54 protein-coding genes, 1 pseudogene and 1 CRISPR repeat array (1 of these 56 cut by a window edge) are annotated in these 55193 nt (G+C 72.7%); of the genes and pseudogenes, 25 read left to right on the forward strand and 30 right to left on the reverse strand.

The window, feature by feature from the left end; translation table 11 throughout:
* The first annotated feature begins 1 nt into the window (after window position 1).
* Window positions 2-356: direct repeats of the CRISPR family, unit length 29 nt; unit sequence GTTGCGAGCCCTCCAGGGCTGATGACGAC.
* A 220-nt stretch (window positions 357-576) separates the two neighbouring features.
* The 9 genes from cas2 to ABT112_RS18435 form a co-directional block, all read right to left on the reverse strand.
* Window positions 577-840: a CRISPR-associated endonuclease Cas2 gene (cas2, locus tag ABT112_RS18395; RefSeq protein ID WP_351510935.1), complete on the reverse strand. Its 264-nt coding sequence runs from the start codon at window positions 838-840 to the stop codon at window positions 577-579.
* Between the two features lie 6 nt (window positions 841-846).
* Complete coding sequence (gene cas1b, locus ABT112_RS18400) at window positions 847-1827, reverse strand: type I-B CRISPR-associated endonuclease Cas1b (protein ID WP_351510794.1); 981 nt, start codon at window positions 1825-1827, stop codon at window positions 847-849.
* Complete coding sequence (locus ABT112_RS18405; RefSeq protein ID WP_351510796.1) at window positions 1827-2348, reverse strand: CRISPR-associated protein Cas4; 522 nt, start codon at window positions 2346-2348, stop codon at window positions 1827-1829. The genes cas1b and ABT112_RS18405 overlap by 1 nt, the downstream gene beginning before the upstream one ends.
* Window positions 2345-4768 (reverse strand): CRISPR-associated helicase Cas3', encoded by a 2424-nt coding sequence (cas3, locus tag ABT112_RS18410; protein WP_351510798.1) that lies wholly within the window; start codon window positions 4766-4768, stop codon window positions 2345-2347. Before cas3 ends, ABT112_RS18405 begins: the two co-directional genes overlap by 4 nt.
* Entirely contained in the window at window positions 4750-5469 is a 720-nt protein-coding gene (gene cas5 / locus ABT112_RS18415) for a CRISPR-associated protein Cas5 (RefSeq protein WP_351510800.1), read from the reverse strand. Before cas5 ends, cas3 begins: the two co-directional genes overlap by 19 nt.
* Complete coding sequence (gene cas7i / locus ABT112_RS18420) at window positions 5466-6524, reverse strand: type I-B CRISPR-associated protein Cas7/Cst2/DevR (RefSeq protein WP_351510801.1); 1059 nt, start codon at window positions 6522-6524, stop codon at window positions 5466-5468. The genes cas5 and cas7i overlap by 4 nt, the downstream gene beginning before the upstream one ends.
* Window positions 6524-7972, reverse strand: coding sequence for a hypothetical protein (locus ABT112_RS18425; protein ID WP_351510803.1), 1449 nt, complete (start codon window positions 7970-7972; stop codon window positions 6524-6526). Before ABT112_RS18425 ends, cas7i begins: the two co-directional genes overlap by 1 nt.
* Window positions 7960-8670: a CRISPR-associated endoribonuclease Cas6 gene (gene cas6, locus ABT112_RS18430; RefSeq protein ID WP_351510805.1), complete on the reverse strand. Its 711-nt coding sequence runs from the start codon at window positions 8668-8670 to the stop codon at window positions 7960-7962. Before cas6 ends, ABT112_RS18425 begins: the two co-directional genes overlap by 13 nt.
* A gap of 1135 nt (window positions 8671-9805) precedes the next feature.
* Window positions 9806-11353 (reverse strand): recombinase family protein, encoded by a 1548-nt coding sequence (locus tag ABT112_RS18435; protein ID WP_351510807.1) that lies wholly within the window; start codon window positions 11351-11353, stop codon window positions 9806-9808.
* 431 nt (window positions 11354-11784) lie between these two features.
* On the opposite strand from ABT112_RS18435, the gene purB reads away from it, so the two are divergent.
* On the forward strand, window positions 11785-13218 hold the full coding sequence (purB, locus tag ABT112_RS18440; protein WP_351510809.1) for an adenylosuccinate lyase: 1434 nt from the start codon (window positions 11785-11787) through the stop codon (window positions 13216-13218).
* A gap of 7 nt (window positions 13219-13225) precedes the next feature.
* Window positions 13226-13807, forward strand: coding sequence for a G/U mismatch-specific DNA glycosylase (gene mug / locus ABT112_RS18445; protein ID WP_351510811.1), 582 nt, complete (start codon window positions 13226-13228; stop codon window positions 13805-13807).
* A 94-nt stretch (window positions 13808-13901) separates the two neighbouring features.
* Here mug and ABT112_RS18450 read toward each other — a convergent pair whose 3' ends face one another.
* From ABT112_RS18450 to ABT112_RS18460, 3 genes are all read right to left on the reverse strand, one after another.
* The gene (locus ABT112_RS18450) at window positions 13902-14408 is read right to left on the reverse strand and encodes a hypothetical protein (RefSeq protein ID WP_351510813.1); all 507 of its coding nucleotides are present in this window, start codon (window positions 14406-14408) and stop codon (window positions 13902-13904) included.
* 77 nt (window positions 14409-14485) lie between these two features.
* On the reverse strand, window positions 14486-15226 hold the full coding sequence (locus ABT112_RS18455; protein ID WP_351510815.1) for an ABC transporter permease: 741 nt from the start codon (window positions 15224-15226) through the stop codon (window positions 14486-14488).
* A 3-nt stretch (window positions 15227-15229) separates the two neighbouring features.
* Window positions 15230-16174 carry an ATP-binding cassette domain-containing protein gene (locus ABT112_RS18460; RefSeq protein WP_351510817.1) on the reverse strand — a complete coding sequence of 315 codons (945 nt, stop codon included), beginning with the start codon at window positions 16172-16174 and terminating at the stop codon, window positions 15230-15232.
* A 108-nt stretch (window positions 16175-16282) separates the two neighbouring features.
* Here ABT112_RS18460 and ABT112_RS18465 point away from each other — a divergent pair, with 108 nt between their 5' ends.
* The 3 genes from ABT112_RS18465 (at window position 16283) to ABT112_RS18475 (ending at window position 19581) form a co-directional block, all read left to right on the forward strand.
* Entirely contained in the window at window positions 16283-17536 is a 1254-nt protein-coding gene (locus ABT112_RS18465) for a sensor histidine kinase (protein WP_351510819.1), read from the forward strand.
* 4 nt (window positions 17537-17540) lie between these two features.
* The gene (locus ABT112_RS18470) at window positions 17541-18191 is read left to right on the forward strand and encodes a response regulator transcription factor (RefSeq protein WP_351510820.1); all 651 of its coding nucleotides are present in this window, start codon (window positions 17541-17543) and stop codon (window positions 18189-18191) included.
* A gap of 232 nt (window positions 18192-18423) precedes the next feature.
* Window positions 18424-19581 carry an ROK family transcriptional regulator gene (locus tag ABT112_RS18475; protein WP_351510822.1) on the forward strand — a complete coding sequence of 386 codons (1158 nt, stop codon included), beginning with the start codon at window positions 18424-18426 and terminating at the stop codon, window positions 19579-19581.
* A 130-nt stretch (window positions 19582-19711) separates the two neighbouring features.
* Here ABT112_RS18475 and ABT112_RS18480 read toward each other — a convergent pair whose 3' ends face one another.
* Window positions 19712-20479: a GntR family transcriptional regulator gene (locus tag ABT112_RS18480; RefSeq protein WP_351510937.1), complete on the reverse strand. Its 768-nt coding sequence runs from the start codon at window positions 20477-20479 to the stop codon at window positions 19712-19714.
* Window positions 20480-20705: 226 nt separating this feature from the next.
* Window positions 20706-21590 carry an RNA polymerase sigma-70 factor gene (locus tag ABT112_RS18485; RefSeq protein WP_351510824.1) on the reverse strand — a complete coding sequence of 295 codons (885 nt, stop codon included), beginning with the start codon at window positions 21588-21590 and terminating at the stop codon, window positions 20706-20708.
* A gap of 109 nt (window positions 21591-21699) precedes the next feature.
* Here ABT112_RS18485 and ABT112_RS18490 point away from each other — a divergent pair, with 109 nt between their 5' ends.
* From ABT112_RS18490 to ABT112_RS18500, 3 genes are all read left to right on the forward strand, one after another.
* Window positions 21700-22359 (forward strand): NADPH-dependent F420 reductase, encoded by a 660-nt coding sequence (locus ABT112_RS18490; RefSeq protein ID WP_351510825.1) that lies wholly within the window; start codon window positions 21700-21702, stop codon window positions 22357-22359.
* A 99-nt stretch (window positions 22360-22458) separates the two neighbouring features.
* The gene (locus ABT112_RS18495; RefSeq protein WP_351510826.1) at window positions 22459-23358 is read left to right on the forward strand and encodes an alpha/beta fold hydrolase; all 900 of its coding nucleotides are present in this window, start codon (window positions 22459-22461) and stop codon (window positions 23356-23358) included.
* 169 nt (window positions 23359-23527) lie between these two features.
* Window positions 23528-24028 (forward strand): hypothetical protein, encoded by a 501-nt coding sequence (locus tag ABT112_RS18500; RefSeq protein WP_351510828.1) that lies wholly within the window; start codon window positions 23528-23530, stop codon window positions 24026-24028.
* 21 nt (window positions 24029-24049) lie between these two features.
* Here ABT112_RS18500 and ABT112_RS18505 read toward each other — a convergent pair whose 3' ends face one another.
* Window positions 24050-24460 (reverse strand): VOC family protein, encoded by a 411-nt coding sequence (locus ABT112_RS18505; RefSeq protein WP_351510830.1) that lies wholly within the window; start codon window positions 24458-24460, stop codon window positions 24050-24052.
* A gap of 415 nt (window positions 24461-24875) precedes the next feature.
* Between ABT112_RS18505 and ABT112_RS18510 the strand changes: the two genes are divergently transcribed.
* Together ABT112_RS18510 and ABT112_RS18515 are read left to right on the forward strand one after the other, a co-directional pair.
* On the forward strand, window positions 24876-26474 hold the full coding sequence (locus ABT112_RS18510) for an alkaline phosphatase D family protein (protein ID WP_351510832.1): 1599 nt from the start codon (window positions 24876-24878) through the stop codon (window positions 26472-26474).
* 241 nt (window positions 26475-26715) lie between these two features.
* The gene (locus tag ABT112_RS18515; protein WP_351510834.1) at window positions 26716-28110 is read left to right on the forward strand and encodes a GNAT family N-acetyltransferase; all 1395 of its coding nucleotides are present in this window, start codon (window positions 26716-26718) and stop codon (window positions 28108-28110) included.
* Here the strand turns inward: ABT112_RS18515 and ABT112_RS18520 are convergent.
* Window positions 28046-29251 carry a trans-sulfuration enzyme family protein gene (locus tag ABT112_RS18520; protein WP_351510836.1) on the reverse strand — a complete coding sequence of 402 codons (1206 nt, stop codon included), beginning with the start codon at window positions 29249-29251 and terminating at the stop codon, window positions 28046-28048. The two genes, ABT112_RS18515 and ABT112_RS18520, sit on opposite strands and share 65 nt — an antisense overlap.
* 59 nt (window positions 29252-29310) lie before the next feature.
* Here ABT112_RS18520 and ABT112_RS18525 point away from each other — a divergent pair, with 59 nt between their 5' ends.
* From ABT112_RS18525 to ABT112_RS18540, 4 genes are all read left to right on the forward strand, one after another.
* Window positions 29311-29793 carry an Lrp/AsnC family transcriptional regulator gene (locus tag ABT112_RS18525; RefSeq protein WP_351510837.1) on the forward strand — a complete coding sequence of 161 codons (483 nt, stop codon included), beginning with the start codon at window positions 29311-29313 and terminating at the stop codon, window positions 29791-29793.
* A gap of 181 nt (window positions 29794-29974) precedes the next feature.
* Entirely contained in the window at window positions 29975-31660 is a 1686-nt protein-coding gene (locus ABT112_RS18530; protein WP_351510839.1) for a DUF885 domain-containing protein, read from the forward strand.
* Between the two features lie 314 nt (window positions 31661-31974).
* Window positions 31975-32223 (forward strand): hypothetical protein, encoded by a 249-nt coding sequence (locus tag ABT112_RS18535; RefSeq protein ID WP_351510841.1) that lies wholly within the window; start codon window positions 31975-31977, stop codon window positions 32221-32223.
* A gap of 3 nt (window positions 32224-32226) precedes the next feature.
* Window positions 32227-32598 (forward strand): toxin Doc, encoded by a 372-nt coding sequence (locus ABT112_RS18540; protein ID WP_351510843.1) that lies wholly within the window; start codon window positions 32227-32229, stop codon window positions 32596-32598.
* Between the two features lie 39 nt (window positions 32599-32637).
* Here ABT112_RS18540 and ABT112_RS18545 read toward each other — a convergent pair whose 3' ends face one another.
* From ABT112_RS18545 to ABT112_RS18555, 3 genes are all read right to left on the reverse strand, one after another.
* The gene (locus ABT112_RS18545) at window positions 32638-35721 is read right to left on the reverse strand and encodes an AAA family ATPase (RefSeq protein ID WP_351510845.1); all 3084 of its coding nucleotides are present in this window, start codon (window positions 35719-35721) and stop codon (window positions 32638-32640) included.
* Window positions 35718-36896: an exonuclease SbcCD subunit D gene (locus ABT112_RS18550; RefSeq protein ID WP_351510847.1), complete on the reverse strand. Its 1179-nt coding sequence runs from the start codon at window positions 36894-36896 to the stop codon at window positions 35718-35720. The genes ABT112_RS18545 and ABT112_RS18550 overlap by 4 nt, the downstream gene beginning before the upstream one ends.
* A gap of 62 nt (window positions 36897-36958) precedes the next feature.
* Window positions 36959-37585, reverse strand: a complete 627-nt coding sequence (locus ABT112_RS18555) for a YigZ family protein (protein ID WP_351510849.1) — start codon at window positions 37583-37585, stop codon at window positions 36959-36961.
* 60 nt (window positions 37586-37645) lie between these two features.
* Between ABT112_RS18555 and ABT112_RS18560 the strand changes: the two genes are divergently transcribed.
* On the forward strand, window positions 37646-38053 hold the full coding sequence (locus ABT112_RS18560) for a CoA-binding protein (RefSeq protein WP_351510851.1): 408 nt from the start codon (window positions 37646-37648) through the stop codon (window positions 38051-38053).
* Window positions 38054-38092: 39 nt separating this feature from the next.
* Here the strand turns inward: ABT112_RS18560 and ABT112_RS18565 are convergent, their stop codons facing one another.
* On the reverse strand, window positions 38093-38647 hold the full coding sequence (locus tag ABT112_RS18565; RefSeq protein WP_351510853.1) for a YbaK/EbsC family protein: 555 nt from the start codon (window positions 38645-38647) through the stop codon (window positions 38093-38095).
* Between the two features lie 53 nt (window positions 38648-38700).
* Complete coding sequence (locus ABT112_RS18570; protein WP_351510855.1) at window positions 38701-39273, reverse strand: helix-turn-helix domain-containing protein; 573 nt, start codon at window positions 39271-39273, stop codon at window positions 38701-38703.
* Window positions 39274-39365: 92 nt separating this feature from the next.
* Between ABT112_RS18570 and ABT112_RS18575 the strand changes: the two genes are divergently transcribed.
* Window positions 39366-40232 carry an EamA family transporter gene (locus tag ABT112_RS18575; protein ID WP_351510857.1) on the forward strand — a complete coding sequence of 289 codons (867 nt, stop codon included), beginning with the start codon at window positions 39366-39368 and terminating at the stop codon, window positions 40230-40232.
* Between the two features lie 38 nt (window positions 40233-40270).
* Here the strand turns inward: ABT112_RS18575 and ABT112_RS18580 are convergent, their stop codons facing one another.
* From ABT112_RS18580 to ABT112_RS18600, 5 genes are all read right to left on the reverse strand, one after another.
* Window positions 40271-41014 carry an acyltransferase gene (locus tag ABT112_RS18580; RefSeq protein ID WP_351510859.1) on the reverse strand — a complete coding sequence of 248 codons (744 nt, stop codon included), beginning with the start codon at window positions 41012-41014 and terminating at the stop codon, window positions 40271-40273.
* Between the two features lie 106 nt (window positions 41015-41120).
* Complete coding sequence (locus ABT112_RS18585; RefSeq protein WP_351510861.1) at window positions 41121-42014, reverse strand: hypothetical protein; 894 nt, start codon at window positions 42012-42014, stop codon at window positions 41121-41123.
* A 428-nt stretch (window positions 42015-42442) separates the two neighbouring features.
* Window positions 42443-42982, reverse strand: coding sequence for a gamma carbonic anhydrase family protein (locus ABT112_RS18590; RefSeq protein WP_351510863.1), 540 nt, complete (start codon window positions 42980-42982; stop codon window positions 42443-42445).
* A gap of 89 nt (window positions 42983-43071) precedes the next feature.
* Window positions 43072-43728 (reverse strand): DedA family protein, encoded by a 657-nt coding sequence (locus tag ABT112_RS18595; protein WP_351510865.1) that lies wholly within the window; start codon window positions 43726-43728, stop codon window positions 43072-43074.
* 90 nt (window positions 43729-43818) lie between these two features.
* On the reverse strand, window positions 43819-44271 hold the full coding sequence (locus ABT112_RS18600) for a DUF4442 domain-containing protein (protein WP_351510867.1): 453 nt from the start codon (window positions 44269-44271) through the stop codon (window positions 43819-43821).
* 81 nt (window positions 44272-44352) lie between these two features.
* On the opposite strand from ABT112_RS18600, the gene ABT112_RS18605 reads away from it, so the two are divergent.
* A complete protein-coding gene (locus tag ABT112_RS18605; protein ID WP_351510869.1) occupies window positions 44353-45375 on the forward strand; it encodes a DUF8017 domain-containing protein in 1023 nt (340 codons plus the stop codon).
* An 80-nt stretch (window positions 45376-45455) separates the two neighbouring features.
* On the opposite strand, the gene ABT112_RS18610 is transcribed toward ABT112_RS18605, so the two are convergent.
* Window positions 45456-46247 (reverse strand): spermidine synthase, encoded by a 792-nt coding sequence (locus ABT112_RS18610; RefSeq protein ID WP_351510939.1) that lies wholly within the window; start codon window positions 46245-46247, stop codon window positions 45456-45458.
* Between the two features lie 361 nt (window positions 46248-46608).
* A complete protein-coding gene (locus ABT112_RS18615) occupies window positions 46609-47865 on the reverse strand; it encodes an elongation factor Tu (protein ID WP_351510871.1) in 1257 nt (418 codons plus the stop codon).
* 563 nt (window positions 47866-48428) lie between these two features.
* Here ABT112_RS18615 and ABT112_RS18620 point away from each other — a divergent pair.
* Window positions 48429-49142 (forward strand): TVP38/TMEM64 family protein, encoded by a 714-nt coding sequence (locus ABT112_RS18620; RefSeq protein ID WP_351510873.1) that lies wholly within the window; start codon window positions 48429-48431, stop codon window positions 49140-49142.
* Window positions 49143-49269: 127 nt separating this feature from the next.
* Window positions 49270-50145 carry an undecaprenyl-diphosphate phosphatase gene (locus ABT112_RS18625; protein ID WP_351510875.1) on the forward strand — a complete coding sequence of 292 codons (876 nt, stop codon included), beginning with the start codon at window positions 49270-49272 and terminating at the stop codon, window positions 50143-50145.
* Window positions 50146-50623: 478 nt separating this feature from the next.
* On the opposite strand, the gene ABT112_RS18630 is transcribed toward ABT112_RS18625, so the two are convergent.
* Window positions 50624-51244 carry a flavin reductase family protein gene (locus ABT112_RS18630; RefSeq protein ID WP_351510877.1) on the reverse strand — a complete coding sequence of 207 codons (621 nt, stop codon included), beginning with the start codon at window positions 51242-51244 and terminating at the stop codon, window positions 50624-50626.
* A 113-nt stretch (window positions 51245-51357) separates the two neighbouring features.
* On the opposite strand from ABT112_RS18630, the pseudogene ABT112_RS18635 reads away from it, so the two are divergent.
* The 6 genes and pseudogenes from ABT112_RS18635 to ABT112_RS18660 form a co-directional block, all read left to right on the forward strand.
* Window positions 51358-51474: pseudogene (locus ABT112_RS18635) on the forward strand (IS481 family transposase); the annotation flags it as partial.
* Between the two features lie 146 nt (window positions 51475-51620).
* On the forward strand, window positions 51621-52112 hold the full coding sequence (locus ABT112_RS18640) for a DUF2975 domain-containing protein (protein WP_351510879.1): 492 nt from the start codon (window positions 51621-51623) through the stop codon (window positions 52110-52112).
* A complete protein-coding gene (locus ABT112_RS18645; protein WP_351510881.1) occupies window positions 52112-52387 on the forward strand; it encodes a helix-turn-helix domain-containing protein in 276 nt (91 codons plus the stop codon). The genes ABT112_RS18640 and ABT112_RS18645 overlap by 1 nt, the downstream gene beginning before the upstream one ends.
* 232 nt (window positions 52388-52619) lie before the next feature.
* On the forward strand, window positions 52620-53777 hold the full coding sequence (locus ABT112_RS18650) for an FAD-dependent oxidoreductase (RefSeq protein WP_351510883.1): 1158 nt from the start codon (window positions 52620-52622) through the stop codon (window positions 53775-53777).
* A 24-nt stretch (window positions 53778-53801) separates the two neighbouring features.
* The gene (locus ABT112_RS18655) at window positions 53802-54194 is read left to right on the forward strand and encodes a hypothetical protein (RefSeq protein WP_351510885.1); all 393 of its coding nucleotides are present in this window, start codon (window positions 53802-53804) and stop codon (window positions 54192-54194) included.
* 177 nt (window positions 54195-54371) lie between these two features.
* Window positions 54372-54800 (forward strand): SAM-dependent methyltransferase, encoded by a 429-nt coding sequence (locus ABT112_RS18660; protein ID WP_351510887.1) that lies wholly within the window; start codon window positions 54372-54374, stop codon window positions 54798-54800.
* Between the two features lie 208 nt (window positions 54801-55008).
* Here the strand turns inward: ABT112_RS18660 and ABT112_RS18665 are convergent, their stop codons facing one another.
* A protein-coding gene (locus ABT112_RS18665) for a DUF1707 SHOCT-like domain-containing protein (RefSeq protein ID WP_351510889.1) crosses the window boundary here: on the reverse strand, window positions 55009-55193 show its final stretch. Its footprint extends 433 nt past the window's final position; 185 of the gene's 618 nt are visible here — the last part of the coding sequence; its start codon lies beyond the right edge, outside the window; its stop codon occupies window positions 55009-55011.

Consider the following 55193-nt stretch of genomic DNA (forward strand, 5'->3'; position numbering starts at 1 on the left):
GGTTGCGAGCCCTCCAGGGCTGATGACGACTGCCGCCGCAAGCGCACCCGGCTCACCGGGGTTGGTGTTGCGAGCCCTCCAGGGCTGATGACGACCGCGGATGGCTTCGGCTTCCTCGTACGTGCGCTCAGGTTGCGAGCCCTCCAGGGCTGATGACGACTGCCGCCGCAAGCGCACCCGGCTCACCGGGGTTGGTGTTGCGAGCCCTCCAGGGCTGATGACGACGTCGAGGTCCGGGCGGCTGCCCGGCCGGATCGACATGTTGCGAGCCCTCCAGGGCTGATGACGACCCGCACTGGGCGCCCTGGCACTCGAATGGGCCACGATGTTGCGAGCCCTCCAGGGCTGATGACGACCCGAGGGTAAAGTCCCAGTTCAGGGCCATGCTTCTGGCTGTGTTGGGGATGGGTTATGCGGTGGTCTGTCGGTGCGGCATTACCGCAGGTCAGCGATTCAGAGTGGCCTTGCTGCGGCACATGAGCCCAGTTCTTGGCTCCGGTCGACTCTGCGTCGCGGAATGGCGCAGCCGGTGAGGTCGGCTATCCGAATTTTGCCGTCTTCCGGTCGTATGTGGTTTCAGAGGATGTCTCCTGGGCCGCCCAGGGCGACGCCGAGGGTTGTGGTGTCGATCATGTCGGCGGAGCGGGTGGTGTAGGTGACGATGCTGTCGTAGTCGGGGTCGATGGTGGTGCGGAGAGCGGCGATCAGGGCGCGGTACTGGGCGGTGGAGAGTTCGCCCTGGAAGACGCTGCGTTGGGTCCAGTGGAGGTATTTGCGGCAGGTCTTGAGGACTTTGGGGTTGCGTTCGACGGCGGTGTCGTAGACGAGGATGACGAAGATGGCGGGTCACCACCAGGGGTGGAAAGGCTTGTAGGGCGTGTCTTCCAGGCAGAGGCGGACCAGTTTCAGTGCTTCCAGGTGGATGAGTTCTTCATAGCTGACCTTCCGCTTGAGGGTGCGGTGGTGGACGGTCGTTGACAGCTCTTCCCGTACGAGGGCGGCGATCTTCTTGCGGCCGTTGTTGCTGAGGGAGGCTCTTCCGACGTCGGTTTCGAAGTCGCCGGGTTTGAGGGACTTTTGGTGGGCTGTGCGTTTGAGGAGTCGCTCCGCGAAGAGGGGCTTGAAGGGCTCGGCGAGGTCCAGGGCGAGGGTGTTGCGGCGTCGGTCGGTGTCGGAGTGGAGGAAGCCGATGGCCGGGTGGAGCGGGGTGCTGCGCAGGGCGGTCAGGGCGCGGGCGTAGACCAGGGCGTTGAGGTAGCTGATGAAGGCGTTGCCGGCGTTGGTGGGGGGACGGCGGGTGCGGCCGTTGAGGCGGAGCCAGGCGGGAAGCTGGGTGTCGAGGACGGCCCAGGCGGTGCGGCGGAAGTTGCCTTCCTGGCCCATGATCGCGTCGTTGTCCTTGCAGTCGGGCAGGTCGGTGCGCAGCGCTTGCAGGGCGGGGTCGAGGAGTTCGGTGTCCAGGGCCCAGCGGAGGTTTTCCGCTGCGGCGAGGACGAGGGCTCGGCCGATGGCGGTGCGGCGGTCGGGGTCGGCGCTGATTTCGACCTGGCGGCGGATGACGGCGGCCGAGGCCATGGATTCGGCTGGGCTGAAGTGGCCGGCGTGGTTGCCGTAGTGGTCAAGGATGTGCAGGGTCACGCCGTTGCGGCTCAGCAGGGACAGTGCCGAGGTGTTGAGGTCGACGTGGTCGAAGGCGATCAGGTCGCGGATGTCGGTGATGGGGATGCGGACCGGGCTGCCGTCGGGGCGTTCGACGCGGATGCTGTTGTCTTCGCGGGGGATGCGGCACGGTTCGGTGAGCCAGTAGGTGCGGCCGGCGGCGGGCATCAGTCTCCCCAGCAGTAGTCGAGGTAGGAGCAGCCGCGGCAGCCGGGGCGGGCCAGTCGCGCGGGTGGTTCGGTCGCGGCGATGACGCTGCGGGCTTGGGTTTCGGTGTCTTCGGCCGCCATGCGGGCGTCGTCGTCCCAGGGGACGTCGGTGGTGCGGCGGATCAGCGGGTAGTGGATGGTGCCGCCGCGTACGGTGATGCCCCGGCGCTCCAGTAGCAGGCAGTAGTGGCGGACCTGGGCTGCGTGAGCGGGTGCAGGCGCGCGTGAGGATTTCGTCTCGTGGACGACGGCGCCGGTGGTGACCCAGTCGATCTTTGCTTCGCCCAGGTCGACGTCACGTCGGCGGGTGAAGGTGGTGTCGGCTACCACTTCGCCGAAGGCCACCCGGTCGCTGCGGTGCTCGGGCCGGTAGCCGCGTGCGTACAGCCAGAGCTGTCGCGGGCAGTGGACGAGGTACTTGATGTGGACGCCGCCGACTGCGGTGCCGTCGTCGGCCGGGAAGTCGTCGAGGCTGCTCAAAGGATGGTCTCCCGCTCGGTCCGCGGTCGCAGGCCGAGTGTGCTGTCGTACTCACCGTCGATCAGGCGTACCTGCAGGTGCTGGTCGAATTCGGGTTGGTACATGGCGAGCTGGCGGTATCGGAGGGAGATGAGGAGGCGGGCGGCGAGCAGGGGGTCGCCGTTCTTTCCGCGAGTCAGCTTCCTGTATTCCTCGGTGTCGTCGCGGTGGAGGACTTCCACGCTGTCGAACCTTTCGCTCAGTTCCCTGGCGAACTCGCTGCGGTCGTGGAAGGGGTCGGTGAAGGTGAGGAAGTGTGTGGTGAACTCGTCACGGTGACGGCGTGCTTCTTCCTCCCAGCTTTCGCCCCACGGTGTCGCGTAGGCGTGGTCGAGTAGTTGGTCGATGTCCTGCTCACTGAGGGTGGTGGCGCCTTGGTCGGCGAGGGTGGTGAGGGCCGACCAGGCGGCGTCCACCGCCCCGGCCTCGTAGGGCAGGTGCCCCTCGGTGCGGTGGACGCGGAACTCGGCGGGCCCGTCGGGGTGGAGTCCGCGCCGGTTGACGCGGCCGGCGCGCTGGGCGACGGCCTCGACGGGGGCGCTCTCGACGGCGCCGCGGTCGAAGTCGAGTTGGAGTGAGACCTCCACTGCCTGGGTGGCGACGACGAGGCCGCCGCGCCGTGGGTTCTCGCCGGGCTGCCGCTCGGGGTGGCGCTTGAGGAGTGCCTTCTCGATGGCGTCCCGGTCGCCGTTCTTGAATCGCGAGTGGAGGAGCAGGGCCGCGTACGGGTCACCGGGCAGCGCCGCGCGGGCGTCGTCGGCGAGCTGCTCGAACAGGCTCTGGGCGCCGGCGACGGTGTTGACCACGACGAGCACGCTGTGTCCCTCGCGCAGCCAGGACCTCAGACGCTCGATGCTCGGCGCCGCGGTGATGGGGGTCTCGTCGAGGACCAGCCGATGCCGTACGGGGCTGGTCCCGTGGGGCACTCGATGAACGGTGACCGGATGTTCGACGCTCTCTTGGATGAGGCGGGTCATCACGCTGGCGAGGGTCGCGGAGAGTACGGCGAACCGGCTGCCGAGCTGTTCCCACAGTCGCATTGCCGCCAACAGGCGGCCGAAGGTGTCGGGCTCGTAGGCATGCAGCTCGTCCAGGATGAACAGTGAGTTGGCCTGCTCGAGCAGGACGGAGGAGTACGACGGTCCGGCAATGGCGCCGCTCAGGAGCTGGTGGGGCGTGGCCACCCGCAGCCGCTGGGTGAACAGGCGCATCGCGCCGGCCTGCGCTCGCGCCTTGCGGGCCTGGGAGGCCGTCGGCTCGGCCCGCGGGGGGCTGGCGGCGCAGTCGTCGTCGAGGGCTTCGGTGAGCAGGGTCTGGGCGACCGTGCCGTGCAGCAGACCGATGTCGGCCTTCTTCTCGCCGGGGGCGGGGACGAGGCCGTCGGCGAGGCGGCGTCGGATCGCGTTGAGCGAGGCCCGGTAGGGCAGGGTCCACACCACCCGCGGCAGACCGGGCATGGTGCGCAGCTGCCCGGAAGCCCAGGCGAGTCCGGCTTCGGTCTTGCCGCTGCCGGTCGGTGCCGCGAGCACGAGATGGCCGCCGGTGCCTGCGGCCCGCTGTTGATGGGGGTAGGGCTCATACGGCAGTCGGGCGAGGTAGCCGGGCAGCAGCGGCATGTGCGTCTGGAGGCTCTCGTGCGCCGAACCGGAGTGGTCGGCGAGGGTGAGCGCGCCCTGCGCAAGGACGGCGAGCAGTCCCTGGTGCGGCTTGGCGGGGTGCCTCCAGATGTCCAGGAGCATTTCCAGCAGGTCCCGGGAGCGCTGGGCCAGGGACGGGGCTCCCAAGGCCGTCTTGGGTGGGTCGACCGTGAGGAAGCCGGAGAGCCATCCCAGCAGTTCCCGGTGCAGGAACCGCGGGACCTGGACCACGGCCTGGTCCGTTGTGGCCCCGGGGGTAGTGCCGAACGCCTCCTCCCATGCGGTCTTCTGGTTGTACTGAAGGGCCAGGGCCGGCTTGCCGCCGCTGCCGGTGGAGGCGGCGTGCAGGGGGCGGTGGTGGGTGGCCACCAGCGTCGCCACCATCACCCGGTCCTCGTCACTCCAGGCGCCCGCTCCCGCGAGCAGGTCCACGTATGCGAGGGAGAGCACTTCGTGCCGTTCGCCCCACGGAGTGCCGCCCGGTTCGACCTGACGCTGGAATCCCTCGGCGATCTTGCCGGCGTCGTGGAGGAGGGCCGCCCGGCGGACGCGGGACCAGAACGCAGGCTCGGTGGCCAGGATCCCGGCGTTGTGGATGCGGTCCTCGATCTGGGCGACCGCGGCATGAACGGTGCGCGAATGTGTGGTCAGCCGCTCCCGGTCCTCGGCCGGCGTGGATTTCGCGCGGATATCGTCCAGAGACCCTCGCCGTGGGACCGGACCGGTCACGGAGCCAGCAGCCACAGTGCCCTCCCCTTTGCCCCGTCCGGACGCGTTCCGTCGTCGTACCCGGTGTCCTGGTAGGCGCCGCGCACGCAATGGCGGCCGGCCGGCAGGTCGCACCACAGGTAGTCGCTCCAGCGGGTGCTCATCCGGTCGGTCGAGATCGACGCCGCCATGCGGTGGGCGACCGCGGACGGCACGTCGTGGCCGGAGACCGGCGCCAGCGCATGCCCCACGATCGCCTCCTCGACAGGCTCCAGCATCACCTGAGCACGCGCTTCGACGTGGACGAGATCCTGCGACCGGCCCAGACGCAGTGCCCAGCGCGGTCGCCGGAACGCCCGCGCGACACGGTCGCCCTCCGTTCCCGGCAGCCACACCGTCAGGTGCACCCCTGTCAGGAAGGGGCGGCTGCGGAGCGTCATACCTCCCTTCCCCGCACGCACCCGGCCGGACACAGCCGGGTTCAGGCCGGTGGCATCGATGGGGTGATACGTCTCGGCGTCCACGCCGTCACCCTCGGACCAGGCCGCCATCCCGAAGGCCAGGGACTCGCAGGGCGCGCCGGTGGCAGCGGCGAGCAGTCCCCGTACCGTCGAGGGTGGCGGCACCGGAAGGCCCCGCGTAAGGCCGGGGAAGAACGGATCACGGAAAGAGGCCACGGGGGCATAGAACTCAAGCCGCCAGGCAGGCAGCGGCTCGCCGCACGGCACCTCGGTCACCGGGCGGGATCCTCGAACCAGGCGTCCAGCGCCGTGGTCCGCATCTCGGCCGCCAGCCCTCGCAGGACCGCCCGGGGATGGTCGATGACCACGGTCTGCTCGGCGAGTTCCTCCGCGCATTCCTTCTCGAAGTCCTCGCGCAAGTCATCGCGGAACCCGGGACGCCAACCGATACGCACCGGGGCCTCCCACTCTCCCTCCCACGCGGCCAGCTCCTTGCGCAGCACGTCGCCGCGTACCCGCAAGCCCGTCTCCTCATCGCCGTCGATCACATGGGCGAGCGGGTTGACGCCCCCCTTGAAGGGGACCAGCACGATCAACGACGGGACGCGGTCGCCGTAGTGCAGGGCCTGCTTGGCTCCGCCGCTGAGGTGGGCCAGCGAATCCAAAAGCAGCGCGGCCCGTCGCTTGCGCTCCTCGATCGGCAGCCGTACGGCGGGCTGATCCCGGAACGTCGTAGCGGTGGCACCGGAGGCCGCCGCTTCAGCGACCTGCAGGGCCTGCTCACTGGTCAGGTAGTTCGGACGTCCCACGCCGTCGGCGTTCGGCAGCGTGAAGGTGCCGATCCTCGGCAGGTCCAGGAGAAACGGGGCCGCGAGGTCGGCGGTGTAGAACTCGTGGCCGTGCAGCACCGGTTCACTGACCCCTCTGGACATCACACCGAAGTCCTCAGTGGGGTAGACCGGCGCCACCGACATGAGCGTGCCCAGCATGAACGGACTGTCCCGGAGCGTGGTCGCCGAATCGTCCTTCTTCGCACCGGCCCGCATGTAGCCGAACAGGTCATCATCGGCGTACCGGATCGGGTCGGCCGCGGTATTGGCCTTCTGTGCCTTGCCCTGGGCCTTGCCGACCCGGGTCACCGGTGAGGGGACTGCCCCTTGCTCGACCATGCCGTCGCGGATCCACCGGCGCGCGGCTTGAGCGGAGACATACGGGTGCCGACGGCCGCGGACAGTCGCGTACTTCACCCGCGCTGTCGTCTCCTCGCTCCGGCCGTTGTTGGGGGCTCCCGCCTCCACTGCGATCAACATCCTGCCCGCCAGGTAAGCCATCAGGCACCTCCGAAGTGGTAGTCGTCGTCATCAACGGAGAGGACCGGCTGCTGCACGAGCTGCTCGACCCGCTCCTGTTCGCGGAGGTCCTCGGGCTGTTTGCCCACCTCGACGCCGCGTTGGTCCAAGAGCCGCAACACCTCCGCCGCGAGCAGCATCCGCTGCTCCCACGCCCGGGGCCGTCGCTGGACAAAGGGCCGCCACGCCTCAGACCCGATCGCGACTGAACGGCCGTCGAGTTTCAGCCGGAAACTCGCCTGGTAGAGCAGGCGGCTCAGCTGGTAGCCGTTCTGCCCCGCGTTGCGGTACTCCGCAAGCCGGCCGCGAGGGCTGCCGCTTCCGTGCTCGATCCAGTCGGCGATCAGGTTCGCCACTCCACTCAGGTCCGGCTCCACGCCGTACACCTCTTTCTCGTAGCTGAAGGCAAGCCGGGTCAGAGCCGCCCGATCCTGGCTGCTCCAGCGATCCAAGTCCCACAGCAGCTGATGCAGTTGTCCCAGCAAGGAACGACTCCGGCCGTCCTCGGCCTCGAACAGCAGACGTGCCGCCTCCGCCGATCCGCCGACGGATACCTGTCCGTCCTGGTCTCGCCGGGTGAGAGCGATCTCCAGCAGTCGCCAGCCACGCCTCAGCGGCGCGTTTCCGTCGACCATCGCCAGGAACGCCGGCACCGCCCGACGGGTGCGCGTCACCCGCAGCCACGGCTCCTGGTTGTCGTTCTTGAAGCTCCACAGCGTCGTGGCCGACAGCCCGTGCCCCATGGCACGCAGGGCCCGAAGAGCGACGAGCTCCGGGCGGGCACCGGCACCGAGCCCCCCGGAGAAACCGGCGTGAATGATGCGCCGCGCCCGCCGCACATTGGCCGCGGCGAACTCCCGCTCGGCCTGCCAGCCCTCACAGGACAGCACCGTCGCCGAGCCGGCCGTGACCCACGAGCCGTACGGCAGCGCCCACATCGCGATCCGGCAGCCCCGGCACACCGGCCAGCCCCGGACACCGGGCGGGAGCGTGTTCAGCGCCTTGTTGGTGTCGAACATGGGCAACTTCGACTTGGCCCACACCGCCTTGGCGGGCGCGCCGCAGAACGTGCACGGCATCGCCGCTCCCCCGGCGCCGTCGGGCGCGAACATCGCCGCCATCTCACTCTTCAAGACCGCTACGTCACGAGGCCGCCCGGCGTGCGTCACCTTGGCGTTCGGGTACAGCGCGAACAACACTTTCCACCAGTCGTAGCGCGCGTCGGTCTTCGCCGCCACTGCCGCACGAGCGGCATCCGCCCCGACAACCTCCGCGACGGCGTCCAGGTCATCGGCGGTCACCTGGTCCGGACGTTCCCGACCTGCCATCACCGCCACCGCCCACGCCCCCGCGCACTGCAGCGGATGCCCCGTGGAAGTCAGCACGCCCGTCCGCTCCCCGACGGCCACGTCCGAGTTCACCTGATCCATCCGAACCCCTGCACCGTGTCCAGGCCAAGCCCCCAGGACCAGAGCGCTTCCACGAACCGGGAATCCGCCACCAGCGCCACGCGCACCTGCGCTCCGATGCGCGGCGCTCCCCTCACGGAGAACCGGCGCCTGGGCCCAGCCTCCAGCACCTTCAGACCCCCGGGTACCGGCAGCCCCAGCACGTCAGCCTTGTGGGCCAGATTGCGCTCCATACATTCGACGAAACGCTCGTCACCGGGCAGCAGATCACGGCCCTCGTGCCGAATGACGACCGGCGTCGCCGTGACCAGCTCCACCACGCCGTCAACAGCTGCCGGAGCACCGAAATCGACCGTGAACCCGCGCACCCGCAGGCGGGCCGTCCCCCACACGATCTCGGTGCGTGCCGCCAGCGCCGCCACCAGAGCGGACGCTATCTCCGGCACAGGAGAGCCGAACCACACCGACCCCTCGGGAGAGGTGGTGTACACCCCCTTCTTGTGCGGCGCACCCCTGAACTGCGGGCTCGTCACCCCGACCGGCTTCAACGGGTGCCCCCGCCACCCCTCGTCGTGCAACGACTCCGCCAACGCCGGGTCATGCTCTCCGATCAACCCGTACACCACGCCCCGCGCCGGGCCGTGCACATCCCCCCACCGCAGACTCGGCACGTCCGCGGTGACATCCACCCTCACGCGCATCGCGACCTGCCACCACACGCCGGAGACGAAGCCGAAGCCATGAAACTCAGCTCAACTGTCATGCCAGAGAGGATAGTGATGCGAAGGGAGATGGATGATAATTTTCTCGCATTTCTCACGGAATAGGCCAATACATGGTAGGTGTCATGCCCCTTCAGGGAGCACAGGAACGCGGAGGCGCACAAGGCGGCCAGTCGAAAGCCAGTTGCCGCCACTGACAACGATCACGATTGGCCTGCCGTTGCGCCGTACGCGACTCACACCTTGCACTCTCCGCGCACCAGTCGGCAAAGCGCTGTGACCTGCACAGATGCATTACCGCCGAGTCGCTGCAGTACCGCGCTGAAGACCAGGCTCTGGACGCAGACTGACCTGTGGCTTTACCGTCGGGGTCGTCATCAGCCCTGGAGGGCTCGCAACGCGAGCTGGGCTAGGCGAGCGTGCAGGCCCGCCGCCGTCGTCATCAGCCCTGGAGGGCTCGCAACTACTGATCGACGTCGGGTACGTACTCCGCCGCGGCCGTCGTCATCAGCCCTGGAGGGCTCGCAACCCGAGACGCTCCGCCAGACCGCAGCCCGGCCCAACCAGTCGTCATCAGCCCTGGAGGGCTCGCAACCCGAGCTGTGCCGAGAGCACGGTGCACCATGGACCGAGTCGTCATCAGCCCTGGAGGGCTCGCAACCCGGCTGCGTCGGCTTGGCAGGCTCCACCGGCTCACTGCCGCCAGCAACCGCAGAGTCGTCGTCGATCATCAGGAGCATACGATCCGGTCGTCCATCAGCAGTGGGAGCCCTCTGGGACTTTTCTGGGACTTTTCTGGGACTTCCGGCTCCATCAACCGGCACGAGCGTGAAACAGCCGAAAGGTCATTCGCGCAGGTCAGCAGGGCACAGTCCGCCAGCGTGGCTGGTCACAGGGTCGCCAGGTCTCTTGATCAACATCTGACCGTGACGACCCATGACCTCGCGCTCCACTACCGGACTCGCGGCCATGTACCGCTTGCCCTACCGCCCACTTGTACAGCCGCCGCATCGTGGCCAGCTCGCGGTTCCACTTCGATCCGCCGATCCGCACGGCAAGCACTGGGACGAGGCGACGGCCGAGGATCTGCTCAGCCGCAGCCGCGCCGCCAGGTCGACGCTCATGCTGCTGACTACTCGCTGTCCGTCGGAAGTGCCGACCCTTCGCCGGCAGCCCACTCCACCGTCACACGGGATTCACCGTCCCAGCGAGCACCCTGGTATGGGGCCTTACGCGCGGTCACGCGGTCGATGGCGAGTCGCAAGAGGCTGCGCCGCATGTCCAGCTCTGCCGCCTCCCACGTTTCCCTCAACAGGTGGCCGTCGTCCACGATGCTCGTGTCGATGACAGCACGCGGGGCAACGGCGTCCAAGTGCTTCTGCGCGGCCTCCACGGCGTCGATCGCGTCACGATGCAGCGGAGCAAAGTAACGGGCAGCCGGACCGTCGTACAGCCCTGCCTGCCTGTCCGCCATGAGGCGCCCCAGGGACGATTCCGCAGCGGCGAGGGCTTCCCGCGCTCCCCTCGCCTCTTCGGTCTCCTCGGGAAGCGTCAGAGCCGTCCAGCGCTCCGCGATCTTGACCGCCAGGGCGTCGGTCGGTTCCAGCGCCATGACGACGTTGAGCCAGCGGCCGACGACCTCCCGTTCGAGTGCGTCGGCGTACGCGGACGCTGGAGCCGGGCAGATGCCGCACGCCCGCTCCTTCTCGCACTTGTACGAAAGCCCACGGAAAGTCATCGCGCGCTTACACCCGTCACAGCGCAGCAGGTCAGTGAGGAGGTGAGACGCCTTGCCAGCGCCCGGGGTTCCGTCGCCAGCCAGCGGACGGACTTTGCCCGCCGCCACGCCCTGTGCATGCCGCTGACCAGCCTCATCCACCAGCTCCGTGCGCAGGCCGACGCGCTCCCCTGCCTCGTTCCGGTAGGCGACGAGCCGCCGCCCCTCCTTGATCACCTGCCATCCCGCGTAGGCAGGGTGCGAGATGGTCCGGCTAATCGCTGCGTGCCGCCACGCGCCCCCAGACGGCCCCGGAATGCCCCGCGCGTTCAGGTCACGGGAGATCGTCCGCGCAGATTCGCCAGCACTCACTCGCCGGAAGATCTCCTGCACGATTTTGGCTGGATCAGGGTCAGGCACGAGCTGACGGCGCTTGCCGATGATCTCTACGCGGTAGCCGTACGGGGGCTGAGCCGTAACCCACTGCCCGTCTTCCCGCTGCTGCTGCTTGGTGTCCCTCGTACGCGCGGAAAGCTGATCGCTGTATTCCTTTGCGTCCATCGCCCGGTTCAAGATCCAGCGCTTGTCTCGCTCGTTCGCGGAGTCAAGGTTGTCGTACTCAAAGATCAGGCGGCCGGGCTCGGTGCCGCCTGCCGGGTCGATCACGTCGAGGACAGCACGGGCACCCTGGCGAGAGAACCGGTCCACCATGTAGCACCACAGCGCCGAGGTCTCCCGGTTCCGTAGCGCTGCTAGCGCCTTGTCGAAATCGGGACGCTTGGCATCCGCCTTGTAGCCGGACGCCAAATCCACCCACACATTACGGACGGTGTAGCCGTTGCGGTCGGCCCAGCGGCGCCCGGATGCCTCCTGCGTGTCGGTGGACTGCTCTCGGCGGTGGTCGTCTTCCCGCAAGTTCTTGCTCTTGCGCAGGTAGAGGTCTACGAGAAGCTTGTCGGCCATCGGGGGTGGTGCTCCTTGTTGCTCGGATTGCGCCGCCCCCTCGCCGTACGCGTCCCCTACTCTACGTGCAGGGAACCTGGGCGGGTGTCACACCGTCCGGGGACGGGCTGCCGCCCAAGCGCGCGGAGCTGCTGCCCTACGAGGCGTGACCCGGGACGGCCCCTTCGGGCCGGACGCCCACAAGGCGCGGTGGCGGACGGCGGACGGCGGACGGCGGACGGCGGACGGCGGACGGCGGACGGCGGACGGCGGACGGCGGACGGCGGACGGCGGACGGCGGACGGCGGACGGCGGGACCGTGTCACCCCGCGTGACCTGGGGGAACCCGCTCCGCTTCGTAGGTACGCACAAGACCCGCTACGGCGACGGGTCGGAGCTGTTGCCCAGGCCGGGGCTCTGGCCTGGGCCGACGCCCAGTAGACTCAGGCCACGTGACCTCCAAGCCCCGCATTCCGAACGTCCTGGCCGGCCGCTACGCCTCGGCGGAGCTGGCCCTCCTGTGGTCCCCCGAGTACAAGGTGACGCTGGAGCGGCGGCTCTGGCTCGCCGTCCTCCGCGCGCAGCGGGACCTCGGCATCGAGGTGCCGGAGCAGGCCCTCGCCGACTACGAGCGGGTGCTCGACCAGGTGGACCTGGCCTCGATCGCCGAGCGCGAGAAGGTCACGCGGCACGATGTGAAGGCGCGCATCGAGGAGTTCAACGCGCTCGCCGGACATGAGCACGTCCACAAGGGTATGACCTCCCGCGACCTCACCGAGAACGTGGAGCAGCTGCAGATCCGGCTCTCCCTGGAGCTGGTGCGGGACCGTACGGTGGCGACGCTGGCCCGGCTCGGGAAGCTGGCGGCGGACCACGCCGAGCTGGTGATGGCGGGCCGTTCGCACAACGTCGCCGCCCAGGCCACCACGCTGGGCAAGCGCTTCGCGACCGCCGCGGACGAGCTGCTGGTGGCGTACGGCCGGCTGGAGGACCTGCTCGGCCGGTACCCGCTGCGGGGTGTCAAGGGCCCGGTCGGCACGGCGCAGGACATGCTGGACCTGCTCGGCGGCGACGAGGCGAAGCTGGCGGAGCTGGAGCAGCGGGTCGCCTCCCACCTGGGCTTCGCGCAGGCCTTCACCTCGGTCGGCCAGGTCTACCCGCGGTCCCTGGACTACGACGTGGTGAGCGCGCTGGTGCAGCTCGCCGCCGCGCCCTCCTCGCTGGCGAAGACGGTGCGGCTGATGGCCGGGCACGAGCTGGTGACCGAGGGCTTCAAGCCGGGCCAGGTGGGCTCGTCCGCGATGCCGCACAAGATGAACACCCGCTCCTGCGAGCGCGTCAACGGCCTCGCGGTGATTCTGCGCGGCTACGCCTCGATGACCGGTGAGCTGGCCGGTGACCAGTGGAACGAGGGCGACGTGTCCTGCTCCGTGGTCCGCCGGGTCGCCCTCCCGGACGCCTTCTTCGCCCTCGACGGGTTGCTGGAGACCTTCCTGACGGTGCTCGACGAGTTCGGCGCTTTCCCCGCCGTCGTCGCCCGGGAGCTGGACCGGTACCTGCCCTTCCTGGCGACCACCAAGGTGCTGATGGGGGCCGTGCGGGCGGGCGTCGGCCGGGAGGCCGCGCACGAGGTCATCAAGGAGCACGCGGTCGCCTCCGCTCTCGCCATGCGGGAGAAGGGCGCGGAGCGCAACGAGCTGCTGGACCGGCTCGCCGAGGACGAGCGGATGCCGCTGGACCGGGCGCAGCTGGACGCGCTGATGGCCGACCGGCTGTCGTTCACCGGTGCCGCTTCGGCGCAGGTCGCAGCGGTGGTCCGGCGGATCGAGGAGATCGTGGGCGCGCACCCGGAGGCCGCGGCGTACACGCCCGGGGCGATCCTCTGACGCGTCGATGACACCCGAGGAGCTGGAGGCCGCCCGGGACCGCACCATCGAGGATGTGGTCGCGGGCGGTCTGCGGGTGCTGTTCTGCGGGATCAATCCGGGGCTGATGTCGGGGGCGACCGGTCACCACTTCGCCCGGCCGGGCAACCGCTTCTGGCCGGTGCTGCACGCCTCCGGTTTCACGCCGCGGCAGCTGAAGCCCTCCGAGCAGCGGGAACTCCTCACCTACGGGCTGGGGATCACCAATGTCGCGGCGCGGACCACGGCCCGGGCCGACGAGCTGTCGCAGGAGGAGCTGCGCGAGGGCGGCCGGATCCTTCGGGAGAAGGTCCGGCACCACGCGCCGCGGTGGCTCGCCGTGGTCGGCGTGACCGCCTACCGGGTCGCCTTCGACGACCGCAAGGCGGCGGTCGGCCCGCAGGAGCGGACGATCGGCGCCACCCGGATCTGGGTGCTGCCCAATCCCAGCGGTCTGAACGCCCACTGGTCGGCGGCGGCGATGGCCGAGGAGTTCGGCAGGCTGCGGGCCGCCGCCTCCCGGGACGAGGGCGATGCCCCGGATCCCGGCCCCGACACCGACACCGGCTGACAGGCCGGTACAGCCGCCCTGACGGCAGGCCGGATCCGGACGACGCGCTCACTGCCCCGGCAAGAGGGGAGCCGGAGGTCGGCCCCGGAACGGGTCAGCCGTCCCAGCCGCCCGGCTCACCACTCGGGGGGCACGGCCCGACGTCCCCCTCCCCTATGGCGACGACCAGTTGGAACGGCAGCTCCCGGGCCTGCTGTCCCACCCCGATGCCGATCCACCGGCCGCCGGTCCGCCAGACGTGCACCGACGTGGCGCACCCACAGAGCGTCAGCAGCGGCTCCGGCACCGGCTCGCCCGCCGCGGAACGCTCCAGGTGCACGCCGAGGTCGACGTGCTCCGGGCTCCCCCAGCGCCGCGAGAGCAGCAGGACCAGGGCCGCGCACTCCGCCGCGAACTGATCCCGCGTCTCGAGCCACCCCGTGCCGTCGTCCTCCCAGAAGTCGTGGCTGCGGTGGAGTTCGGCCAGGTGGAAGCCGGGGCCGCCGGCGGTTCCGCCGTTCCGGCCGGGCCGCCCGGGGAAGGGCCGCTCGGGGAAGGACTGCCCGGGCAAGGGCTGCCGTCGCAAGCGGTCGATCGTGGCGAGCTGGTCCGCGGTGGTCATACCGTCAGTGAACCCCGGGGGTCTGACAATTGGGACGGTCGGCCACCCCGCCTCGTATCGGCTGCGAGCCGGCGCCCTCAGGCGTCGCGGCGGTCCAGCATCCGCCATCCCGCCCAGACCGCGGCCGCCGTCCAGGCTGCCATGACCCCCGCCCCGCTCCATGCGCCCAGCGCGCCCTCCGGGGCGGGATGCAGCATCTGCCATCCCGCCCGGTCCGGCAGGAACTGGGCGGCGTCACGGGTCGCCGAGAGGCTGCTCAGGACCGGCGAGACGACGAGGAAGAGCGGGGTGAGCAGGCCGAGCGCCCCCACCGAGCTGCGCAGAACCGTCGCCACCCCGGCGGACAGCACGGTCAGCAGCGCGAGGTAGAGACCGCAGCCGACGGCCGCGCGCAGGGCCCCCGGCGCGCCCGGCCCCACTCCGTGCTCGCCCAGCAGCGCCTGGCCGCCGAACAGACAGCAGAATCCGGTGAGCAGGCCGACGGCGAGCGCCAGTCCCCCGGCCACCCCCAGCTTGCCGGCGTAGAGACGTCCCCGGCGGGGCACCGCGGTGAGGGAGACCCGGACGGAACCGGTGCCGTACTCCCCCGCCGTGCCGAGGACGCCGAAGCAGATGGCCGTGACCTGGCCGAAGTTGAGGCCGTAGAAGACGAACGAGACGGGTTCGAAGTCCGGTTCGGTGGCGTCCTCCGCGCCGCTGAGGGCACACACCAGCACGGTGATGGCGACGGTGACCACGAGGATCGAGGCGAGGCAGACGACGAGCGAGCGGACCGAGCGGATCTTCGTCCACTCGGAGCGGAGCACGGCGGTGAACACGGGTCAGACCTCCGGGGCGGCGACGGGTGCGAGTGCGGATGCGGATGCGGCGAACTCGGTGGAGTCCGCGGTGAGCCGCAGGTACGCCTCCTCCAACGAGCCCTGTTCATCGACGAGTTCGAGAACGGCGGCGCCCTCCCGGGCTGCCAGCAGACCGATCTCCTCGGCACGCACCCCCTCCACCGTCCACCGTCCGTCGGCTTCCCGGACCGGGCCGATCCCCTCTCGGGCGAGTGCCGCGCGGAGCAGCTCCGGGTCGCCGGTGCGGACCCGCACCCGGGGCCGGACCCGGGCGTCGACGAACTCCCGCGTCCCGGTGTCGGCGAGCAGCCGCCCGTGCCCGAGGACGATCAGATGGTCGGCGCTCAGGGCCGTCTCGGTCATCAGGTGGCTGGAGACGAGCACGGTCCGGCCCTCGTCCGCGAGGCGGCGCAGGAGGTTCCGCAGCCAGATGATGCCTTCCGGGTCCAGGCCGTTGGACGGTTCGTCCAGCATCAGCACCGGGGGATCGCCGAGCAGGGCGGCCGCGATCCCCAAGCGCTGCCGCATCCCGAGGGAGAACGTCCGCACCCTGCGCTTCGCCGCCGTGGTCAGCCCGGCGTGCTCCAGGACCTCGTCCGCCCGGCGGTCCGGGACGCGGTTGCTGCGGGCGAGGACGAGCAGATGGTCGCGGGCGGTGCGCGCCGGGTGGGCGACCGAGGCGTCGAGCAGCGCCCCGACCTGCCGCAACGGCTCGTCGAACTCCTGATAGCGGCGGCCGCCGAGGGTGGCGGTTCCGGACGTGGGCCGGTCCAGTCCGAGCACCAGCCGCATCGTGGTGGACTTCCCCGCCCCGTTGGGGCCGAGGAAACCGGTCACGCGCCCCGGAGCGACGGTGAAGCTCAGCCGGTCCACGGCCCGGGTCGTCCGGTACTCCTTGGTCAGCTCGTGTACGTCGATGGAGGTCATGGCCACCACGCTGCCGTCCGGCCGGGGCCGCCGGGTCCCCCGCCGGAGCGTTCCGGATCCCTCTGGCGGGGGAAGTGCGGGCGGCCCGCGCTTGGCACGATGTGGCGCATGCCCGCCTTTCTGCTGCCCCTCACCCGCACGGTCACCTACACCCGTTGGCTGCACCTGCTGGTGGGCGCGCTGTTCGCGGTGGTGGTCGGCTTCGTCTACCCGGGGCTGAACGGCGACCATCCGCACCAGTGGCTGCTGCTCCCGCTGGTGCCGGTCCCGGTGCTGGCCCTGGCGGCCCTGGTGCCGGCGACCCGGCTGGCCGAGGGGGTGCAGGCCCAGGTGATGCTGCTGCCGGGGCGGCACGCGCGGCACCGGGAGGCCGACGCGGCGCCGGCCGTCGCCGCCGCGCCGTCCGCGTCCTGGGGCGACCGGGGGCGGACCGCTCTCTGGCTGGTGCTGCGGCTCGAAGTGGGCCTCCTGGTGGCCTTCGGCTCCGTGCAGTTGCCGGGGCTGACGATCGCTCTGCTCACCTCGGCGGCGGGCGGGGACGGGGGCGGCACCGGTCCGGTCCCGGCGGTGGCCGGGCACCACTGGTGGTACGCGCTGCTGGCGCCGCTGCCGCTCGCCGTCCTCGCGGTGTCGGTGGTGGCGCTGGGCGGTCTGATGACGGCCGCCGCCCGGCGGCTGCTCGGCCCCTCGCCCGCCGAACGGCTGGCCGCGCTGGAGGAGCGCACGGAACGGCTGCTGGAGCACAACCGTCTCGCCCGCGAACTGCACGACTCCATCGGGCACGCGCTGACCGTGGCCGTGGTGCAGGCCGGTGCCGCCCGGGCCGCGGGCTCCCCGGAGTTCACCGACCGCGCACTGGCCGCCGTCGAGGAGACCGGGCGGCACGCGCTGGAGGACCTGGAGCGGGTGCTGCGGCTGCTGCGGGAGGACTCCGGACGGCGTGCGGCGGACCGGCCCACGCTGACCGACGCGGGACGGCTCCTGGAGTCGGCCCGCGCCTCGGGTGCCGCGGTGACCTGCGAGGTGACGGGCTCTGCGGCGGACGTCCCGGGCCCGGTCTCCCGGGAGGGCTACCGGATCGTGCAGGAGGCGCTGACCAACGCGCTGCGGCACGGCGGTCCTTCGGTGCGGATGACGGTACGGATCGCCGTGTCCGAGCGGCAGGTGGAACTGGAGGTGCGCAATCCGGTCGGCTCCGGAGCGTCCGGCCGGGAAGCGGCCACGGGCCAGGGCGGTACCGCGGGCCGGGGCCTGCGCGGAATCCGCGAACGGGCCGCGCTGCTCGGCGGTTCGGCGGAGACCGGGCCCTGCGCGGACGGCTGGCGGGTGCGTGCCCGGCTACCCTTCGACCACGTAGGGTGACCCCATGCCCATCACTGTCCTGCTCGTCGACGACGAGCCGCTCGTCCGGGCCGGGTTGCGCGCGATCCTCGAGGCCCAGCCCGACATCGAGGTGGTGGGCGAGGCCGCGGACGGAGCGGCGGTGCTGCCGCTGGTGCGCGGCCTGCGGCCCGATGTGGTCGCGATGGACGTGCGGATGCCGCTGCTCGACGGGATCGAGGCGACCCGCTCCGTGCTGCACGGCGTGCCCGCGCCCCCGAAGATCCTGGTCGTCACGACCTTCGAGAACGACGAGTACGTCTACGATGCCCTGCGCGCCGGCGCCGACGGCTTCCTGCTCAAGCGGGCGCACCCGTCGGAAATCGTGCACGCGGTACGGCTGGTGGCGCAGGGCGAGTCGCTGCTCTTCCCGACCGCGCTGCGCGCCATGGCGGCGTCCCACGGCAACCCGCGGGCCCGGGAGGCGATGGAGCGGGCCGCGCTGACCGGGCGGGAGGGCGAGGTGCTGCGGCTGACGGCCCGGGGGCTGTCGAACGCCGAGATCGCGGCGGAGCTGGTGCTGGGCACGGAGACGGTCAAGTCCCATGTCAGCGCCGTTCTGGCGAAGTTGGGGGCCCGGGACCGCACCCAGGCGGTGATCGCCGCGTACGAATCGGGCTTCGTGTCCCCCGGATGACGCCCGGCCGCACCGGCGCCCGAGGGGTGGAACACGCCGCGGGGCGGCTCCCGTCGGTCCCGTGCGTGTCAGGACGCTCGCCGCGCCACTGGGCAGCGGCTACGATCCCGGCACATCCCACAGGTCCGGCAGTCCGGCACCTCGCACCGCCCGGCCTCGCACCGGCCCGGCGCTTCGCACAGGCCCGGCACCTCGTACAGACTTGGCACAACCCACAGGAGGGAGGCCCGCGTTGGGGCGCCTCACCGGCGGTGATCCTTCCCTGCTGCGCCGCATCAACTCCGCGGTGGTGCTGCACGCGCTGCGGAACGGCGAGCCGGCCACCCTCGCCGACCTGGCCCGGCTCACGGGTCTGTCCCGGCCGACCGTCGAAGGGGTGGTCGACGGGCTCACCGGCACCGGCCTGGTGACGGAGGCGGCTCCCCCGGAGGAGCCGGTGCGCCGTCAGGGGCGGCCCGCCCGGCGCTTCCGCTTCCACGCGGAGGCCGGGCATCTGCTCGGTATCGAGATCGGCCCGCGCCGGGTCGCGGCGCTGCTGGCGGATCTGAGCGGCCGGGTGACCGGTTCGGCGGCGCGCGAGGTGCCGGTCTCGGCACCGGCCGAGGAGCGCCTGGCGCAGGTCCGGGCGACCGTTTCCGGTCTGCTGCGCCGCGCCGGAGTGCCCCGGGGCTCGCTGCGGGCGGTGGGCGTGGGCTCGCCCGGCATCGTGGAGTCCGGAGGCGGTGTGCGGCTGTGCACCGCGCTGCCCGGCTGGACGGGGCTGCCGCTCGGGCGGCGTCTGCGGCGGTCCTTCCGCTGCCCGGTGCTGGTGGAGAACGACGCCAACGCGGCCGCGGTCGCCGAGCACTGGCAGGGGGCCGGTACCGGCACCGACGACCTGGTGTTCGTGCTCGCCGGGCTCAGCCCCGGCGCGGGGTCGCTCATCGGCGGGCGGCTGCACCGCGGCCACGGCGGTGCGGCGGGAGAGATCGGGGCGCTGCACCTGCTCGGCCGGGAGGCCGCCCCGGAAGAGGTGCTGTCGACCACCGGCACGCCGCTCCCGCCGCTCGACGAGAGCGCGGTGGCCCGGGTGTTCGAGCGTGCGGCGGCGGGTGACGCGCGCGCCCGGGAGGCCGTGGACCGGTTCCTCCGGCGGCTGGTCCACGATGTGGCGGCGCTGGTCCTGGCGCTCGACCCGGAGCGGGTGGTGGTCGGCGGCTGGGCGGCCGGGCTCGACGGCGTGCTGGAGCCGCTCCGCCGCGAACTGGGCCGCTACTGCCTGCGGCCTCCGCAGGTCGCGCTGTCGCGACTGGGTGAGGCGGCGGTGGCGACGGGCGCGCTGCGGCTGGCCCTGGACCATGTCGAGAAAGAGCTCTTCGCGGTGCAGGCACCGGTGACCGCGGAGTCCTGACCCTGCGGTCACGCCCGCCCCGCTTGTCGATCTTCTTGCGGAGCAGCATCGCGTTCCTGACCCCGCGGGGACGCCCGCCCCGTCGGGGACGGCAGACACACGCACGGCCGTCAGAACGCGCGAACGGCCCTCAGGACGCGCGGCGGTCCGCGTCCGCGTCGGTGATCTCCACCGATCCGGTCCGGCCGAAGGTGAGCCGGCAGGTGTCGGCCCGGTACGTGGCCACGGCCACCGCGACGGTCCGGCCGGCCGCGAAGCAGCGGGTGGTGAGGACGAGCACGGGCGCGCCCGGCAGCCGGTCCAGCACCTTCGCCTCCTCGGCCCCGGCCGAGCCCAGCTCGACCGCCCGTTCCTGGCCCTCCAGGACGTGGCTCCGCAGGTCCCGCAGGACCGCGCGGGCCCGGGCCGCTCCGGTGAGGCCGCCGGTGGCGGTCTTCCCCCGCACCGACCCGGGCGGGACGTAGAGGAGTTCGGCCGCGACCGGCTGCCCCTGCGTCACGCGGTTGCGCCGGACGATGTGCACCTGCTCCCCGGGACCGGTGCCGAGCATCCGGGCCACGGCGGGCGGCGGTGCGGCGTCCGCGCAGTCGACGGGCTGCCAGGCGTCGTCGGTGTCCGCACCCGGCCAGGTGTGCTCCTCGGTGCCGACCGCCACCCCCACCCGGGGCGGTGCCACGGTGGTGCCGACGCCGCGCCGCCGCTGCAGCCGGCCGTCGAGTTCGAGCTGTTCCAGCGCCTGGCGCAGGGTGGCCCGGGCGACTCCGAACCGGGCCGCCAGCTCCCGCTCGTTGGGCAGCACCTCGCCCACCGCGAACTCCGAGTCCAGCGCCTCACTGAGCACCGTCCTCAGATGCCAGTACTTCGGCTCCGGCACGGATGCGAGCTGCGTCGTCCCCACCCTGTCCTCCGCCATCCCTGTCGCAATCCCGGTGTCCCCGGGGGAAGTTGTGCGCCCTTCTTTACGAAAGGTTCCTGCACTAACCGTGCGACCATAGGGCCGCCCCCACCCTTGGTCAAGACCAATCCTCGACCCCGGACGCCCCTCCTGCCGGGGCCGCCGCACCGCGTTCACACGGTGTTCGCGCAGGCCGGGCGGGGACGCGAGCGCAACCGGTCCGGGCGGCTCAAGGGGCCACGGCGGACAGCTTGTCGGGGTTGCGCACGATGTAGACACACGAGATCCGGCCGTCCTCGGTGACGTCCAGCGAGATGACGCTGTCCGGCCGTCCGGCCGAGAGGACCACCAGCGCGGGCACGCCGTTGATCTCCCGGATCCGAACCTCCGCCTCCGGGGGCGGCTGCCGGGTGACGGCGACCAGGAAGCGGCCGATCTTGTCGGCGGACTCGATGACGCGCAGCGGCGCCTTGGCCTTGCCGCCGCTGTCGCCCACCAGACGGGCGTCGGGGGCCAGCAGCGCCAGCAGCGCCTCCAGGTCCCCGCCGCCGGCGGCGGCGATGAACCGCTCGGTGAGGTCGCGCTGCCGGGCCGGGTCCACGGGGTAGCGCGGCGGCCGTTCCGACACGTGCCGGCGGGCCCGCACCGCCATCCGGCGGACGGCCGGTTCGCCGCGTTCGAGGATCCGGGCGATCTCGGCGAAGGGGTAGCCGAAGGCCTCGCGCAGCACGAACACGGCGCGTTCGAGCGGGGACAGGGACTCCAGGACGACGAGCACCGCCAGCGACACGGAATCGGTGAGCACCGCCCGTTCGGCGGCGTCCGGCACGGTGCCCGCGTAGTCGGTGACGACCGGCTCCGGCAGCCACGGCCCCACATAGGTCTCGCTCCGGGCCTTCACCTGGCGCAGCCGGTCGACGGCGAGCCGGGTGGTGACCCGGACGAGGTACGCGCGCGGTTCGCGCACCACCGCGCGGTCGGTGCCGGACCAGCGCAGCCACGCCTCCTGGACCACGTCCTCGGCGTCGGCCACCCGGCCGAGCATGCGGTAGGCGACACCGGTCAGGACGGGCCGGTGCTCCTCGAACACATCGGTCGCGCCATCGGTGCCCACCCGCTCATCCCACCCGAACGAACGCGGCCGTGTCCAGCGGGAACCGGTGTGCGGCCCAGCACAATGGGCCCGTGCCGCCGGCAGGCGGCGGCCGGTGGCGGGAGGTGCTGTGAAGTACGGCGTACTGGGCACGGGCGACGTGGGCCGCACCCTCGCGGGCAAGCTCGTGGAGCTCGGCCACGAGGTGGTCCTCGGCTCCCGCAGCCCGGACAACGAACGGGCCCTCGCCTGGGCCGCGGAGGCCGGCCCGCGGGCCGCCGCCGGGACCTTCGCGGACGCCGCCGCCTTCGGCGAGGCGGTCCTCAACGGTGTCAACGGGCGGGCGGCGCTCTCCGCGCTCGACGCCGCGGGGGCGCGGAACCTCGACGGCAAGCTGCTGGTCGACGTCTGCAATCCGCTGGCCTTCGAGGAGGGCCGGCTGCGGCTGTCCCCGGTGGAGAACGACAGCGTCGGCGCCCAGATCCAGCGGACCTTCCCCGGCGCGCGGGTCGTCAAGGCGCTCAACACCGTCAACTGCCAGGTGATGGTGGACCCGGGCCTGGTGCCGGGCGACCACCAGCTCTTCATCTGCGGGGACGACCCGGACGCGAAGGCGCGGGCGGTGGCGCTGGTGGGCGCGTTCGGCTGGCCGCCGGAGCGGGTGATCGACCTGGGCGGGATCGAGGCGGCGCGCTGCACCGAGATGCTGATGCCGTTCTGGATCACCCTGATGCAGCAGTTCGGGCATGCGCAGTTCAATTACGAGATCCGGCGGGGCGTTCCCTCGTGAACTCCCGGCCAGTTCCCTCTTGAACTCCCGCTACTGGCCGGTAATCCTTGCTGACACCGCGTCTCACCGCATCGACATCCGCTGACGAGGAGCTCCCCCATGCCCACAACGGCGGCCACGGTCTCCGTCCCGCTCGCCCTCTCCCTCGGAGGGCACCGGGTGCCCGTCGTCTACGAGCGGCGCGGCAGCGGCGAGCCGCTGCTCCTCCTGCACGGCATCGGCCACCACCGCCAGGCTTGGGACCCGGTGCTGGACGTCCTCGCCACGGAGCGGGACGTCTTCGCGGTGGACCTGCCCGGCTTCGGCGAGTCCCCTGCACTGCCGGACGGCCTGCCGTACGACCTGGAGACCGTGGTCCCCATCCTCGGCGCGCTCTGCGAGGCGCTGGGCCTGGACCGGCCGCACGTGGCGGGGAACTCCCTCGGCGGACTGCTGGCCCTGTGCATGGGCCGCGAGAAGCTGGTCCGCTCGGTGACCGCGCTCTCCCCCGGCGGTTTCTGGACGGAGGCCGAGCGCCGCTATGCGTTCGGCCTGCTGCGCGGCATGCGCCTGGGGTCGCGGGCGCTCCCGACACCGGTCGTCGAGCGGCTCTCCCGCACGACCGCCGGACGGGCCCTGCTGGTCAGCTCCATCTACGCCCGGCCCGGACGGCGTTCCCCGCAGGGCGCCGCCGCGGAGACCCGGGCGCTGCGGGACTCGACCGGCTTCCGCCCCACCCTCGCCGCCGGCCGTCACGTACGGTTCGGCGACGACATCCCGGGCCTGCCCGTCACCGTTGCCTGGGGCACCCGGGACCTGATGCTGCTGCGCCGGCAGGGCATCCGGGCCAAGCACGCCATCCCCGGCACGCGCCTGATCCGCCTCCCGGGCTGCGGCCATGTCCCGATGAGCGACGATCCGGCGCTGGTCGCCCGGGTCGTACTGGACGGCAGCCGCCCCGCCGACGCCGGGCAGCGGCCCGCGGAGCGGACGGAGCCCGTGGAGCGGGTGGCCGACTGAGGCGCGTGGGGCCGTTCCGGGGCACCGTGTCCGCGGCGGTGCCGGCCGCTGGTCCCCACGAGTGGCGGTGACACAGGCGTTCCTGATGAAGTGGCGGATGCCGTCGGCGCGCCGGTGCGGGCCGCGGCGCACCGACCCCGCGCACCCGGACCCGAGGAACGAATCCGCCATGACGCAGACCACCCCCGCCGCATCCCCGCCGGACGGCGACGGCGGCGCATCCGCCTCCCTGCCTCCGCGCACCCCCTGGGGCGTCGCGTGGCGTGCGGCGGTGGTGCTCGTCGTCGCGGTGTGCGGCACCGCGGTGGGAGGCTGGTGCGGGGGCCTGCTGATGCGGTTCGAGGACGAGTTCGCGAGCGGGCCCGCCTTCGTCGCCGCTCTGCCCGCGGCGGTCCTGGCCGGGAGGTGGCTGCGGGCCGGGAACGGCTTTCTGTCCGGTGCGCTGCTGGGGCAGGTCCTCGCCGCCCTGGCGGTGGCCGAGCTCCTCCACAGCCACCTGGTGTCAGCGGCCCCGCCCTATCTGCACGACAGCGGCTGGGCACGGTTCGAGGGGGCCCTGGCCGCCGTGGGAACGGCCGTGATCCTGGTCTCCGTGGTCTGGGGCGCGATCAGCGGCCACCTGCGGCCGCGCGACCCCGCGGCCGAGACGGCGCGGCGGGCCGGGGCCTGAGCGGGGCGCCCGGATGCGGCGTCAGACGTTCGACCAGGTGCGGGTGGAGAGCACCAGACGGTAGCCGTCGGGGTCCTCGACGGTGACGCCCCACTCCTCCCAGTACGGGTTGTGGGCCAGCACCCGGCGGCCTCCGTGGGCCTCCAGCCGTTCGACGAGCTCGCCGGGGACCTCCGTGCCCAGATAGATCACCAGCAGGTCCTCTGCCGTCGGGCGGGGCACCACCGGGTCGTGGGCGTCGTGCACCAGCTCCAGGTGCCAGGCGGCCTCCGGCCGGCCGACCATCAGCAGGGCGTGCTCCCCGGACGGCGCACCGGGGCCGGGCTCGTGGCGGAAGAGGACCGTCAGGCCCAGTCCGCCGCACCAGAAGCGCTCCGCGGCGGCGAGATCCAGCGTCGGCCGGGCGATGCGGATGTGTGCGTCCGGGGTCATCGGTGCTCCTCTGGTACGGGTCCGCGGGTGATACGGATGCGCGGGTGATACGGATGCGCGGGTGGTTCGGGTCCGCGAGTGGTTCGGGTCCGCGGGCGCCGCGGACTCCCCTGGTGACGGTAGCCCCGGTGATCACCGGGCGCGATCGGCCGTCGGACCGGCGTCCGGGGCCGGGAGACGGAGGCCGGGAGTCCGAGGCCGGAAGACGGGGGCCGGAAGACGGCGCCATGGCTCCGTCCGCGGACCTGCGACCGCCGGGCGGGCGGCCCTTCCGGTGAACGGGCGATGTGTCATGGCTCTTCCGGTCAGGGGGTGGTGAGCAATTCACTGGACGTTCGGTTCGGCGGCACCTCGCACCGGTGGCGACGGACGACACTGCGGTCAGTCGGGCAACGTGAGCAACGGGAGGGTCTCCATGGCACAGGAATCCGGGCACGGCGTCGGGCGGCGGTCGCTGCTGAGGGGCGGAGCCGCGGCGCTCGCTCTGCCGTCCCTGGCGGCGGCCGGGGCGGAGACTGCGCGGGCCGTGCCCCGGGCGGCGCCCGCCCAGTCCCTCGGGGGCCGGCCGGCCGCCCGGTGGGGCGTGCAGACCGGGGATGTCACCTCCTCCTCGGGCCTGGTCTGGGTGCGCTCCGACCGGCCCGCCCGGATGGTCGTGGAGACCTCGGCCACCGAAACGTTCCGCTCGGTGCGGCGGTACCCCGGGCCGCCGGTCGGTCCGGACACGGACTGCACCGGGACCACGGCGCTGCACGGGCTGCCGCCCGGCGAGCAGGTGCACTACCGGGTCGTGCTGGCCGATCCGGACGACCCGCGGCGCACCGGTGAGCCGGTGTACGGCACCTTCCGTACGGCGCCCGTGCGGCGCCGGGACGGGGTGCGGTTCCTGTGGTCCGGTGATCTCGCCGGGCAGGGCTGGGGGATCAACCCGGACCGCGGCGGCTTCCCGATTTTCGAGGAGATGCGCCGCCGGAACCCGGACTTCTTCCTGTGCAGCGGCGACTCCGTCTACGCCGACGGCCCGATCGCGCCGAGCGTCACCCTGCCGGACGGCCGGATCTGGCGGAATGTCACCACCGAGGAGAAGGCGAAGGTCGCCGAGACGCTGGCGGAGTTCCGCGGGAACTTCCGCTACAACCTGCTCGACGAGCAGCTGCGCCGCTTCCACGCCCAGGTGCCGGGCATCGTGCAGTGGGACGACCACGAAGTGCTCAACAACTGGTATCCGGGCGAGATCCTGGACGACGCCCGCTACACCGAGAAGCGGGTCGATGTGCTGGCGGCCCGCGCGCTGCGGGCGTTCGGCGAGTACACCCCGGTCCGGACGCTGCGGGCGAACGGCGAGGGCCGGGTCCACCGGGTGGTGCGGCACGGTCCGCTGCTGGATGTGTTCGTGCTGGACATGCGGACGTACCGGAACGCCAATTCGCCCGGCCGGCAGCCGGCGGACGCCCAGGGGATCCTCGGCGCGGAACAACTGGCCTGGCTGAAGCGGGAGCTCTCCCGCTCCCGGGCGGTCTGGAAGGTGATCGCCGCCGACATGCCGCTGGGCCTGGTGGTCCCGGACGGCCGGACGGACTACGAGGCGGTCGCACAGGCCGACCCCGGCGCGCCGCTGGGGCGGGAGCTGCAGATCGCGGAGCTGCTGCGGCACATCAGGTCACGCCGGATCACCGGCACGGTCTGGCTGACGGCGGATGTGCACTACACCTCGGCGCAGCACTACGCGCCGTCCCGGGCGGCGTTCCAGGACTTCGCGCCGTTCTGGGAGTTCGTGTCGGGTCCGCTCAACGCGGGCGGCTTTCCCGCGCTGAAGCTGGACGGCACCTTCGGTCCGGAGCAGGCCTTCGTGAAGGCTCCGGCGCGGGCGAACGTCTCACCGCTGGAGGGCGGACAGTACTACGGGGAGGCCGAGATCGACGGGGACGGCGGGGAGCTGACGGTGCGGCTGTGCGAGGAGGGCGGCACGGTGCTGTTCACCAAGGTGCTCCGGCCGGGGCTCGTGGGGCAATGATCCGGCGGTCCGCGCGGGCGGTCGGCCGGGAGCCGTCCGCCGCCGGTCGGCGCCGGGAGGCTGACGGGAGGCGCCGTATCCCGGCCGAAGGGGCCACTGCCCGTCGGGAAAAGCACCTCGCCACCCTCGGTGAACCATCAAGAAATGGCTGAAAACAGGCAGTAGTCGATCAATTATGCCCTTAACCCATCGGTCACAAGGCGTTCGTGATCACGCAACACCGGTCCGGCAGGGTGACTGCATGACTGACGTGAATTCCGCCAAGCACACCCGCCGCCCGCACCACTGGCGGCGGGACCTCGTCGAACTGGCCGCCCTCTTCACGGCCGTCGCGGTCGCCGACGCGATCGCCAATACGGTCGCCCACGCCCCCAGGGGCCCGGTCCTGCTGGTCGCCTCGGCCGTGGCCCTGGCCGCCACGGCGGGCTTCCACACCTGGTGGGCACGCCGGCACAGCCATGCCCCGCCCGGTGGCACCGGGACCCGGAGCGATACCGGTGCCGCGGCGCCCCCCGGCGCCGCGGCACCGGAGCCGGGGCACGGCGGCACGTCGCTGTGGCGCGTCCGCACGACCGTACGGGACGAGCCGGGCAGCCTCGCCGAGCTGTGCACCGCTCTGGCCCGGCACCGGGTGGACATCCTGACGCTCCAGACCCACCCGCTGTCCGACGGCACGGTCGACGAGTTCCTGCTGCGCGCCCCGGCGGCGCTGCCGCCCGCGGAGCTCACCCGGGAGATCGCCGCGGCCGGCGGCAGCGGCACCTGGGTCGAGCGGGCGGACGCCCACGACCTGGTCGACACGCCGACCCGGGTGCTCAACCTCGCCACCCGGACCGCACTGGACGCGGCGGAGCTCCCGCTCGCGCTGCGGCAGTTGCTGGGCCGCTGCACCATCCACTCGCTGCCCGCCCGGACGCTGACCGGGCAGCCGCTCGCCGACCCGGTGCCCGAGGAGGGCGTCCTGGAGGAGACGGTGCTGCGGCTCCGCGACCCCTCCGGCGGGTCCATCACCGTCGAGCGGCCGTATCTGCCGTTCACGCCCACCGAGTTCGCCCGCGCCCGGGCCCTGGTGGAGCTGGACGCCCGGCTCGGCCCGCGGGTGCCCGGCAGCCGGGACGTGCTGACGCTCCCGGAGGGCAACGAGATCACCGTGCGGCGGGCCGGGAGCACCGATCTGGCCGCCGCCCGCGAGATGCACGACCGCTGCTCGACGCGGACCCTGAGCCTGCGCTACCACGGTCCGGTCGGCGACGCGGACCGGTACCTCGACCATCTGCTCAGCCCCCGGTACGGCCGCACCCTGGCGGCCCGGACCGCGTCCGGCCGGCTGGTCGCCCTGGGGCACCTGCTCTGGGACGGCGACGAGACCGAGGTGGCGCTGCTGGTCGAGGACGACTGGCAGCGCCGCGGCATCGGCGCGGAACTGCTGCGCCGGCTGGTCGCGCTCGCCGGAGAGGCGGGCTGCGACAGCGTCTACGCCGTCACTCAGGCGGCGAACACCGGAATGGTCGCCGCCATGCGCGGTCTCGGCCTCCCCCTCGATTACCAGATCGAGGAGGGCACGCTGGTGATCACCGCACGGCTGGATCCGGCACCGGTGCGTCCGCGCCCCGCGCAGCAGCCGGCCGAACGCTGAACGGCGCGCCCAGAGCGGCGTCGAGGTCCTGCCACAGGTCCTCGACGTCCTCCAGGCCGACCGACATCCGCAGCAGCCGGTCCGAGACTCCGGAGGACCGGCGGTCGTCCGCGTCCACGATCCGGTGGCTGATGGACGCCGGGTGCTGGATGAGGCTGTCGACGCTGCCGAGGCTGACCGCGGGGGTGATCAGCTGCACCCCGGCGATCACCTCGTGCGGGTCCCCCTCGACCTCGAAGGCCACCATCGCGCCGCCCAGCTTCGGGTAGTGGACCCGGGTCACCCGCGGGTCACCGGCCAGCCGCTCGGCGAGCAGGGCCGCGGTCGCCGAGGCGGCCCGTACCCGTACCGGCAGCGTGGCGAGCCCGCGCAGCAGGAGATAGCCGGCGAGCGGGTGGAGCACCCCGCCGGTGGCGAAGCGGACCTGCCGCAGCTTCCGGGCGAACTCCTCGTCGCAGGCCACGACACCGCCGAGGACGTCCCCGTGGCCGCCGAGGTACTTCGTCGCGCTGTGCAGCACGATCCGCGCCCCGTGCTCGGCCGGCCTCTGGAGCACCGGGGTGGCGAAGGTGTTGTCGGCCAGCAGCGGCACCTCGCCGCAGGCACCGGCGACGGCCCCGAGGTCGACCTCGGCGAGGGTGGGGTTGGCCGGAGACTCCACCATGACCAGGCCGGTGTCGGGGCGTATGGCGTCGGCGATGCCGTCCGGGTCCACCCAGGTGACCTCGCTGCCGAGCAGGCCCGCGGTCAGCAGGTGGTCGCTGCACCCGTAGAGCGGGCGGACGGCGACGACGTGCCGGAGCCCCATGCTGCTCCGGACCAGCAGACAGGCGGTGAGCGCGGCCATGCCACTGGCGAAGGCGACCGCGCTCTCGGTGCCCTCCAGGCGGGCGAGGGCCGTCTCGAAACGCGCGGTGGTGGGGTTGTCGAGCCGGGAGTAGACGGGCGGGCCGTCCGGCCGCGCGCCGGTGGCGGCGAACGCGTCGATCCGCGCGGCCTCGGCCCGGCTGTCCCGGGACGGGTACGTCGTGGACAGGTCCAGCGGCGGCGCGTGCAGACCGAGGTCCGCGAGGTCCTCACGGCCGGCGTGCACGGCCTCGGTGCTGAGCGAGCGGGGTGATGTCGCAGCAGTCGTCTCCATGACCCGATGCTGAACGCTCACCGGGATCTGGCGGAAAATCGCCGTGCTATGTTCGGCAGATGGCCGATTCCGTCCCTTTGGATCCGGTGGATCTGCAGATTCTGCGGCTCCTGCAGAACGACGCCCGGACCACCTACCGGGATCTCGCCGCCGAGGTGGGCGTGGCGCCGTCGACCTGTCTGGACCGGGTGGCCCGGCTGCGGCGGTCCGGGGTGATCCTGCGGCACGAGCTCCGGCTCGACCCCGCGAAGCTGGGCCGGGGGTTGGAGGCCCTGCTGCTGGTGCAGGTCCGGCCGCACCGCCGGGAACTGATCGGCCCCTTCGTCGAACGGGTGCGGGCGCTGCCCGAGTCCCGGGCGCTGTTCCACCTGACCGGGCCGGACGACTACCTGGTCCACGTGGCGGTCACCGGCACCGCCGACCTCCAGCGGCTGGTCCTGGACGAGTTCACCTCCCGGCGCGAGGTCGCCCGGGTCGAGACGCGGCTGATCTTCCAGCAGTGGGAGTGCGGGCCGCTGCTGCCCCCGGCCCCGCAGGGGTAGCCCGCCGCCGGCGTCGACTCCATCCGCCGGACCGGGTGCGCCGCAGCGCGCGCCTCTCCGCCCAGGCGGGCCGGGCGCCGGACCGGGCCGCCCGGAGTGTCCGCGAGGCCCGCCGCGGGAAGGTGGATCATGACCCGACCGGTAGTGACGCGGTGCCCGACCGCGTACGAGGATGGAGCCCATGTCCGACATCAACAGCAGCCCGTTGCCGCGTCAGGTCGCCGACGCCTACGTCGACGCCCTCATCGAACTCGACCCGATCACCGGCACCTACCTGGGTGTGGCCGCATCGTCCGGCAGGCTCCCCGACTTCTCCCCCGCCGGGCAGCAGGCACTCGCCGACCTGGCCCGCGACACGCTGGAGCGGCTGACCGAGGCGGAGACCCGGCCGGGCGCCGACACCGACGCCGAGCGCCGCTGCGCCCGGCTGCTGCGGGAGCGGCTGACCGCCGAACTCGCGGTGCACGAGGCCCAGGAGGGGCTGCGCGCCGTCAGCAACATCCACTCCCCCGTGCACGCCCTCCGCACGGTGCTGACCGTGACACCCACCGGGACCACCGAGGAGTGGGCCGCCGTCGTGCAGCGGCTGCAGGCGGTGCCCGCCGCGCTGGACGGCTACCGCGCCTCGCTCGCCGCGGGGCTCGACCGCGAGCTGCCCGCCGGGCCGCGTCAGGTGGCGACCTTCATCGAGCAGCTGGACGACTGGGTGGGCAAGGACCGCAGCTGGTTCGCGGAGTTCACCGCCGACGGCCCGAAGGAGCTGCGCACCGAGCTCGACATGGCGGCCGCCACGGCGACCGCGGCCTTCGCGGACCTGCGGGACTGGCTGCGGGACGCTTACGCCCCGGCGGTCGAGGGCAGCCCCGACACCGTGGGCCGGGAGCGCTACGCCCGCTGGTCGCGGTACTGGAACGGCACCGACCTCGACCTCGACGAGGCCTACGCGTACGGCTGGTCGGAGTACCACCGGCTGCTCGCGGAGATGCGCGCCGAGGCGGAGAAGGTCCTGCCGGGCGCGGCCACGCCGTGGGCGGCCATCGCCCACCTCGACGAGCACGGCACGCACATCGAGGGCGTCGAGGAGGTCCGGGTCTGGCTCCAGGGCCTGATGGACGAGGCCATCGACCAGCTGGACGGCACCCACTTCGAACTCGCCGAGCGGGTCCGGAAGGTGGAGTCGCGGATCGCCCCGCCCGGCAGCGCCGCCGCGCCCTATTACACCCAGCCGTCGGTCGACTTCTCCCGGCCGGGCATCACCTGGCTGCCCACCCTGGGCGAGACCCGGTTCCCGGTCTACGACCTGGTGTCCACCTGGTACCACGAGGGCGTCCCGGGGCATCATCTCCAGCTCGCCCAGTGGGCCCATGTCGCCGACCGGCTCTCCCGGTACCAGGCGACGGTCGGCATGGTGAGCGCGAACGCCGAGGGCTGGGCGCTCTACGCGGAGCGGCTCATGGACGAGCTGGGATTCCTCCGCGACGCCGAGCAGCGGCTGGGCTATCTGGACGCCCAGATGATGCGGGCCCTGCGGGTGATCGTCGACATCGGCATGCACCTGGAGCTGGAGATCCCCGCGGACTCGCCGTTCCACCCCGGTGAGCGCTGGACGCCCGAGCTGGCGCGGGAGTTCTTCGGCCTGCACAACGGCCGTCCGGCGGACTTCCTGGACAGCGAGCTCATCCGCTACCTGGGCATGCCGGGCCAGGCCATCGGCTACAAGCTCGGCGAACGCGCCTGGCTCACCGGCCGCGAGGCCGCCCGGGCGGCACACGGCGACGCCTTCGACGCCAAGCAGTGGCACATGGCGGCGCTGTCGCTGGGCTCGCTGGGCCTGGACGACCTGGTGGACGAGCTCTCCCGGCTCTGACCACCGCAGTGGCCCTGTCGGCGGCCGGTCCCGGGGAGGTGTCCCGGAACCGGCCGCCGGGGGTGCGGGCGGTCCGGTCCGGCCCGGATCCCCCGCGCATCGGATCGGCCCGTCGTCGGTCGGTCGCTGGTCGGTCGGGCGGTCGGGCGGTCGGGCGGTCGGGCGGTCGGGGCAGTGCGCCGGATCGCCGCAGCGCACCGGGCCCGCGGCGCTCCCCGTGTCCCGGGCGACTCGCACGGCGCCTCCGGTACCCGGAGAAACCTTTCCCACCTGCATCGCTGCGCGATCCGGTACCGGAGCAGTACCGTAGCGCCATGCCCGCTCTGAACATTGATTTCAGCGACGAAGAGCTGAGCGAGCTCCGTGAGGCGGCGAAGGAGCGAGGGGTCACGCTCAAGGCGCTGGTGCGCGAGGCCGTCACCGACGACCTCGCCCAGCGACGTGCCATGGCCGAGGCATCCCAGGTGTTCCGGTCCTTCGTCCGGGAGAACGCCGACGCGTTCGACGCGGCGTTCCCGGACGACGCCCCGGCGGAGCGGCGGAACCGGAGCGGGAGCGTCTGACAGGTGGATCTGCATATCGACATCCGCTGGCTGCTGGCCCGCCAGACGGAGATCCTGCCCGGTGACCCGGGAGTCGACGACTACTCCTCCCTGGTGGCGGCCGTGGCCCGGCACCGGGTCAACACACCCCGGTTAGGGGAGGAGGCCGACGCCGCCTGGCGGGCGGCGGCGCTGCTGCACACCCTGGTGCAGCTGCGCCCGCTGCCCTCCCGCAACGCCCTGTTCGCCTGCGGTGTCGCCGTGGCCTACATGCACGCCTCGCACGAGGGCATCGACCCGCCGTACGGCGCGCTCATCGAGCTGGTCAAGGACCTGCAGTCCGGTGAGTCGACGGTCTACGACGCGGCGGGGCGGATCCGGTCCTGGCGGATATAGGCGGTCGGCCGCCGGCGGCCGGCTCGTGGCGGGCGGCGGTCAGCCCGTGCCCTCCGGCGCCCGGTGGCGCACCGCCGAGCCGGAACGCGCCTTGACCACCTCCAGGCGGGCCGGGATCCGCTGCCGCAGGTCCGCGACGTGGCTGACGATGCCGACGGTGCGGTCGCGCTCGCGCAGGGAGTCCAGCACCTCCAGCACCTCGTCGAGGGTCTGCTCGTCCAGGCTGCCGAAGCCCTCGTCGATGAAGAGCGTGTCGAGCCGGGTGCCGCCGGACTCCTCGCTCACCACGTCGGCCAGGCCGAGGGCGAGGGCGAGCGAGGCGAAGAAGGTCTCGCCGCCGGAGAGGGTGGCAGTGTCCCGCTCGTTGCCCGTCCAGGAGTCGATGACGTGGAGTCCGAGGCCGGACCGGCCGCGGCCCCCGCTCCGGGCGTCGGAGTGCACCAGGGTGTAGCGCCCGGCGGACATCCGGTGCAGCCGGCTGCTGGCGGCGGCCGCCACCTGTTCCAGCCGGGCGGCCAGGACATAGGACTCCAGGCGCATCTTCCGCTCGTTCTGGGCGGAGGTGCCCGCGGTGAGGGCCGCCATCCGGGCCACTCGCTCGTACTCGGCCCGCTGCGGGGCCAGTCGGCGGGCGTCCAGGGTGGCCTGCGCTCCCAGCCGGTCCAGTTCGGCACAGCGGGTGCGGGCGGCCTCGTCCGCGGCGGAGGCGTCCCGGAGCCGCCGGGTGGCGGCGTCGAGCGCCGTCTGTGCCGCGGCCGGGTCGGCCGGGGGCCGCTGTCCGGCCGCGACGAGCTGCGGGTCGGCGAGTTCGGCCGTCAGGGCGGCGTCCTCCGCCTCCCAGGCCGCGAGCCGGTGTTCCAGCGCGCGCCGGGCCTCGGGGGCGAGGACGGCGGTGGCGGCGTCCTCCGCCGTGGGGAAGCCGGCCGCGCCGGCGGCGTCCGCCAGACCGGTCCCGGCCTCCCCGAGGCGGGACTCCGCGCGCTCCAGTGCGTGGGCCGCTTCCTCCGCCGTCTCCAGCAGTGCGGCGCGCCGCTCCAGTTCGGTGACGCGTTCGGCGACGCTCCGGGCGGTTCCCCGGGCGCGGGCCAACTCCTCGGCCACCGCCGTCTGTTCGCTCAGCAGGGTCTCGCGCCGCGAGGTGCGCGCGGCCACCCGGCGCTCGGCTGCCTGGTGTTCGTCGCGGCGTTCGGTGTGTTCGCGCTCGATGCGGTCGAACGCCTCCCGGGCGGCGTGCGCGTCGGCGGCCTCGCTCCGGGCGGCGGACAGGGCCTGTTGGTGTTCGGCGACCTCCCCGGCCAGCCGGTCGGTCGCGGCGCCGTCCGCCTCGGTGTCCGCGGCCTCCAGCGCCTCCCGTACGGAACGCAGCCGCTGCTCGGCCTCCTCGCGCCGGGTGTCGGCCCGCTGGTACGTGGCGAGCGCCGCCTCCTCGTCCGCCCGCCCGATGTGATCCGCCTCCAGGCGGGCCGGGGCCGGGTGGTCGGGCGCGCCGCAGACGGCGCACGGCTCGCCTTCCCGCAGGGCGGCAGCGAGTTCGGCGGCGATGCCGAGCAGCCTGCGCTCCTTGAGGTCGAGCCAGGTCTCCCGGGCCACGGCGGAGGCGCCACGGGCCTCCAGCAGCCGCTCCTCCCCGGCGTGCGCCTGACCGGTGAGGGTGTCGCGCCGACGGGCGGCGTCCAGCCTGCGCCGGGCCGGTTCGAGCCGGCCGGCGAGGTGTTCGGCGCGGGTGGCGGCCTCCCCGGCCCGGTCGACCCGCTGCTGGTGGTCGCGGCGGACGGTGTCCCACCGGCCGAGCCAGTGCGCCGCCTCGGTCAGCACCTCGTCGTCCGCGCGGGACTGCCGCTCCAGCTCGGCGAGTTCGGCGGCCAGCGCGGTGCCGCGCTCCTCGGTCCGGCGGGCGGCGGCCAGCGAACCGAGCTCCTGGCGGGCCTCGCGCTCCAGCTCGGCGAGGGTCCCGCGGGGCGCCTCCCGGAGGCCGTCGGGCAGCGCGGCGCGGGCCCGCCCGGCGGCTGCCGCGGCCTCCCGGTGCCCGGCCGCCGCCGTGTCGCGCAGCCGCAGGGCGGGGAGCACGGTGTCGGCGCTGCGGGCCCGGTCCAGCCGGGTGCGTGCGCGCTCCCGCTCCTCGCGCAGGGCGTCATGGGTTGTGCGGCGGCGCACGGCCGCGTCGTACCGCTGCCGGAGGCGGTGCTGTTCCCGTACGGTCTCCAGCTCCGCGACGGCCGCGGCGTGGGCCGCTTCGGCGGCGCGCACCGCCGCGGCGCAGATCGTGCGCCACTCCCGGGCGCCGGCCCGGGCCACCGCGGCGCCGCTCAGCACCGTGTCGGCGAGTCCGGGCTCGCCGGGCACCGGAGGCGCCTCTTCCGCACGCTGCCGGGTGCGGGCGGCGGAGCGCTGCGCCGGAACGGCGGGCGCCGCCCCGTCGGGCCCGCCGAGGGCGGGGAAGGGCGGTTCCGGGCCCCGGAGGGCCGCCTGCTGCATCCGGTGCGCCAAGGCCAGCAGCCGTTCGTCCCCGCTGCGCACCTGCTGCTGGGCGGCGGCGCGCAGTTCGGCGAGCCGCTCCTCGACGGCGGCGAACCGCCGGGTGTCGAAGAGCCGGCCGAGCAGCTTGCCGCGGGCCTCCGCGTCGGCGCGGAGGAAGCGGGCGAAGTCCCCCTGCGGGAGCAGGACCACCTGGCAGAACTGCTCCTTGCTCATGCCGAGGAGCTGCCCGATCTCCTCGCCGGCCTCCTGGTGGGAGCGGCTGAGCGGCCGCCACTCCCCCTCGGCGCGTTCGCGCAGCCAGGTCTGCGCCTTGTCCCGGGTGAAGCCGCTGCCGCGCTTCTTCGGACGCGGCTGCTCGGGGCGGCGGGTGACCTCCAGGCGGCGTCCGCCGACGGTGAGGTCGAGCAGCACCTCGGTCGGGGTGAGCGGGTCGGCGTGGTCGCTGCGCAGGGACTGTCCGCTCTGCCGGGCGCCGGGCACACCGCCGTACAGGGCGTAGCAGACGGCGTCGAGGACGGAGGTCTTGCCCGCCCCGGTCGGGCCGTGGAGCAGGAACAGCCCGGCGGCGGAGAGGTCGTCGAAGTCGACCTCGGCGGTGCCGCCGAACGGACCGAACGCGGTGACCCGCAGGCGGTGCAGCCTCACCGGACCCCCTCGCTCCGGCTCTCCGCGGCCGCCGTGCGGGCGCGGACGTCGTCGAGGGCGCCGCCCAGGACGGCCCGCTCGCCGGAGTCGGGTCCGGTGCCGCCGCGCACATGGGCCACGAAGTCCTCGGCGATCTGCCGGTCGGTGCGGCCCTTGAGCCGCTCGGCGTAGGAGGCGAGCGGGTCCTCGGCGTCCCGTTCGGGGTCGAAGGCGAGGTTGAGGACGTGCGGGAAGCGCTCGGCGAGCCGGGCCATCGGGTCGTCCGGGCGCACGGCGTCGGTGAGCGTGGCCTCCACCCAGGCGTCCTCGTGCCGGGTGAGCTCCGGGTCCTTCAGCAGGTCCTCCAGCGGGCCGCGGATGCGGGCGAGCGGGCGGGGCACCGGGCAGTCGATCCGCTCGGCGTCGAACGCGCCGTCCGGCCCCAGGTCGACCAGCCACATGCTCTTGCGGTGGTGGACCTCCGAGAAGGAGTAGGCGAGCGGCGATCCGGAGTAGCGGATGCGCTCGCTGACGGTCTGACAGCCGTGCAGATGGCCGAGGGCCGCGTAGTCGACCCCGTCGAAGACCGTGGCGGGCACCGCGGCGACGCCGCCGACCGTGATGTCCCGCTCGCTGTCGGAGGTGGCGGCGCCGGAGACGAAGGCGTGGGCCAGCACCACCGAGCGGGTGCCGGAGGGGCGGCCGGCGAGGTCGGCGCGGACCCGGTCCATGGCGGCGTCCAGGACCGCGGTGTGGCTGGTCCGCTCGGCGTCCAACTCCTCCCGGACCAGGGCCGGTTCGAGGTACGGCAGCCCGTACAGGGCGACCTCGCCGTGGGCGTCGGTGAGGACCACCGGGTCGGCGCAGCCGGCGGGATCGGTGCGCAGATGGATGCCCGCCCGGTCCATCAGCCGGGAGCCGACGCCGAGCCGGCGGGCGGAGTCGTGGTTGCCGGAGATCATGACCGTGGGCACCCCGGCGTCGGCGAGCCGGTGGAGCGCGGTGTCGAAGAGTTCGACGGCGGCGAGCGGGGGCACGGCCCGGTCGTACACGTCGCCCGCGACGAGGACGGCGTCGACCCGCTGCTCCCGCACCGTCTCCACGAGGTGGTCGAGGAACGCCGCTTGGGCGGGCAGCAGGCTCACCCGGTGGAAGGACCGGCCGAGATGCCAGTCGGACGTGTGCAGGAGTCGCATGATCCTCGACTGTAACGGTGGGGTAGGACACCCCGGGCGGAGACGGGCGGTTCGGTCCGGTGTCAGACGGTTCCGTAGGCTTCGCCGCCGAGTTCGACCCGGGCGGTGCCCGCGGTGGTGTCGGCGATCCAGGCACGGAAGGCGTCGAGGTCCGCCTCGGGGAGCCCGATTTCCAGGGTCACCTCGGCCGCGTAGCGCACGTCCCGGACCTCGCGGCCGGTCGCCCGCAGGTCGTTCTCCAGCTTCCCGGCCCGCTGGTGGTCGACGGTGACGGTGGCCAGCCGGAAGCGCTGCCGGGTGAGAGTGCCGAGGGCGTCGAGCGCTTCGCCGACCGCGCCGCCGTAGGCGCGGATGAGCCCGCCCGCGCCGAGTTTCACCCCGCCGTAGTACCGGGTGACGACGGCGACGACGAAGCGGACCTCGCGGCGCAGCAGCATCTGGAGCATCGGGACGCCGGCGGTGCCGCCGGGCTCGCCGTCGTCGCTCGCCTTCTGCACACCGCCGTCGGCGCCGATGACGTACGCGAAGCAGTTGTGGGAGGCGGTGGGGTGCTCCCTGCGGATGCGCCGGACGAACTCCTGCGCATCCTCCTCCGTCGCGGCGGGTGCGAGAGCGCAGCGGAAGCGCGACTTGTTGATCTCGATCTCGTGCACGCCCTCGCGCGCGACCGTCCGGTACTGGTCCTGCATCACGCCAGCCTATGCGGGGCTTGCGGGAATGGTCCCGGCAGGTCCTTCGTTGTCCGGGACATGTACGGAGACGCAGAGACGGTCCGCAGGATCCTCACCGGCACCGGTGACACCTGGGCGGTGGTCGGTCTGTCGACCAACGAGAGCCGGGCGGCGCACGGGGTGGCCGAGGTGCTCCAGCGGTACGGCAAGCGGATCGTGCCGGTGCACCCGAAGGCGGAGACGGTGCACGGAGAGCGGGGGTACGCCTCGCTGGCCGACATCCCGTTCCCGGTGGACGTGGTCGATGTGTTCGTCAACAGCCATCTCGCCGGGCAGGTCGCCGACGAGGCGGTGGCGATCGGCGCGAAGGCGGTCTGGTTCCAGCTCGGCGTGGTGGACGAGCCGGCCTGGGAGCGGACACGGGCCGCCGGTCTGGACATGGTCATGGACCGCTGTCCGGCGATCGAGCTCCCCCGGCTGGGCTGAACCGGCCGAGGCGGCGGGGGCGGGCCGCGGGGGCGGGGCTCAGCCGCCGAGGCCGTCCAGGACGACGGCTCCGGGGAGCGCGGCGAGCGCCGCGCCGGGGACGAGGAGCTTCCCGCGGCGGCTGCCGCTGCCGATGACCAGGCAGGGCGCCGGGACGAGCGCGGCGTCCACCAGCAGCGGCCAGTCCGCCGGCAGCCCGAGCGGGGTGATGCCGCCGTACTCCATGCCGGTCTCCGCCACGGCCCGGTCCAGCGGGGCGAAGGACGCCTTGCGGGCGCCGAGGTGGCGCCGGACGGTGCCGTTGACGTCCAGCCGGGCGGTCGCCGGCACCATGCAGGCGGCCAGGGTGGTCTCCCCGCCCCGGCGTCCGGCGACGACCACGCAGTTCGCGGAGGCCTCCAGGAGCCCGGGGCCGTAGGTCTCGGCGAAGACGGCGGTGTCCGCCGTCCCGGGGTCGGAGTCGACGTAGAGCAATTGCTCCACGGGCACCGCGGCGCTCCACGCCCGGATGGCGTCGGCGACGGGCGGCACCAGGTCGTCCAGGCACTCGGCGGCAGGGTGGACCTCGTCGAAGTGACCGATGGGGGCGCGCATGCGGGCACGCCAACAAACGGGCGCGGGGCCGGGGTCCGCCGTCCCGGCGCCGCTCAGCGCACCGGCGGCACGGAGACGACCATCATCAGCTCGACCGGCTCGGTGCCGTCGTTGCGGTAGGCGTGGGTGCCGTCGGCCTCGAAGCTGGCCGAGGTTCCGGCGCCGAGCAGGTGCTCCTCGCCCTCGACAACGAGGGTCAGCTCGCCGGACCGGACATGGACGAGTTCGAAGGTGCCCGACGGGTGCGGGTCGGAGGCGCTGCCGTCGCCGGGCTCCAGGTGCCAGGACCACAGCTCCAGCGGTCCGGGGGTCTGGGTGCCGGCGAGGAGGGTGCTGGAGCTGCCGTCCTCGGTGGACCACATCCGTACCGCGCGGTCGGCGGGGACGACCTGGACGCGGGGCTCCTGGTCGAAGTCGAGCAGGGTGGTGAGGCTGACTCCGAGGGCGTCGGCGAGCTTCACCGTGGTGCCGACGCTGGGGTTCGTCCGCGCCTGTTCGATCTGGATGATCATGCCTCGGCTGACGCCCGCCCGGGCCGCGAGCCCGTCCAGGGTGAAGCCCCGCTCATTCCGCCAGCGCTTGAGGTTGCGGGCGAGCGACTGGGTGAGGTGGTCGAGGTCCGTCACGTACCGTCCAATATTTTTGATGCAGCAGTTTAGTTTCTTCAACTATGCTGTGCTGGACTCCAGCGTTCACCACACTGTACTGCGAGGTTCGTATGACGGCCGTCTTCGCTCTGGCCACCAGTCTCCTGTGGGGGCTGGCCGACTTCGGGGGCGGCCTGCTGACGCGACGCATCCCGGCCCTCACCGTGGTCGTCGTCTCGCAGACGATCGCCGCCGTCGTGCTCGGCGCTATCGTGATCGCCACCGGCGGCTGGAGCGAGGCCGGCCCCCAGCTGTGGTTCGCGGTCGCGGCGGGTGTCGTCGGCCCGGTGGCGATGCTCTGCTTCTACCGGGCGCTCGCGCTCGGCCCGATGGGTGTCGTCTCGCCCCTGGGCTCGATCGGCGTGGCCGTGCCGGTGGGCGTCGGCCTGATGATCGGCGAACGTCCCGGCCTGCTGCAGATCGCCGGGATCCTGGTGGCCGTCGCGGGCGTGGTGCTGGCGGGCGGCCCGCAGCTGCGCGGCGCGCCGGTGCAGCGGCAGGCGATCCTGCTGACGCTGGTGGCGGCCTTCGGCTTCGGCGCCGTCATGGCCCTCATCGCCGAGTCGTCCACCACGCTCACCGGGCTGTTCCTCGCGCTGTTCGTCCAGCGGGTGACCAATGTCGTGGTCGGCGGTGCGGCCCTTGCCGCCTCGGTGCGGCGCGGCGCGCCCGCGCTGCCCGAGGAGGGCGGCATGGGGGTCATCCGGGCGTCACTGCCGGCCCTGGCGTTCGTGGGTCTGGCCGATGTGGCGGCCAACGGCAGCTACGCACTCGCCGCGCAGCAGGGTCCGGTGACGGTCGCGGCCGTCCTGGCCTCGCTCTACCCGGTGATCACCGCGCTGGCGGCGCGCGGCTTCCTCGACGAACGGCTGCGGGCGGTGCAGGCGGCTGGCGCGGGACTGGCCCTGTTCGGCACGGTGCTGCTGGCGGCGGGCTGAGGCCCGCCGTTCAGCCGGACGGACCGTGAGCCCTGGGCTCACGGTCCGTCCGGCTCCAGTTCCGCCAGGGCCCGCAGCTGTTCCGGCGTGACGTCCTCCGGGATCGGCACCGGCGGCGGGGTGCGCAGCGGGGGCTGCCACCCGGTCTCGGGATCCCAGCGGCGCACGACCCGGGCGGGCGCGCCGGCGACCACCGCGTGGTCGGGCACCTCGCCCCGCACCACCGCTCCGGCCGCGACCACCACGTTGCGGCCCAGGCGCGCTCCGGGGAGTATCACCGCTCCGGCGCCCAGCCAGCTGCCCGGCCCGATCTCGACGGGCGCGGTGCGCGGCCACTGCCGGCCGATCGGCTGGGCGGGGTCGTCGTAGGAGTGGTTGTCGCTGGTGACGTAGACGTACGGGCCGCAGAAGACGTCGTTGCCGAAGACCACCGGCTGAGAGGCGACGACATGGCTGCCGCGGCCGAGGACGACGCCGTCGCCCAGCCGCAGCACCGGCTCCGGCCCCAGGTCGAGGCCGGGCATCATCCCGGCCGTGAGCGTGACCTGTTCACCGATGATGCAGTGGTCGCCGAGGTGGATCCACGGCTCCCCGAAGACGGTGCCCTGGGGGAACGCCAGCCGGGTCCCCGGGCCTATCCGGCCGAACCGGTGCCGGCCCGGACGCTCGGCGGTGACGGCTCCGGCGTCCTGCATCCAGCGCCAGCCGCGGTGCACCGCGCGGGTGACGGCCCGGCGCCGCCAGGCTCCGAGCGATGAGAACGTGTTCCGGTTTTTCGGCACCCGCACACGGTACTCAGCAGTTCACCGGCCACCGCACGCCGCGGGCTGTGATCTTCACCCCACCCGGCGGGCGGGCGGACCGCCCGCCCGCCGGGGCGACACGGGGTCAGCCGCCGTACGGGTTGCCCTGCTGCGGGGCACCGTACGGACCAGGCTGCTGCGGGGCACCGTAGGGGCCGGGCTGGGCGCCCGGCGCACCGTAGGGGCCGGGCTGCTGCTGCTGCGGGTGGGTCCGGTACTCCTCGGGAACGCCCCAGGGGTCCGGCGGAACCGGGGGGCCCTGCTGCCCATGGGGGGCGGGCTGCTGCTGCGGCGGCGTGTGGGTCCGGTACTCCTCGGGCACGCCCCAGGGCTCCTGCGGAACCGGGGGGCCCTGCTGCCCGTAGGGGGCGGGCGCGGGCGGGGCCGGTGCGGGCTGACCGTACGGACCGGGCTGCTGCGGGACCGGCTGACCGGACTGCTGGGGGCTCTGCGGGTAGCCGTACTGCGGGGCACCCTGGGGCGGCATGCCCTGCTGCGGGTAGCCCTGGGGCGGCATGGCCTGCTGCGGCATGGCCTGCTGCGGGTAGCCGCCCTGCTGCGGAGCGCCCTGCGGGCCGCCGACGGCGGAGAGGAACTGCTCCAACTCGGCGCGCCACAGGCGGTGGACGTTCAGCCGGGTCGGCTTCGGCTCGCCGGGCAGCATCAGATGGAAGCAGCTCCACAGCGGATTGAGCGCCACCTCGCTGATGAGCATCGGGGCCTCGGCCCGCGGGATGGCGTACGCGACCTCCTTGGGCCGCTGGCTGAACCGGTGCATCCGGTGGAACACCACCGCCTGGTCGGTCAGGGTGATGAAGTAGTACTTCACCAGCAGTTGTCCGATCAGGCCCAGTGCTCCAGTGAGCCAGGGCGTGGGCCCGGTGAGCGACGCGACGGTCACCAGGGCCCGGTCACCGGGCGCGGCCTGGGATATGGCCGCCGAGACCTGTTCCTTCATCGTCGCCTTGCGCATGGCCATGCGGCTGTTCCTCGATTCTCTGCTGCGTTGGGACCCGCAGCGTATCGAGTGCCGCGGACATCGGCGCCATCCGCGGGTGCCGCGCGGGCAGTTGCCCTTCCTGCGTCCCGGCACAGGCCCCGCACGTGCCCGGCCCACCGCTCGACGGCACCGGAACTCATCGCTCCGAGGCGCCGGTTGGCGCACCGGTCCGCGCCGTCGTGGGACGCGGGGCGGACCGAAGGCGGGAGGAGTTCCGGGACGGGACACGGCTTCCCGCACCCCGCCGCAGGACCGGCTCCGTATCGAAGTGGCCGCCCGCGCCCGCCTGGTGACCGAGCCGGGTGACCGAGCCCGGTGACCGACCCGCACGTCCTCGCGGAGCACCGTAGCCGCCGTCGGCGCCGGCCCGCGCGGTCCAACCGGCAGCAGGGGCCGCCCGCGACGCCTCAGTCCGAGGCCCCGCCGACCGCCTCCCGGTGCTGCTGCGCCAGCTCGCCGTACATCACGGCGTTCACGGTGACGAGCTCGCGCTCCTCCGCGGTGAGCTCCCGCCGGACCCGCGCGGGGACGCCCGCGACCAGCGAACCGGGCGGAACCCGCATGCCCTGGGGCACCAGCGCCTGGGCCGCGACGAGGGAGCCCGCCCCGATGTGCGCGCCGTTGAGGACGGTGGCGCCCATGCCGACCAGGACGTCGTCCTCGACGGTGCAGCCGTGCAGCACGGCGTTGTGGCCCACCGAGACGCGCTCCCCGACGGTGAGCGGGAAGCCGACGTCGACATGGAGGGTGCAGTTGTCCTGGATATTGCTGCCGCGGCCGATGACTATGGGGCCCGCGTCGGCGCGGAGGACGGCGTGGTACCAGACGCTCGATCCAGGGGCCAGGGTGACGTCGCCGAGCACCACCGCCGTGGGTGCGGTGAACGCGTCCGGGTCGATCTTCGGCTCCCGGCCGCCCACGCCCGCGATCAGTGCCCGCTCCGTCATCGCTGTCTCCTCGCCGCTCCGCCCCGCCGCCGGGGCCGTCGGCGACGATCTTGCCGCCGCGGGGACGGCGGAGGCAAGGGATCCGCCGCTCAGTCGGCGGCCGGGACGGTCTCGGGGGCCGGCTCGTTCTGCTCCAGCGCCGCGGCGGCCTTCCGGGTCCGGTTCCGGACCACCAGGAACGAGGCCAGGCCGATGGCGACGGCGATGAGCAGGCCGAAGTAGGAGAACCGCTTCAGCCACTCCTCGGCCACGATGCCGACGGAGTAGATCACCGCGGTGGTACCGCCCGCCCAGACGATGCCGCCGAGCACATTGGCGATGAGGAACTTCCAGTACGGCATGTGCAGCACACCGGCGAGGGGCCCGGCGAAGATCCGCAGCAGGGCGACGAAGCGGCCGAAGAAGACGGCCCACATGCCCCACTTCTCGAAGGAGCGCTCGGCGGCCGCGATGTGCTGTGGCCCGAAGTGCTTGGGGAACTTCCCACCGAGCCAGGTCAGCAGCGGCTTGCCGCCCCTGCGCCCGATCAGGTAACCGATGGAGTCACCGATGATCGCGCCCGCGGTGGCACAGGTGCCGAGGATCACAGGGTCGATCTCGCCGTGCTGCGAGGCGAGCAGGGCCGAACTGATGAGAACGATCTCACCCGGCAGGGGGATGCCCAGGCTCTCCAGCCCGATGACCACCCCCACCAGGATGTAGACACTGAGCGCCGGCACCGTCTCGAGCCACTCCTGGACGTGCAATTGCCGGTTCCTCCCGTGATCTGTCCTACTGCCCGGCGCGCCATGGGGCGCACGCCGGGCAGCCTACTGGATCCCGGGCAAAGAGGGCGGTCAGCTGTTCGGGCGCAGCGTCCAGAGAATGGACATCTCGCCGGTGACGGCGCCGTCCTCACGGGTGATCGAGACCTCGACCGGGAACTCCGGGCGCCCTCCGGCGTCGAGCTCGGCGACGACGTCGGCGATCGGGCGGCCGAGCCGGGCGGTGGCCGTGACCGGCCCCATGGCCAGCTTCTTGTAGCCGATCTCGGCGCGTACGGCGAGGGGGACGGCCCGGGAGAGCTGGTCGCCGAAGGCGGCGATCACGATGGCACCGCTGGCCGACTCGGCGAGCGTGAACATCGCGCCGGCGTGCGGCCCACCGACGTGATTGTGGTAGTCGGGCTGGTCGGGCAGCCGGAGCACCGCGCGCTCCGCGGTGGTCTCGAGGAATTCGAGGTTCAGGGTGCGGGCCATCGGAACGGTGGCCGTGAGCATTTCGCCGATCGACGGCAGGGTCTCGGACATGGCGGGGATGTTACCAACGAGTAGCCACCGGCGACAGGGCGGAGCCCCGCCTTCCACGGGACACCTCTATCGTTAGCGGCCATGTGGCCAGGACAACAGCCGCCCGGGGGCGAGCAGAACCCGCAGAACGCGAATCCGTACCAGCAGCCGGGGTACCAACAGCCGGGGCATCAACCGCCCCCTCCCTACCAGCAGCAGGGCTATCAACAGCCGGGCTACCAGCAGCCGAACCCGTATCAGCAGCCGGCGCCGCAGTGGAACACGGCGGTGCCCGGCGGCCCGCAGCCGCCGCGGAACAACCGCAGCAAGGCCACGATCGCCGTCGTGACGGCCGCCGCCGTGGTGGTCGCGGCCGCCGTCACCGGCGTGATCGTCCTGGGCGGCGAGGACGAGAGCCCCCAGGCCGGGCAGGGCGGCGGCAAGCAGTCCGCCTCGGCCGCGCCCTCGTCGTCCGGGGCGGGCGACTCCGGCGGGGGCGAGCTCGACAATCCGCGGGCCGACACCGAGGTGAAGCCCGTCGTCCCCGGCTGGAAGACCGTGGTCAACGGCAAGCGGCACAACGCGTTCGACGTCCCGCCGGACTGGTCCGTCGAGCGGCCGGGCACCGCCATCGGGTTCACCGACCAGAAGGACACCTCCGACTTCCCGAAGTCGCTGGTGACGATGACGTCCCCCGCGTACGCCCAGAAGGACTGGTGCACCTCGAAGACGGAGAGCGGCCGGGAGGACACCACGTCGCTGGGGGCCGCCGGCTCCAAGGGCGCGCAGGGGGCGAAGAGCACCGCGGAGGCGGCTCAGAACGAAGCCCTCAGCTGGGTCTTCGCCGCCTATGACCAGAAGAGGACGGGCACCTTCCGGGGCACCCGGGCGAAGCCGTTCAAGAGCGACCACGGCATCAGCGGCTCCATGTCGTCCGCGACGGTGACGGGGGTGAAGAAGACCGGCAAGTGCGCCACCGACGGCAAGGCGTTCGCCGTCACCTACCGCGCGGAGACCGGCGACCTGGCGACCTGGGTGCTGTACACGGCCAAGGGGGTCGAGGACGAGATCCCGGACGCCACCATCAGGAAGATCATGAGCACCCTGCGGCCGACGTCCTCCTGAACCCGCTCCCCTACCTGGCTCCTCCGCCTCGCGCCCGGCCTCGACCCGGCTCACCGGTCCTGCGGATCCGGTGAGCCGGGTCAGCCGACGCTGAAGGTCCCGTCCGGCGGCTCCGGCGAGTCCTCGGCCTCACCGTCGTGGACGGGCCGCGCACCTGCCGCCAGCCGGCCGAGGGACGCCCCGTGCTCCACCCGCGCCGGGAAGGTGTCGGCCGCGGTCCGGCGGGCCAGCGCGGCGACCGGCAGTTCGGCGGCGGACGCCACGAGCACCGTGTTGCCGAAGCGACGGCCGCGCAGCACGGAGGGCTCGGCGATGAGGCACACATGCCGGAACACCTCGGACGCGGCGGCCAGCTGTGAGCGGAGGAACGGGAAGGGGGCGGTGTCCGCGAGGTTCGCCGCGTAGACGCCGCCGGGGCGCAGGGCCCGGGCGGCGGCGCGCGCGTACTCCACGGAGGTGAGCTGGGCGGGCACCCGGGAACCGGTGAAGACGTCCGCGATCAGGAGGTCCACCGACGCGGGCTCCGTTCGCTCCAGCCAGTGGCGCGCGTCCGCGGCGTGCACGCGGATGTCCGCTCCGGGCGGCAGTGGCAGACAGTCCTCCACCAGCGCGATGAGGCCGGAGTCGGCCTCGATCACCGTCTGCCGGGACGCCGGCCGGGTGACGGCGGCATAGCGCGGCAGGGTCAGCGCGCCGCCGCCGAGGTGCAGGATGTCGACCGCTGCGCCCGGGTCGGCCGCGACGTCCACGACATGGGCGAGCCGCCGCAGGTACTCGAATTCCAGGTCGGTCGGATCGTCGAGGTCCACATAGGACTGCGGAGCGCCGTCCACGGTGAGCAGCCAGGCCCGCGGCCGGTCCACATCGGGCATCAGCTTGGCGGTCCCGAAGTCCACGGCCCGGGTCACGGGAATCGGCTCGTTCTCCACGCCTCCATTGTCGCGGGGCGCGAGGGGCCGGAGGCCAGGGGGTGCCCGGGCGTACGTTGCCCGGGGCGTACGTCTCCCTCCGCGGCACCGGCAGGCGGGGGCCGCCGGAGTGGTCGGCCTCGCCCCCGGGGTTCCGTGGCCGGCGCGCCGGTGGCGGGCGCCGTTCGCCGAGACGGGCACCTTTCGCCGAGGCCGCATCCGGAGTCGCCGAGGCCGCATCTGCCCGGCTCGGCCACGGAGTCGGAGCGCGCGGACCCCAACCGCCCCTTCCCGGTAGCCCTTTCCGGTGGCTCTTTCCGGGCGGTCAGTCGGCGAGGGACCGGCCGGAATCCTCGACGACGGTTCCGGCTCCCAGCGTGCGGCCGTCTTCCCGGACGGTGAACCGGAGCCCCGCTTCGAGCGGAACCTCCTGGTCGAGCTCGACGGTCACCGTGACGGTCTCGCCCGGCCGGGCGACCGCGGTGGCACCCATGTCGATACCGCCCGCCACCTCCGCGGTGCGGAAGCGGAACCGCGGCCGGCGGCCGGTGACCACCGGGGTGGCGCGTCCGCCCTCGGCCGCCGACAGCAGATACATCCGCGCCGTGAAGCGGCGCCGTGGCGTCACGCTGCCGGGCTCCGCCAGGACATGTCCGCGCCGCACGGCCTCGAACGGCACCCCCCGCAGCAGCACGGCGACGCTCGCGCCCGGCTCCGCGGACTCGATCGGTACGCCGGAGATCTCCAGTCCGGTGACCAGGGTCCGTACGCCCGTACCGGGCACCTCCACCGGGTCGCCGACCCGTAGCGTTCCGCGTTCCACGGCCCCGGTGACGACGGTTCCGCTTCCGGCGAGGGTGCGGACCTGCTCCACCGGCAGCAGCAACGGTGCGTCGGCCCGGCGCTCCGGCAGCGGCACATAGGTGTCGACGGCGTCGAGCAACGCCTCCACGGCACCGACCCAGCGGGGGTCACCGGCCAGGGCGCGCAGCCCCGAGACCCGTACCACCGGCAGGGTGTCCCCCGCGTAGCCGTGCCTGGACAGCAGGTCCCGCACCTGGAGTTCGACCAGCTCGGTCAGGTCGGCGTCGCCCGCGTCGGACTTGGTGAGGGCGACGACGATGTGCTCGACACCGACCTGACGGGCCAGCAGAACATGATCGGCGGTCTGCGGCATGACGCCGTCCGGTGCGGACACCACGAGGACGGCTCCGTCGAGCCGCGCCGCGCCGGTCGCCATACTCTTCACGAAGTCGGCGTGACCGCGCGGGTCCACATGGGCGTAGTGCCGGGTGTCGGTCTCGTACTCGACGGGCGCGATGCCGCTGGTGGCGCGGTGCGCCGCGGCATCGGGCGCGCGGTCGATCCGGTCGCCCCGGCCGAGTGGTTCGGGGGTTCCTGATGGGCTCGTGCGCCGTGCTTGCGTGCTCCGGGCTTGGGTGCCACGGGCTTGCGTGCCCCGTGCTTGGGTGCTCAGTACCCGGGTGATGGCGGCGGTCAGCGTGGTCTTGCCGTGGCCGGCGTGGCCCATGGTGCCGATGGTGAGGTGCGGCTTGGTGCGCACGAATGCCTGCTCGGACATGGTTTTCTTCCTCGGGAGACCGCCGGGTGTCGCACCACGGCGGAACGGACGGGGACCCCGGGGGCCGGCCGACTCTCCCCCTGCGGGGTCCGCCGGATGATCCGGGAAGAGTCAGATTCGGGCGCCGTCGACGGGCGTTGTCACCGCGACGGCGGGCGTGACCGGCGTGCCGCCGGGCGTCGCGGGCGCGGCGCTGCCGGCTGCGGCCGGTACCGAGGAAACGAGGGCAGCCTCCGTCGCGTCCGCACCTGCGGACCCGAGTGCGAGGAAGGCGTACCGGAGCATGTACTCATCGTGAGGGGTGACACGATGGTTCGTCCAACGATTAATCAGGGAACAGCTGTTCACCGTACGCCTCCGGGACGTCGTTCGCTGCCGCTGCCCGGGGGCTGCCCTGCGGGTGTCCGCCACATGACCGCCGCGGGACGGGACACCTGCGGACGCCTTCCGTACGGTGCGGCTTCCGTACGGTGCGGCTTCCGTACGGTGCGGCTTCCGTGCGATGCGTCGCAGTCGCCCGCGAAGTGCGGCGATCACGTGCCCCGCTCGGTTACTCTCCCCGGATGTCCGCCTCCGCCGCACAGCCGACGCCCCGGGTACCGGGGCTCGCCGGGCGCTGCGTCCGGGTCCTGCTGGCTCCCCGGTCCCGGCTGGCGTTCCTCGTCGTGCTGCTCGTCGGTGCCGCGACGGCCGTGGCACTGCTGGAGCCGCAGCGGCTGCTCGTCGACGGCTGGCACCCGCGGCTCTCCGGTGGTGCGGCCGTGGTGCTGTTCGCCGTGGCATACGGGGTGTGCACGGCCGCGCTGGTGCCGCGCCCGCTGCTGAATCTGGGCGCGGGTGCGCTCTTCGGCGCCCCGTTCGGTCTGGTCGCGGCGGTGTCGGGCACGGTGCTGGGCGCGGGCATCGCGTTCGGCCTGGGGCGCGCCCTCGGCCGGGACGGCTTGCGCCCGTTGGTGCGCGGGCGGTGGCTGACGGCGGCCGACCGGCAGCTCTCCCGGCACGGCTTCCGGTCGACGCTCGCGGTGCGGCTGTTCCCGGGGGTGCCGTTCGCCGCGGCCAACTACCTTGCGGCGGTGTCCCGGATGGGCTGGCTGCCCTTCCTGCTGGGCACCGGACTGGGGTGTGTGCCGAACACCGCGGCGTACGTCATCGCCGGAAGCCGGGCCTCGACGCCGACTTCGCCGCCCTTCCTCATCGCGATGGGCTTCATCGCGGTGACGGGCGTCGCCGGGCTGGTCGTCGCCTGGCGCAGGCGCCGGCGGCCTGCCGGTTCATGACCGCGCGGGCGCCGGGGAAACGGCCCCGAGTGGCCGAGAGCGACCCCGAGCGCAACCCGTGCACCCGATAGGCCATAGCATCTGACGCGAACTCCCCCGACGATCACAAGGACGAGCTGACCCCGTCATGACCTGGTTCGAATCATTCATCCTCGGGCTCGTCCAGGGACTCACCGAGTTCCTCCCGATTTCCTCCAGTGCGCATCTGCGGCTGACCGCGGCGTTCGCGGACTGGCACGACCCCGGTGCGGCCTTCACGGCGATCACCCAGATCGGCACCGAGGCCGCCGTGCTGATCTACTTCCGCAAGGACATCGCCCGGATCATCACCGCCTGGTCCCGGTCGCTGGTGAACAAGGAGCTGCGCGGCGACCACGACGCCCAGATGGGCTGGCTGGTGATCGTCGGCTCGATCCCGATCGGGGTGCTCGGTGTCACGCTCAAGGACCAGATCGAGGGCCCGTTCCGGGATCTGCGGCTGACCGCCACCACCCTGATCGTGATGGGCATCGTGCTCGGTGTGGCCGACCGGCTGGCCGCCCGGGACGAGACCGGCGGCAAGCACCGTTCGATCCGGGAGCGCAAGACGCTCTCCGAGCTGGGCGTCCGGGACGGCCTGATCTTCGGCATCTGCCAGGCCATGGCGCTCGTCCCGGGTGTCTCCCGGTCGGGTGCGACGATCAGCGGCGGTCTGCTCATGGGCTACACCCGCGAGGCGGCCGCGCGGTACTCGTTCCTGCTGGCCATCCCGGCGGTGCTGGCCTCCGGGGTGTTCGAACTCAAGGACGCGGGCTCCAGCGGGCACATCTCCTGGGGACCCACTGTCTTCGCGACCGTTATCGCCTTTGTGGTGGGATACGCCGTCATCGCGTGGTTCATGAAGTTCATCACCACCAAGAGCTTCATGCCGTTCGTGATCTACCGGGTCCTGCTGGGCATCGTGCTGTTCGTGCTCATCGCCGCGGGTGTGCTGAGCCCGCACGCCGCCGAGTCCGCGGGCTGATCCAGGGCCCCTGAGGCACGCCGGGGCGGTCCCGCCCGGTTCGGCGGGACCCTACGGCCCGCCTCCCGGCCCGGTCACTCCCCTCCGTCAGGCCGTCCTGCGCCGATCCCCGGCTCAGGACGGCCTCGCGCACCCGGTCCCGTACCTCGGGAACCGCCACTCGGTGGCCCGGACCACGCGGAACGGCGGCCCGGTGTCCTACGGGATCACGTCACCGGTGGCCACGACGGTGAAGGCGGCACGCCCGGCGCCGGCCCGGGCAGTGGGCCCGGACCCGGACGGCGGGGGCGACGAACCGGCGGGTGCACCCCCTGGACCGAGCAGGCCGCGACCTCGCCCGGCGCCGCACCCCAGACCACGAGCTTCGTCCGCCGCGCGAAGCGCATCTCCGCCTCCCTCGCCTCGGTACACCTCCTCGCAGCCTGTACCGAGGCCGGGAGGGCCGCAGCCGGAGGGCCGTCCGGATGGGCCGACAGGGTCAGGTCCTGTCGGCAGGCCCCTCCCAGTCCGCGTAGCGGATCCGGGAGATCTCCCGGATCTCGCCGAGCGTGCCCCACTCGTCCTTGCCGAGCCGGGTGAGCGGGCGCAGCTTCGTCACCTCGGGGTGGCCGTCGACGATCACGTCCTCGGCGACCGCCGCGTGCACGACCCGGCCGAAGACGACGGTGGAGTCGCCGAGGCGCAGGGTGCTGTGCAGCTCGCACTCGAGGGCCACCGGTGAGTCGGCGACCCGCGGCGGCTTGACCCGCAGCCCGGGCTCCTGCGCCACACCGACGGCCTCGAACTCGCTGACACCGCGCGGGAAGTCCGTGGCGGTCGCGTTGATCTGCTCGAAGAGGTGCTCGGGGGCGAAGTTGACCACGAACTCGCCGGTCTCCTCGATGTTGCGGAGGGAGTCCTTCCGCCCGACCGAGGTGAACTGCACGACGGGCGGCTCCACGCTGGAGATCGTGAAGAAGGAGTGCGGTGCCAGGTTCGCAGAAGCACCATCAGGGCTGATGGTCGAGACCCAGGCGATGGGCCGCGGCACCACCACCGCGGTCAGGAGCTTGTAGCACTCGTTGCGGGACATGGCAGCGGGGTCGAAATCAGTGCGCATGGTGATCAGTATCCAGGAGGCGGCCGCGGATCCTGTAGCGGATCCACGGCACCACCAAACCCCTGAGTTCGACGGAAGTGCCCGGTATCGGAGCCGACGAGCACCGGGAGCCGCGGGTCCTCGGCCGGGCTGCGGGCCGCAAAACCCGCTCCAGGGCCGGCTACAGCCACCTCCACACCGCCGTCGACGACCACTCCCGCCTGGCCTACAGCGAAATCCACACCGACGAGCCCCTCCATGGGGCCCCTGGAGGCGGCTCGCCTCACTGCGTCAGGAATTCGGGAGGGCACGCAGGCCCATCCCGCCGACGGCCCCGACTTGCCACTCCTATCGATATTCGATAGTTTTCCATCGCGATCCGATCGAGGGAGTGACGTTGGGAAAGCTGACAGTGCTCGCGCTGCGCGCCGTGATGGTGGCACTGCACGCCGGGGCGGTGTTCGCCCAGGCGGTGATGGTGGCGATGCTGACGGGCGCCATGGAGGAGAGCATCCTTGCGGACCGCCGCACTCCGGTCCTCGTGATCACGGTCCTGGGCGTCGTGACGGTCCAGGTCGTCCTGGTCTGCGTGTGGCGGCTGGTGACGATGGCGCAACGCGGAACCGTGTTCTCCCACACCGCATTCCGCTACGTCCATCTCGTGATCGGCGCGTTCGTGACGGCCTCGCTCCTGGTGCTCGCGCTCGTGGCGGTCCTGGCGCCCGGCGAGGTCGCGCCCCCGGGCGTTGTGGCCCTGCTGGGCGGGGTTTGCCTGGCGATCTTCGGGAACGCGCTCATCGTGCTCGTGCTGCGGATGCTGCTCGCACAAGCCGTCGCACGCGACGTCGAGGCGTCGCAGCTGGGGGCCGAGTTGGCCGAGGTGATCTGATGCCGATCGCCGTCGACATCGACGTGATGCTGGCCAAGCGGAAGATGTCCGTGGGTGAACTGGCGGACCGCGTGGGGATCACACCCGCCAACCTGGCGGTGCTCAAGAACGGCCGCGCCAAGGCGGTGCGCTTCACCACGCTCGCCGCGCTGTGCGAGGTGCTCGAGTGCCAGCCCGGAGACCTGCTGCGCTGGGAGCCCGATGCCCCCGGGGACGGGGACAGGGCTGCGCACGAATCCGGAGCATCCGTCCCAGCCGGCTCCCCGCCGCGGTGACCGCAGTCGCGGTAGCCGCCCGCCTGCACACGATCACCAGGTACGACGCCCTCTGCCACCCCTGCCGCGCGACCCGATCCGCCTGATCTTCAGCAAGCTCCCGAGTGACGACCTGACGACGACGTCCGCACACCTCATCCCGGCACGGACTTGGCCGTAGTGCCCGCCGCCGGTCGACGCCTGCCTCGCGCCGCACGCACCGATGACGGACTCCACAACGAACAGAGCAGACATGACGACAGCACGCCTCTCTTGCCGCCTCGGGGGCACAGACAGTGCCGACGTACTGGTGGTCGGGGCCGGCCTGGCCGGACTCAACACCGCCACACTCCTCGCCCGACAAGGGCACGACGTGCTGCTGGTCGAACGCCGAACGAATCTTGCCGGCGCGATCCGCACCACAGGAATCTTCGTACGGAAGACACTCGACGACTTCCCGCTGCCCCCCGACTGCCTCGGACCACCGATCCGACGCGTGGTCCTCTACCCCCCTGACCTGCGCCGCCCGGTCAGCCTCACCAGCCCCCGCGACGAATACCGGGTGGGCGACATGGCGCCACTCTACGAAGCGACGGCCGCCACCGCGGTCGACGCCGGCGTACGCATCGCACTGGGCACGCGCTACGCCGGCCGACAGGGCAACACCTTCCACCTGGCCGGTCGCGACGGACCGACCACGGTCCGGGCCCGCTTCATCGTCGGCGCCGACGGGGCCCGCTCAAGAGTCGCCCGCGACCTCGCTCTCGACCGCAACCACCACATGATCGTCGGCGCCGAAGAGGTCTTCGAACTGCCCGGAAGCGACCAGCCACCGACATTCCACTGCGTACTCGACCCCTCACTCGCCCCCGGCTACCTGGCCTGGGTCATCAACGACGGGCAACACGCCCACGTCGGAGTCGCAGGCTACGCCGACCGCTATCCAGACGGTCTTCGCCGTGCGATGGAGCGGTTCAACGCCTCAGCGCCCGGACTGACCGGCATCGAACGTCCCGAAACGGTGGAGCGGCGCGCAGGCCCCATACCCGTCGGCGGCCTGCTCCGCCGGATCAGCTGCGCCGACGGGCTTCTCGTGGGGGATGCGGCAGGCGCGGTCTCCCCCCTCACTGCCGGCGGCCTGGACCCGTGCCTACGGCAGTCGCAACTCGCAGCCGAGGTCCTCGACGACGCACTGCGCACCGGAAAACCGGACACGATGACCCACTACGACGGAGCCGCGCTCCGCCCCCACTTCCGCGGACGACTCATGCTGCGCCGGGCATTGGCCCACGTACGGACGCCTGCCACAGCAGCAGCGGGATTCACCCTGCTACGCACTCCGTTCGGCCGGGCCGCGGCAAGCCGAGTCCTCTTCGGCGACAGATCCTTCCCCGACCCCACACCCAAGTGAACTCACCGACCGAAAGGCCAAGTCATGCCCACATTCCCCATACCAGCAGCCACGAAGCGCATCACCACGATGGCGGGGCTGGCTGTTGCCTGCGGACTCCTGACGGCTTGCGGTGCCGATAGTTCCGGCAGTTCCGGCAGTTCCGACGTGACGTACAAAGCCTGGACCGAAGGAGGCAACCTGCAATCCGTCAGGCACGACTACATCGACGGCCCCAACGGCGCGGTCAGTATGCCGGCCAAGGTGAGCGGAGCCACATGGAGCACCCAGGAGGACGGCGGGCACACTCCACGCCTCACGGTCACGCCTCATGGCAAAGGCGTGGCGCACTGCCTCCTGTTGGAAGGCGACGACCGCGTTCTGGACCAACAGAAGGGAGCAGCAGGCCAGCCGGTGACATGCTCCGCCAAGCGGTAGCGACGACCCCCGCCACTTTCCCGCGGTGCACAATGATCCGTTCAGATCCACTCCGCCCACCCTGAGCAACCGTGGCGGTGAGCGTCTGCGCGGATGGATCGCCGATGTCTGCGCCTCGTTCCTCGATCTCACCTGCGCAGCCACCGCCGCGCTTCTCCGGTGTGGGAGGGTCGGCTCATGTTGCCTCCTCTCTCGCGCCGTCTCGCTGAGGTTGTCGATGCGCTGCCGCTCGCGCCGCACATGAAGGTGCTGGAGATCGGGTGCGGGCCGGGCGCCGCGGCCCGGGCCGTGGCAGCACGGCTGGGAGCCGGCAGCATCCTGGCGATCGACCGGTCGGCCACCGCAATTGCCCAGGCAGAGGCCGCTGGTGCCGAGGAGATCGCAGCCGGGCGGCTTCGCCTCCGGCAGGTCGCCATCGAGGACTTCGTCCCCGGACCGGATGAAGGCCCCTTCGATCTCGTCTTCGCGGTGCGTGTCGGTGCACTGGACGGACGCCACCCGGAGGTCGGCCGTCCGGCCATGCTCCGCATCGCCGCCGCGTTGGCCCCCGGCGGCCGCCTCTTCCTCGACGGAGGAGACCCCCTCCGGGAAGTACCCACGCCATGACGGGCACCGAACGCCCGGGGCTTACGCTCCCGTGCTGGGATCACCAGCCCTGCCGCCGATAGTCGGGCGCGGCCGATCACGTGGCGGTCGCCCCATCGTCGGTATCGGCGGCAAAAGCCGCTTCGGTCACGCGCACTGTTCGTCCGTCAGATCGTCACGAGCCATGCCAAGATCGTTTCAGATCTTGATCAACACCTCGGCAGGCTCCCTAGCCCTGCGTCGGGTTGCTGTGCAGCTTGCGCCGTTCCCGGCGGTTGGGGTGGCGGATGACCACTCCTCCCGGGCCGCCGGACCCAGTGAGCCGGATCAGCGGAGTTCCCGGGAGCCGGTCGGGAGTGGTCTTGTCCAGCAGGCCGCCGACGCCGGGATCCATGCCGCTGGTGTCTGCGGCCC

It is taken from the genome of Streptomyces sp. NPDC002055, from assembly GCF_040296705.1.
Lineage (GTDB): Bacteria > Actinomycetota > Actinomycetes > Streptomycetales > Streptomycetaceae > Streptomyces.

Excerpts from the sequence above, each read along its gene's own strand:
- ABT112_RS18510 (WP_351510832.1), top strand. The coding sequence starts at position 24,876 with ATGGCACAGGAATCCGGGCACGGCGTCGGGCGGCGGTCGCTGCTGAGG.
- cas1b (WP_351510794.1), bottom strand. The coding sequence starts at position 1,827 with ATGCCCGCCGCCGGCCGCACCTACTGGCTCACCGAACCGTGCCGCATC.
- mug (WP_351510811.1), top strand. The coding sequence starts at position 13,226 with ATGACACCCGAGGAGCTGGAGGCCGCCCGGGACCGCACCATCGAGGAT.
- ABT112_RS18435 (WP_351510807.1), bottom strand. The coding sequence starts at position 11,353 with ATGGCCGACAAGCTTCTCGTAGACCTCTACCTGCGCAAGAGCAAGAAC.
- ABT112_RS18655 (WP_351510885.1), top strand. The coding sequence starts at position 53,802 with ATGCCCACATTCCCCATACCAGCAGCCACGAAGCGCATCACCACGATG.
- ABT112_RS18515 (WP_351510834.1), top strand. The coding sequence starts at position 26,716 with ATGACTGACGTGAATTCCGCCAAGCACACCCGCCGCCCGCACCACTGG.
- ABT112_RS18615 (WP_351510871.1), bottom strand. The coding sequence starts at position 47,865 with ATGTCCGAGCAGGCATTCGTGCGCACCAAGCCGCACCTCACCATCGGC.
- ABT112_RS18555 (WP_351510849.1), bottom strand. The coding sequence starts at position 37,585 with ATGCAGGACCAGTACCGGACGGTCGCGCGCGAGGGCGTGCACGAGATC.
- ABT112_RS18575 (WP_351510857.1), top strand. The coding sequence starts at position 39,366 with ATGACGGCCGTCTTCGCTCTGGCCACCAGTCTCCTGTGGGGGCTGGCC.
- ABT112_RS18520 (WP_351510836.1), bottom strand. The coding sequence starts at position 29,251 with ATGGAGACGACTGCTGCGACATCACCCCGCTCGCTCAGCACCGAGGCC.
- ABT112_RS18630 (WP_351510877.1), bottom strand. The coding sequence starts at position 51,244 with ATGCGCACTGATTTCGACCCCGCTGCCATGTCCCGCAACGAGTGCTAC.
- ABT112_RS18645 (WP_351510881.1), top strand. The coding sequence starts at position 52,112 with ATGCCGATCGCCGTCGACATCGACGTGATGCTGGCCAAGCGGAAGATG.
- ABT112_RS18550 (WP_351510847.1), bottom strand. The coding sequence starts at position 36,896 with ATGCGACTCCTGCACACGTCCGACTGGCATCTCGGCCGGTCCTTCCAC.
- ABT112_RS18620 (WP_351510873.1), top strand. The coding sequence starts at position 48,429 with ATGTCCGCCTCCGCCGCACAGCCGACGCCCCGGGTACCGGGGCTCGCC.
- ABT112_RS18530 (WP_351510839.1), top strand. The coding sequence starts at position 29,975 with ATGTCCGACATCAACAGCAGCCCGTTGCCGCGTCAGGTCGCCGACGCC.
- ABT112_RS18660 (WP_351510887.1), top strand. The coding sequence starts at position 54,372 with ATGTTGCCTCCTCTCTCGCGCCGTCTCGCTGAGGTTGTCGATGCGCTG.
- ABT112_RS18610 (WP_351510939.1), bottom strand. The coding sequence starts at position 46,247 with ATGCCCGATGTGGACCGGCCGCGGGCCTGGCTGCTCACCGTGGACGGC.
- ABT112_RS18585 (WP_351510861.1), bottom strand. The coding sequence starts at position 42,014 with ATGGCCATGCGCAAGGCGACGATGAAGGAACAGGTCTCGGCGGCCATA.
- ABT112_RS18505 (WP_351510830.1), bottom strand. The coding sequence starts at position 24,460 with ATGACCCCGGACGCACACATCCGCATCGCCCGGCCGACGCTGGATCTC.
- ABT112_RS18600 (WP_351510867.1), bottom strand. The coding sequence starts at position 44,271 with ATGTCCGAGACCCTGCCGTCGATCGGCGAAATGCTCACGGCCACCGTT.
- ABT112_RS18470 (WP_351510820.1), top strand. The coding sequence starts at position 17,541 with ATGCCCATCACTGTCCTGCTCGTCGACGACGAGCCGCTCGTCCGGGCC.
- ABT112_RS18500 (WP_351510828.1), top strand. The coding sequence starts at position 23,528 with ATGACGCAGACCACCCCCGCCGCATCCCCGCCGGACGGCGACGGCGGC.
- cas7i (WP_351510801.1), bottom strand. The coding sequence starts at position 6,524 with ATGGCTTACCTGGCGGGCAGGATGTTGATCGCAGTGGAGGCGGGAGCC.
- ABT112_RS18625 (WP_351510875.1), top strand. The coding sequence starts at position 49,270 with ATGACCTGGTTCGAATCATTCATCCTCGGGCTCGTCCAGGGACTCACC.
- ABT112_RS18450 (WP_351510813.1), bottom strand. The coding sequence starts at position 14,408 with ATGACCACCGCGGACCAGCTCGCCACGATCGACCGCTTGCGACGGCAG.
- ABT112_RS18605 (WP_351510869.1), top strand. The coding sequence starts at position 44,353 with ATGTGGCCAGGACAACAGCCGCCCGGGGGCGAGCAGAACCCGCAGAAC.
- ABT112_RS18495 (WP_351510826.1), top strand. The coding sequence starts at position 22,459 with ATGCCCACAACGGCGGCCACGGTCTCCGTCCCGCTCGCCCTCTCCCTC.
- ABT112_RS18525 (WP_351510837.1), top strand. The coding sequence starts at position 29,311 with ATGGCCGATTCCGTCCCTTTGGATCCGGTGGATCTGCAGATTCTGCGG.
- ABT112_RS18650 (WP_351510883.1), top strand. The coding sequence starts at position 52,620 with ATGACGACAGCACGCCTCTCTTGCCGCCTCGGGGGCACAGACAGTGCC.
- ABT112_RS18565 (WP_351510853.1), bottom strand. The coding sequence starts at position 38,647 with ATGCGCGCCCCCATCGGTCACTTCGACGAGGTCCACCCTGCCGCCGAG.
- ABT112_RS18425 (WP_351510803.1), bottom strand. The coding sequence starts at position 7,972 with ATGGATCAGGTGAACTCGGACGTGGCCGTCGGGGAGCGGACGGGCGTG.
- ABT112_RS18465 (WP_351510819.1), top strand. The coding sequence starts at position 16,283 with ATGCCCGCCTTTCTGCTGCCCCTCACCCGCACGGTCACCTACACCCGT.
- ABT112_RS18590 (WP_351510863.1), bottom strand. The coding sequence starts at position 42,982 with ATGACGGAGCGGGCACTGATCGCGGGCGTGGGCGGCCGGGAGCCGAAG.
- ABT112_RS18460 (WP_351510817.1), bottom strand. The coding sequence starts at position 16,174 with ATGACCTCCATCGACGTACACGAGCTGACCAAGGAGTACCGGACGACC.
- ABT112_RS18535 (WP_351510841.1), top strand. The coding sequence starts at position 31,975 with ATGCCCGCTCTGAACATTGATTTCAGCGACGAAGAGCTGAGCGAGCTC.
- ABT112_RS18560 (WP_351510851.1), top strand. The coding sequence starts at position 37,646 with ATGTACGGAGACGCAGAGACGGTCCGCAGGATCCTCACCGGCACCGGT.